51 protein-coding genes and 4 tRNA genes (2 of these 55 only partly in view) are annotated in these 57,021 nt (G+C 65.8%); 36 read left to right on the top strand and 19 right to left on the bottom strand.

What is annotated here, in order from left to right; genetic code table 11:
- Positions 1-452: the start of a hypothetical protein gene (locus KKR91_RS10960; protein ID WP_210229497.1), read on the bottom strand. Its footprint begins 454 nt before the window's first position; only the first 452 of its 906 coding nucleotides appear in the window; it begins with the start codon at positions 450-452; its stop codon lies off the left edge, out of view.
- Between the two features lie 291 nt (positions 453-743).
- Here KKR91_RS10960 and mptB point away from each other — a divergent pair, with 291 nt between their 5' ends.
- Entirely contained in the window at positions 744-2,282 is a 1,539-nt protein-coding gene (gene mptB, locus KKR91_RS10955; RefSeq protein WP_210229496.1) for a polyprenol phosphomannose-dependent alpha 1,6 mannosyltransferase MptB, read from the top strand.
- Here the strand turns inward: mptB and KKR91_RS10950 are convergent.
- Complete coding sequence (locus KKR91_RS10950) at positions 2,245-3,513, bottom strand: glycosyltransferase 87 family protein (protein ID WP_210229494.1); 1,269 nt, start codon at positions 3,511-3,513, stop codon at positions 2,245-2,247. The genes mptB and KKR91_RS10950 overlap by 38 nt on opposite strands.
- A gap of 117 nt (positions 3,514-3,630) precedes the next feature.
- On the opposite strand from KKR91_RS10950, the gene KKR91_RS10945 reads away from it, so the two are divergent.
- Complete coding sequence (locus KKR91_RS10945) at positions 3,631-4,044, top strand: DUF3224 domain-containing protein (protein WP_210229491.1); 414 nt, start codon at positions 3,631-3,633, stop codon at positions 4,042-4,044.
- Between the two features lie 20 nt (positions 4,045-4,064).
- Here KKR91_RS10945 and KKR91_RS10940 read toward each other — a convergent pair whose 3' ends face one another.
- The 5 genes from KKR91_RS10940 to KKR91_RS10920 form a co-directional block, all read right to left on the bottom strand.
- Positions 4,065-4,760 carry a M50 family metallopeptidase gene (locus tag KKR91_RS10940; RefSeq protein WP_237687353.1) on the bottom strand — a complete coding sequence of 232 codons (696 nt, stop codon included), beginning with the start codon at positions 4,758-4,760 and terminating at the stop codon, positions 4,065-4,067.
- 81 nt (positions 4,761-4,841) lie between these two features.
- The gene (locus tag KKR91_RS10935; protein ID WP_210229486.1) at positions 4,842-5,663 is read right to left on the bottom strand and encodes an anti-sigma factor; all 822 of its coding nucleotides are present in this window, start codon (positions 5,661-5,663) and stop codon (positions 4,842-4,844) included.
- Complete coding sequence (locus tag KKR91_RS10930; RefSeq protein WP_210229485.1) at positions 5,644-6,216, bottom strand: RNA polymerase sigma factor; 573 nt, start codon at positions 6,214-6,216, stop codon at positions 5,644-5,646. Before KKR91_RS10930 ends, KKR91_RS10935 begins: the two co-directional genes overlap by 20 nt.
- Before the next feature lie 77 nt (positions 6,217-6,293).
- On the bottom strand, positions 6,294-6,983 hold the full coding sequence (locus tag KKR91_RS10925; protein ID WP_210229483.1) for a class F sortase: 690 nt from the start codon (positions 6,981-6,983) through the stop codon (positions 6,294-6,296).
- Positions 6,984-7,182: 199 nt separating this feature from the next.
- Positions 7,183-7,998, bottom strand: a complete 816-nt coding sequence (locus KKR91_RS10920) for a DUF4397 domain-containing protein (protein ID WP_210229481.1) — start codon at positions 7,996-7,998, stop codon at positions 7,183-7,185.
- A gap of 241 nt (positions 7,999-8,239) precedes the next feature.
- Between KKR91_RS10920 and KKR91_RS10915 the strand changes: the two genes are divergently transcribed.
- From KKR91_RS10915 to ettA, 4 genes are all read left to right on the top strand, one after another.
- A tRNA-Arg gene (locus KKR91_RS10915) sits at positions 8,240-8,315 on the top strand.
- A 240-nt stretch (positions 8,316-8,555) separates the two neighbouring features.
- Positions 8,556-9,128 carry a single-stranded DNA-binding protein gene (locus KKR91_RS10910; RefSeq protein WP_210229480.1) on the top strand — a complete coding sequence of 191 codons (573 nt, stop codon included), beginning with the start codon at positions 8,556-8,558 and terminating at the stop codon, positions 9,126-9,128.
- Positions 9,125-9,577 carry a DUF6993 domain-containing protein gene (locus KKR91_RS17045; RefSeq protein ID WP_237687352.1) on the top strand — a complete coding sequence of 151 codons (453 nt, stop codon included), beginning with the start codon at positions 9,125-9,127 and terminating at the stop codon, positions 9,575-9,577. The genes KKR91_RS10910 and KKR91_RS17045 overlap by 4 nt, the downstream gene beginning before the upstream one ends.
- A 125-nt stretch (positions 9,578-9,702) precedes the next feature.
- Positions 9,703-11,385 carry an energy-dependent translational throttle protein EttA gene (gene ettA / locus KKR91_RS10900; protein WP_210229478.1) on the top strand — a complete coding sequence of 561 codons (1,683 nt, stop codon included), beginning with the start codon at positions 9,703-9,705 and terminating at the stop codon, positions 11,383-11,385.
- Between the two features lie 86 nt (positions 11,386-11,471).
- On the opposite strand, the gene KKR91_RS10895 is transcribed toward ettA, so the two are convergent.
- A complete protein-coding gene (locus KKR91_RS10895; RefSeq protein ID WP_210229476.1) occupies positions 11,472-12,359 on the bottom strand; it encodes an acyl-CoA thioesterase in 888 nt (295 codons plus the stop codon).
- 172 nt (positions 12,360-12,531) lie between these two features.
- Here KKR91_RS10895 and KKR91_RS10890 point away from each other — a divergent pair, with 172 nt between their 5' ends.
- On the top strand, positions 12,532-13,053 hold the full coding sequence (locus KKR91_RS10890; protein WP_210229474.1) for an acyl-CoA thioesterase: 522 nt from the start codon (positions 12,532-12,534) through the stop codon (positions 13,051-13,053).
- A complete protein-coding gene (locus tag KKR91_RS10885) occupies positions 13,050-13,727 on the top strand; it encodes a DUF8185 domain-containing protein (RefSeq protein WP_210229472.1) in 678 nt (225 codons plus the stop codon). Before KKR91_RS10890 ends, KKR91_RS10885 begins: the two co-directional genes overlap by 4 nt.
- A 67-nt stretch (positions 13,728-13,794) precedes the next feature.
- On the opposite strand, the gene KKR91_RS10880 is transcribed toward KKR91_RS10885, so the two are convergent.
- Both KKR91_RS10880 and KKR91_RS10875 read right to left on the bottom strand, forming a co-directional pair.
- Positions 13,795-14,223 (bottom strand): globin, encoded by a 429-nt coding sequence (locus KKR91_RS10880; protein ID WP_273544956.1) that lies wholly within the window; start codon positions 14,221-14,223, stop codon positions 13,795-13,797.
- A gap of 65 nt (positions 14,224-14,288) precedes the next feature.
- Entirely contained in the window at positions 14,289-15,038 is a 750-nt protein-coding gene (locus KKR91_RS10875) for a mechanosensitive ion channel family protein (protein WP_237687351.1), read from the bottom strand.
- A gap of 96 nt (positions 15,039-15,134) precedes the next feature.
- Between KKR91_RS10875 and KKR91_RS10870 the strand changes: the two genes are divergently transcribed.
- Positions 15,135-16,139: a Rossmann-fold NAD(P)-binding domain-containing protein gene (locus KKR91_RS10870; protein WP_210229470.1), complete on the top strand. Its 1,005-nt coding sequence runs from the start codon at positions 15,135-15,137 to the stop codon at positions 16,137-16,139.
- On the opposite strand, the gene KKR91_RS10865 is transcribed toward KKR91_RS10870, so the two are convergent.
- The 3 genes from KKR91_RS10865 to KKR91_RS10855 form a co-directional block, all read right to left on the bottom strand.
- The gene (locus KKR91_RS10865) at positions 16,140-16,625 is read right to left on the bottom strand and encodes an OsmC family protein (protein ID WP_210229468.1); all 486 of its coding nucleotides are present in this window, start codon (positions 16,623-16,625) and stop codon (positions 16,140-16,142) included. It lies immediately after the preceding gene.
- Positions 16,626-16,668: 43 nt separating this feature from the next.
- Positions 16,669-19,221, bottom strand: coding sequence for an aminopeptidase N (gene pepN / locus KKR91_RS10860; RefSeq protein WP_210229466.1), 2,553 nt, complete (start codon positions 19,219-19,221; stop codon positions 16,669-16,671).
- Between the two features lie 168 nt (positions 19,222-19,389).
- The gene (locus tag KKR91_RS10855; RefSeq protein ID WP_210229464.1) at positions 19,390-22,500 is read right to left on the bottom strand and encodes a zinc-dependent metalloprotease family protein; all 3,111 of its coding nucleotides are present in this window, start codon (positions 22,498-22,500) and stop codon (positions 19,390-19,392) included.
- 281 nt (positions 22,501-22,781) lie between these two features.
- Between KKR91_RS10855 and KKR91_RS10850 the strand changes: the two genes are divergently transcribed.
- Both KKR91_RS10850 and KKR91_RS10845 read left to right on the top strand, forming a co-directional pair.
- Complete coding sequence (locus KKR91_RS10850) at positions 22,782-23,258, top strand: ribose-5-phosphate isomerase (protein WP_210229462.1); 477 nt, start codon at positions 22,782-22,784, stop codon at positions 23,256-23,258.
- Positions 23,258-24,145: an Fpg/Nei family DNA glycosylase gene (locus KKR91_RS10845; RefSeq protein ID WP_210229460.1), complete on the top strand. Its 888-nt coding sequence runs from the start codon at positions 23,258-23,260 to the stop codon at positions 24,143-24,145. Before KKR91_RS10850 ends, KKR91_RS10845 begins: the two co-directional genes overlap by 1 nt.
- Before the next feature lie 133 nt (positions 24,146-24,278).
- Here the strand turns inward: KKR91_RS10845 and KKR91_RS10840 are convergent.
- Positions 24,279-24,349: transfer RNA gene (locus tag KKR91_RS10840), tRNA-Gly, on the bottom strand.
- Between the two features lie 140 nt (positions 24,350-24,489).
- Here KKR91_RS10840 and KKR91_RS10835 point away from each other — a divergent pair.
- The 6 genes from KKR91_RS10835 (at position 24,490) to KKR91_RS10810 (ending at position 29,828) form a co-directional block, all read left to right on the top strand.
- Positions 24,490-24,563: transfer RNA gene (locus KKR91_RS10835), tRNA-Pro, on the top strand.
- Between the two features lie 56 nt (positions 24,564-24,619).
- The gene (gene tig, locus KKR91_RS10830) at positions 24,620-25,981 is read left to right on the top strand and encodes a trigger factor (protein ID WP_210229458.1); all 1,362 of its coding nucleotides are present in this window, start codon (positions 24,620-24,622) and stop codon (positions 25,979-25,981) included.
- Between the two features lie 360 nt (positions 25,982-26,341).
- Entirely contained in the window at positions 26,342-26,962 is a 621-nt protein-coding gene (locus KKR91_RS10825; protein ID WP_210229818.1) for an ATP-dependent Clp protease proteolytic subunit, read from the top strand.
- A 50-nt stretch (positions 26,963-27,012) separates the two neighbouring features.
- Positions 27,013-27,684: an ATP-dependent Clp protease proteolytic subunit gene (locus KKR91_RS10820; RefSeq protein ID WP_210229456.1), complete on the top strand. Its 672-nt coding sequence runs from the start codon at positions 27,013-27,015 to the stop codon at positions 27,682-27,684.
- Positions 27,685-27,852: 168 nt separating this feature from the next.
- The gene (gene clpX, locus KKR91_RS10815; RefSeq protein ID WP_210229454.1) at positions 27,853-29,145 is read left to right on the top strand and encodes an ATP-dependent Clp protease ATP-binding subunit ClpX; all 1,293 of its coding nucleotides are present in this window, start codon (positions 27,853-27,855) and stop codon (positions 29,143-29,145) included.
- Positions 29,146-29,210: 65 nt separating this feature from the next.
- Positions 29,211-29,828: a mycothiol-dependent nitroreductase Rv2466c family protein gene (locus tag KKR91_RS10810; RefSeq protein ID WP_337925010.1), complete on the top strand. Its 618-nt coding sequence runs from the start codon at positions 29,211-29,213 to the stop codon at positions 29,826-29,828.
- 93 nt (positions 29,829-29,921) lie between these two features.
- On the opposite strand, the gene valS is transcribed toward KKR91_RS10810, so the two are convergent.
- Positions 29,922-32,549, bottom strand: coding sequence for a valine--tRNA ligase (gene valS / locus KKR91_RS10805; protein WP_210229452.1), 2,628 nt, complete (start codon positions 32,547-32,549; stop codon positions 29,922-29,924).
- A gap of 78 nt (positions 32,550-32,627) precedes the next feature.
- Here valS and KKR91_RS10800 point away from each other — a divergent pair, with 78 nt between their 5' ends.
- On the top strand, positions 32,628-33,029 hold the full coding sequence (locus tag KKR91_RS10800) for a DUF488 domain-containing protein (RefSeq protein WP_210229449.1): 402 nt from the start codon (positions 32,628-32,630) through the stop codon (positions 33,027-33,029).
- A 78-nt stretch (positions 33,030-33,107) separates the two neighbouring features.
- On the top strand, positions 33,108-33,902 hold the full coding sequence (locus KKR91_RS10795; protein ID WP_210229447.1) for an SDR family oxidoreductase: 795 nt from the start codon (positions 33,108-33,110) through the stop codon (positions 33,900-33,902).
- 21 nt (positions 33,903-33,923) lie between these two features.
- On the opposite strand, the gene KKR91_RS10790 is transcribed toward KKR91_RS10795, so the two are convergent.
- Both KKR91_RS10790 and KKR91_RS10785 read right to left on the bottom strand, forming a co-directional pair.
- Positions 33,924-34,790, bottom strand: coding sequence for a M23 family metallopeptidase (locus KKR91_RS10790; RefSeq protein WP_210229445.1), 867 nt, complete (start codon positions 34,788-34,790; stop codon positions 33,924-33,926).
- Positions 34,787-35,308, bottom strand: coding sequence for a helix-turn-helix domain-containing protein (locus KKR91_RS10785; RefSeq protein ID WP_210229443.1), 522 nt, complete (start codon positions 35,306-35,308; stop codon positions 34,787-34,789). Before KKR91_RS10785 ends, KKR91_RS10790 begins: the two co-directional genes overlap by 4 nt.
- Before the next feature lie 394 nt (positions 35,309-35,702).
- Here KKR91_RS10785 and ileS point away from each other — a divergent pair, with 394 nt between their 5' ends.
- From ileS to ndk, 4 genes are read left to right on the top strand one after another with little or no spacing between them, the layout of a single operon-like run.
- Positions 35,703-39,011 (top strand): isoleucine--tRNA ligase, encoded by a 3,309-nt coding sequence (ileS, locus tag KKR91_RS10780; protein ID WP_210229442.1) that lies wholly within the window; start codon positions 35,703-35,705, stop codon positions 39,009-39,011.
- Positions 39,011-40,390 (top strand): bifunctional folylpolyglutamate synthase/dihydrofolate synthase, encoded by a 1,380-nt coding sequence (locus KKR91_RS10775; RefSeq protein ID WP_210229440.1) that lies wholly within the window; start codon positions 39,011-39,013, stop codon positions 40,388-40,390. Before ileS ends, KKR91_RS10775 begins: the two co-directional genes overlap by 1 nt.
- Positions 40,391-40,395: 5 nt before the next feature.
- Entirely contained in the window at positions 40,396-40,863 is a 468-nt protein-coding gene (locus KKR91_RS10770; protein ID WP_210229438.1) for a DUF4233 domain-containing protein, read from the top strand.
- Positions 40,864-40,903: 40 nt separating this feature from the next.
- Positions 40,904-41,323: a nucleoside-diphosphate kinase gene (ndk, locus tag KKR91_RS10765; protein ID WP_210229436.1), complete on the top strand. Its 420-nt coding sequence runs from the start codon at positions 40,904-40,906 to the stop codon at positions 41,321-41,323.
- Positions 41,324-41,423: 100 nt separating this feature from the next.
- Here ndk and KKR91_RS10760 read toward each other — a convergent pair whose 3' ends face one another.
- A complete protein-coding gene (locus KKR91_RS10760; protein WP_210229434.1) occupies positions 41,424-42,533 on the bottom strand; it encodes an SDR family oxidoreductase in 1,110 nt (369 codons plus the stop codon).
- A 139-nt stretch (positions 42,534-42,672) separates the two neighbouring features.
- Between KKR91_RS10760 and KKR91_RS10755 the strand changes: the two genes are divergently transcribed.
- A complete protein-coding gene (locus tag KKR91_RS10755) occupies positions 42,673-43,308 on the top strand; it encodes a CG0192-related protein (protein ID WP_210229432.1) in 636 nt (211 codons plus the stop codon).
- Positions 43,309-43,321: 13 nt separating this feature from the next.
- Here KKR91_RS10755 and KKR91_RS10750 read toward each other — a convergent pair whose 3' ends face one another.
- On the bottom strand, positions 43,322-43,945 hold the full coding sequence (locus KKR91_RS10750) for a vitamin K epoxide reductase family protein (RefSeq protein ID WP_420481390.1): 624 nt from the start codon (positions 43,943-43,945) through the stop codon (positions 43,322-43,324).
- Positions 43,946-44,372: 427 nt separating this feature from the next.
- Between KKR91_RS10750 and KKR91_RS10745 the strand changes: the two genes are divergently transcribed.
- From KKR91_RS10745 to KKR91_RS10690, 12 genes are all read left to right on the top strand, one after another.
- Entirely contained in the window at positions 44,373-47,936 is a 3,564-nt protein-coding gene (locus KKR91_RS10745) for an Rne/Rng family ribonuclease (protein ID WP_210229428.1), read from the top strand.
- Between the two features lie 353 nt (positions 47,937-48,289).
- Entirely contained in the window at positions 48,290-48,601 is a 312-nt protein-coding gene (gene rplU, locus KKR91_RS10740; protein ID WP_104053917.1) for a 50S ribosomal protein L21, read from the top strand.
- A 90-nt stretch (positions 48,602-48,691) separates the two neighbouring features.
- Positions 48,692-48,955, top strand: a complete 264-nt coding sequence (gene rpmA, locus KKR91_RS10735) for a 50S ribosomal protein L27 (RefSeq protein WP_210229426.1) — start codon at positions 48,692-48,694, stop codon at positions 48,953-48,955.
- A gap of 106 nt (positions 48,956-49,061) precedes the next feature.
- A complete protein-coding gene (gene obgE / locus KKR91_RS10730; RefSeq protein WP_210229424.1) occupies positions 49,062-50,636 on the top strand; it encodes a GTPase ObgE in 1,575 nt (524 codons plus the stop codon).
- Between the two features lie 52 nt (positions 50,637-50,688).
- Positions 50,689-51,939 carry a glutamate 5-kinase gene (gene proB, locus KKR91_RS10725; protein WP_210229422.1) on the top strand — a complete coding sequence of 417 codons (1,251 nt, stop codon included), beginning with the start codon at positions 50,689-50,691 and terminating at the stop codon, positions 51,937-51,939.
- On the top strand, positions 51,936-53,282 hold the full coding sequence (locus KKR91_RS10720) for a glutamate-5-semialdehyde dehydrogenase (RefSeq protein ID WP_210229419.1): 1,347 nt from the start codon (positions 51,936-51,938) through the stop codon (positions 53,280-53,282). Before proB ends, KKR91_RS10720 begins: the two co-directional genes overlap by 4 nt.
- A 159-nt stretch (positions 53,283-53,441) precedes the next feature.
- A complete protein-coding gene (locus KKR91_RS10715) occupies positions 53,442-53,681 on the top strand; it encodes a hypothetical protein (RefSeq protein ID WP_210229417.1) in 240 nt (79 codons plus the stop codon).
- A gap of 34 nt (positions 53,682-53,715) precedes the next feature.
- Positions 53,716-54,372, top strand: a complete 657-nt coding sequence (gene nadD, locus KKR91_RS10710) for a nicotinate-nucleotide adenylyltransferase (RefSeq protein WP_210229415.1) — start codon at positions 53,716-53,718, stop codon at positions 54,370-54,372.
- 25 nt (positions 54,373-54,397) lie between these two features.
- On the top strand, positions 54,398-55,738 hold the full coding sequence (locus KKR91_RS10705) for a hypothetical protein (RefSeq protein ID WP_210229413.1): 1,341 nt from the start codon (positions 54,398-54,400) through the stop codon (positions 55,736-55,738).
- A 19-nt stretch (positions 55,739-55,757) separates the two neighbouring features.
- Positions 55,758-56,147 carry a ribosome silencing factor gene (rsfS, locus tag KKR91_RS10700; protein ID WP_210229410.1) on the top strand — a complete coding sequence of 130 codons (390 nt, stop codon included), beginning with the start codon at positions 55,758-55,760 and terminating at the stop codon, positions 56,145-56,147.
- A 12-nt stretch (positions 56,148-56,159) separates the two neighbouring features.
- Complete coding sequence (locus tag KKR91_RS10695) at positions 56,160-56,843, top strand: histidine phosphatase family protein (protein WP_210229408.1); 684 nt, start codon at positions 56,160-56,162, stop codon at positions 56,841-56,843.
- A gap of 149 nt (positions 56,844-56,992) precedes the next feature.
- Positions 56,993-57,021 (top strand) — tRNA-Ala (locus tag KKR91_RS10690); it runs 47 nt beyond the window's last position.

Below are 57,021 nucleotides of genomic sequence, written 5' to 3'. Positions count from 1 at the left end.
CGGCCGAACATCGGGACAACCGGCAGCAGACCGGTGGTGGGATCGGCGGCGCGCATTTGCTTGCGGGTGAGCGGGGCAGGGCCGCCGGGTCCTGCGGAACCTGCAGTGGGTCCCGTTCCGTCGTCCGTCCCGCCTGTGGCCGGAGGGGCTGGGGGAGCGGCATCCGCCGGTTCCAGCACGGCAACTGTTGGACCCGGGTTGTGGCCGGTATCCCGCTGGACACGCCAGACGGTTATGAAGGACACCAGCAGCAACAGGGCGCAGCCGGAAATAACGGGCCAGCCGATTCCGGCCCAGCCCATCGCCGCAGCTGCGGTGACTGCCAGGAAGATTCCCCAGCCCAGCAGTTCGTGGTTTGCCGCGGCCGGGCCACTGCCCGTGGGGCCGACCCCGCCTTCGCCGTCGGCATCACTGCCGTTCGCTTGTACTGCCCGGTGGCGCCCCACAGCCATTACCGCCTTGCCTCGTTGATTCAAACCGCCCCCAGTCTATGTGACGTATCCCGCACCGCCGGATCACGGGCCCGGCGCGTCCTGCGCATCCCGGCGTCAGACAGGCAGCGATGCTAATATCTTGGCTACTGACGGTCCTCGCCGCGGCGTGTTTGGCGCCTGTCCTTGGCGCCAGTTGGCGGTACCGCCGGCCAGCGCTGATTTGCCTTGGCTGACCTCTGCCGTGAAATCAGGCTGCGCTCCGCCGAGCCGTTGGGTAACCGTACGAACCCAAAGATTGGAACCACCCAGATGACCGCCCAGGTCCCCGCGACCGAGCCTTCGTCTCCCGCCCCGGAGATAACGAAAGGCAACAACCCCAACGTCGCGATTATTCAGGGCCTGGTCGGTTCACTCATGATGCTCGCCGGCTCGTTCGGCGTCGGGTGGCTGTCCCTTGCCTCCTCCGAGCTGCGCCGCAACCCGGTCATCATGTGGCTCCGCTTTGAGACCGAGGGCTCAGTGCTCGCCGTCTTCCTGCTGGCGCTGGGCGGCATGCTCCTCGTCCGGTCCTGGCTGCGGCTCGGCCAGCGCATCACGTCCTGGGGTCCGGAAACCCGCCCGGTGGTGCTGAAGGCGATTATTGCCTGGGGCGCGCCGATGTGCCTGGCCCTGCCGCTCTTCAGCCGCGACGTCTTCGCGTACATAGCGCAGGGCCAGGTCATGGTCAGCGGGCTGAACCCGTACAAGGACGGCTATTCGCAGATTTCCAACTATCTGCAGACCGGCGCCGACGATCTGTGGGCGCAGAGCCCCACCCCGTACGGTCCGGTGTTCCTCTGGCTGGAGGAAGGGGTCATCCGGCTGACCGGCGGCCAGCCGGAATTCTCGATCCTGCTGTTCCGGCTGATCTCCCTGGTCGGTGTGGCCATGTGCGTGTACTTCGTGCCCAAACTCGCTGAACTGCACAACATCAATCCCAACCGTGCCCTGTGGCTGACTGCCGCCAACCCGCTGTTCCTGACCACCTTCATTGCCAGCATCCACAATGACGCCCTGATGATCGGCCTCGCGCTGGCCGGATTGTATCTGGCAGCCACGAAGCGGGCGCTGCCCGGCATCCTGCTGATCACGCTCTCCATCGGCATCAAGCCGATCACGCTGATCCTGCTGCCCTTCGTGGGCCTGATGTGGGCAGGTAAGGGTGCGTCCTGGCCGCGCAAGTTCCTCTACTGGTTCATGACCGCCGGGCTGTCCCTGGGCCTGCTCTGGATCATGGGCGTGCTGAACGGCTTCGGCTTCGGCTGGGTCGGCGCACTGAGCACGCCGGGCAGTGTCTGGATCTGGTACGCGCCGGTGGGCTTCCTGGGCATGATCGTTGCCACGCTGGGCAACGCCGTGGGCCTGCCGGGCTGGACCTTCGCGGACATCGTGCACACGGTCGGCCGGGTGGCCTCCATCATCGTCGTGTTCTGGCAGATGTTCGTGGGGGAGTACAGCAGGCTGGTCCGCCGCCTGTCCCTGGCCTTCGCCGCCGTCGTCCTGCTCGCACCGATGATCCAGTCCTGGTACGTGGTGTGGCTGATCCCGCTGTTTGCCGTCACCGGGATCCGCAACGACTGGCAGGTGAAGACCCTTTACCTGCTGGTTTCGTTCTTCATGGTCTACGCGATCAGCGACCAGCTGGATATCTGGCCGTACTTCGACTTCAGCCTCAGCGCCGCCCGGCAGATCGCTGCCGTGACGGCACTGGGCTTTGCGCTGTACCTGATTTTCCTGGACCCCAAGACGAAGGTCCTGTTCCAGAAGAGGCTTACGGAGCCGTCTCCGGGCGAACTCCGGGCGCGCTGAGGCTGCCGCTGCCACCGGTCCTGGCCAGGCGCACGATCCGTACCAGCGACCACCCGAACAGGACCAGCAGGAGCACATTGCGCACGGTCAGCGCCAGCGCTACTGCAACGTTCAGGTCGTTGTACAGTGCTGCGTAGAACATCGGGTAGACCAGGGTCGTCAGCGGTGCGATGGCCAGCATCAGAAGTGCCGGCACCCGCCAGCTCCTGCCCTCCCAAGCCAACCCGACGGCCACCACGGCACCGAGCCACAGCATGAACTGCGGTGAGCCCACCTTGTTGAAGACTATGAACGCGGCCACCAGTGCGAGCGACCCGGAAATCAGGAGCTCCCCGGCGTTCGCGCCGCGGCGCAGCGCCCAGATCAGCAGCAAGACGACGGCGAGGGCGGCCGCCGCGAGCAGCGGCATCATCAGGGCGGCAACCGGCTCTCCCATGGCGCCGCGCACCTCGCGGGTATTGATGAGCTTGTCTTCGAAGATGTAGGCGTTCGATCCCCCGAGGATGGCCTGCCACAGTCCCGGCGTGGTGAAGGGGGCCTCCATCTGCATGCCGCGTGCTCCCTGCGCGCCGACGAAGGAGAGCAAATGGTGGATCCCGCCGCCGGCGGCGACAATTCCGGCCATGACCGCAGAGACTGCTGCGCCGGTCAGGACCAGGGTCAGGCGGCGCGGCCACGCGACCAGCACCGCCAGGATCACGGCGGCCGGCCAGACCTTCATCCACGTGGCGAGGGCCAGCAGCGCAGAAGCGACCACCGGTCGCGCAGCCAGCAGCAGCAACCCGATAATCACCAGCGGCGCGGTGAGTCCGTCCACCCGGCCCACAGCCACAGGCCCCAGCAGCGCGGTGACGGCCAGCCACCAGTAGGCGGCGGCGTAGCGGGACGGTGTGCCCGGTTTGACGAGGACCGCCACTGCTGCTGCATTAAGGGCCGTGAAAATGAGGAACCAGGCCAGTTGATAGAGCGCAGGGCCCAGGATCGTGGCGAGGAGCATCGGTGCCAGCGCCCCGATCGGGTAGACCCAGTCCATGCTGATGCCCTGCCAGATGCCGTCGTTCAGGCCGTCGAAGGCCCACTGCCGGTAAAACCTGATGTCGCTGAGGACCCCGCCGGAGAACACGAGCCCGGACAATGCCAGGAAGAACCCCAGATGGACGAGAGCGAAGCAACTCCATAACGATTTGCGGCGCATGAAGCGCTCCTGCAAAGCGGCCAGTTTCTGCGACATTCCGGGTGGTTCTCCTTAGGTGATGCAGGTGCCGTGCCCTGTTCGGGCACAGCGATAAGGCTACCGGCGGCCGCCCCGCGGCATGCAATCCACACCCGGACACGGGATACTGGTTCAATGACCGACGGAACAGAACACGTAATCACGGCCGATTTTGACGTCTCGGAATGGGAACCGACGCCCTACCAGGTCGAAGGAACCAACAGCGAGCTCTCCACTGTCAGGGCAGTGAAGATCTTCGAAGGAGACATTGTCGGTACCAGCGTGGCCGACCTGATCATGGCCGGAAACGCCGTCGGCGCCGGTTACGTGTGCTCCGAGGTCTTCGCCGGAAAGATCGCCGGGCGTGAAGGGACCATGGTGATCCAGCACTGGGGTGTTGCCGAAGGAACCGCAACGGCGAGCTCCGGCCACATCATTCCAGGCTCAGGCACCGACGGCCTGGCCGGTATCGCAGGCAAAGCGCACTTCACGCAGGAAGCAGACGGCCAGCACCGGCTGGAGCTGCGGGTTACGCTTCCCGAGCAGTAGCGGGGCCAATCCGCCGTTCCTTAGGCCGGCCGCGCCCACCAGAGTGCCGCGGCCGCAGCGCCGGTTATCACTGCCGCAAAGGCGGCCAGCCAGATCACGGACGGCACACCCGTGCGCTGGTAGAGGATAAAGGCGTCTGAACTCTGCAGGGAACGCCGGCGGCTGGTATGCACGCTGAGGACATTGAGCCAGTCCCGTACAGCCCCTGCCAGAAGCGCTATCCCTACTGCCAGGGTGACCCAGGAGACGACCGGTGGGGCAGCGAACCACACCAGCAGCACGGAGACCGTCGCGCAGCCAAAGGCGATCAGCAGTCCCTGCGCATTGCGGATGAAAAGCAGCGCAGCCAGCATGATCAGGGCACCCGCAGACAAGGCGAAGCCGGCCCAGCCGTTAAAGGCGGCCCAGACCAACACCGCGCCGGTCACTGCAGGAACCGGATAGCCCCAGAACCCCGTCCAGGCGGCGGCAAACCGGCTGCGGCCCATGCTGTGCATCTGGCCGGAGTGGTCGAACCGCAGCTGGATGCCCTTCACCACCTGGCCGGTCGTCAGGGCGGCGAAGGCATGGCCAAGCTCGTGGACAAAGGTGACGAACAGGCCGAACCACCGCCACACGGGCCGGGGCACGGTGAGCACCGCTGCGGCGGCAATTATCAGTGCAAGGACCGGCCAGCCCGCTTCCAGGGGTGCCCCGCGGGAAAATCCGGATGCCACCTTCGAGAACCACTGCCCAATGACGGATCCGGCAGCACCGGCATCCACTAAAACATCACGTCCACTCAATAACCACGTTCACTAGAGGTCCAATTCGCCGCGCAGGATGGAATCTCCGGAGTGCGCCGGATCGCCGTCGTACGGCTCATCGGAAACATCGACCACGGGATAGCGGCTCAGGTCCAGGTCTGCGGGCAGCTCGAAGTGCGCCTCCGTGCCTTCCATGGTTCCCAGGCTCACCATCGATGTGGCGTCCGGGGCGAGCAGCCACACCTCACGGTAGCCCTGTGCGTCGTCGCCCGTGGAGGTGACCACGAGTTCCCGCCGGCCATCGGGCAGCCGGTCGACCACGGCACTGCCGGTGTCGGAGTAGGCGGGCAGCGGGGAGAGCTCCGCCGAGGCCACCACTTCCGGCCCCGGAACGGGGTCCACGGCCCGAAGGGTTGCCCAGGTTCCGGCGCCGGCGACGACGACGGCGGCTGCCGCAGCTGCCAGCCACGCACCCGTGCGCCGGTGCCGGGCCGCAGCAAGCGGCCGGACATTCCCCTGCGGAGTTCCTGCATGGGCTGCGGGGGAAGGCCGTGCCGGGTCAAAGGCATCGGCTGCGAAGGCATTGGGGGAGGCCAGCGGGTCGTTCCGGAGGGCGTCGTCGAGGTTCAGTTCACGGTGGATACGCGCCCACACGTCAGGCCCGGGGGATTGAAGCCCAGGGTTGTCGGAATCCGCTGCGGCGGCGGTGCCGGGCTCCTCTGCACCTGCCTGCCGTGCTGCGGTGACCACTCGCCGGAAGGAACCCAGGTCGGCCCGGCACCTCGGACACAGGTCGAGGTGGGCGGATTCTTCGTCGGTGGGGGCTTCTCCCAGCGCAAGGAGGGTGAGCGCGTCATCGTGCAGGTGCGGCATCACTGACCTCCAATCGTTGCCTCAGATGGACGAGGCTGCGGCGTATATGGCTCTTAACGGTTCCCAGCGGCATGTTGAGCCGCTCGGCAATCTGCTGGTGCGTGAGGTCCTCGTGGAAGGCCAGCCGGAGGATCGAACCCTGCGGTTCGCCCAGCCGGGTCAGCTCGGCCTCGATGACCACCTTGTCGGCGACCCGGTCGGGGTTCCCGGCTCCGTCGTCGGCCTCCTGCCTGTGGTGCGATGCGGCCGCCTCCAGCAGGACATCCTCGCGTCCCCGTGTGATGCCGAAATCCGCCGCGACGTTGCGCGCGATTCCCACCAGCCAGGCCAGCAGGGCCGAGCGTTCGGGGGAGTAGCTCGTCCGGTATCTCCAGGCCCGGATGAAGACCTCCTGGACGACGTCGTCTGCTGCCCCCGGATCTGCCAGCCGCCGCACTGCCAGCGACCGAAGCAGCGGCGCGTATCTGCGGTAGGCCTCGGCAAGGGCCGCCTGGCTGCCTGCGGAGAAGGCACGGTCAAGGACCGTATCCTGTTCCGGTGCACCGGATGGCATCTGCTGCGGACTCCTGATCTCGGGAAGCCGCGCCGGGGCGTGGCTGTCCGGCCCGTGGGGCGGGCCGGCGATTTTCCCTATGATACCGGTGCCGCCGTCAGGACCACGTTATCTTCGTAGTCGTCCCGCGCCTCGAGCCATTTTCCACCGCAGGTTACGAGTTTCAGGCGGGGTTCACCGGTGCGGTCAAAGAGCCGGTGGCCGTCCAGGCTGGTCTTGGCTATGTTCTCCACTCTTTCAGCGGTGTACCGCAGGATTGATCCGTCCTCCCGGGTGACGGTGATGATCGTTCCCGTATCCACATCTTTGAGCCCGGCGATCGGCAGCTGCTCGGTTCGGGAATCGACATGGGCGGCTAAGACCGTGGAACCTTCGCCGGCGCCCGGCGCCGGACCGTACCGGTACCAACCGGCCTGATAGTGATTGCCCGGCAGCGTCATCGCGCCGTTGTCTTCAACGCCCACGGGAATGACTTCGAGGTCTATGCCGGTGCCCTCCACCTGGACCCGGACCGGCAACGGGATGCTGACGGGCGTTTCCGGGGTGGCGGGACGGACGGGGATGGTCGGGGAGGCAGCTGACGCACCGGCTGCCGGATCCCGTTCCAGAGCCGGTTCAGGCGTCTGGGCCGGTGTTTGGGCCGGTGTCTGGACAGCGGCCGGAGGTGCAGCCGCTTCCTGCGCATCGCCGCAGGCGGTGGCTCCGATGGCCAGCGCCGCCACAAGGGCTGCACCGGCCCGGAACCGGCGGGATCTGGAACCGGTCAAGGGCGGAAGAGTCTTCACACTGTTTCTTTCGTTGAGTTAGCTGGTGAATGGTGAGTGCTGCCGTTTTGTGTGGAAACGGCGCCTGATTCGGCTGTGGCTGGAAGACGGCCTGACCGGGCCGGCGGGCCGTCGGCGTCGGGGGCCGCCCGGTGAGAGCGGTCCCCGACACCGGCGTCGTCATTTTGTTTTGTGCCGGCGGCTACCGGCGGACAGCTGATGCGGTCCTGCGGCGTACCGCGGCGGCAGCGCCGATCAGCAGCAGCACGGTGGCGCCGGCTCCTGCGGCCAAAGCTGCACTGTTGTCCTCGGCTGCAACCAGCGCGCCGGGGACGGCATTGGGTGCTGACTCCATTCCCTCGATCGTCTGTGTGGCAAGGGCCAGGTTCCCGTCCTCCAGGGAGCCCCAGGCATACACGAAGGTGTGCGTGCCTTCCGGCAGTGAAAGGTCCGCCGGACCAATAACCGGAGTTGTGGTCCCTGCTGCTGCAACGGAAGCAGAGATGGTTCCGGCGTCGACCGCCAGGGTCTCCTCGCCGGGGTTTTCCAGCCCGGTGATGACGGGGGCTCCGTTTGCCAGCACGTCGACGGCCGGAGCGGCAGCGGTGTGGCGGACCGTCAGGTGTGACTTGCCGGGGGCCACGGTGGAGAGATCATTGGTGTAGAAGTTTGCCGTCGGAGTACCTGCCGCGTCCAAATTGGCGACGGCGGTGTAGTTTCCACCGGAGGCGAGCTGGACGGTGACCGGCCCGATGATGGGCGCCGAGGCGTCGGCGGCATCAGGGGCGGTGATCGCCAGTTCGTAACTGCCTTGGGGCAGGTCCAACGGGCCTGCCAGTGTCCCGGGGGTGAAATCGTCGAGGGTAAGTGCCCCGTTGACGTATACGTCCACCGTAGTATCCGGAACGGCGTGCAGGACGGAAAGCTGGGCATTGTCTGCCGCGGTGGCGGGGGTCATGAAACCCACTCCTGCGGTCAGGCCTGCGGCTGCTGCGAGGGCGGTGACGGTCTTACGCATGGTGTCTCCTTGGTAGTCGCATCTCCGCCGTCCAGCGAAGATGTGGTGGTGATTACACCTGCATTACCGACGTGGCCCCCTGCTCAGATGCAGCTGCGCGAAGATTTCTTTTCCCGCACCGGAAACACGTGACCTGGCTGCTGGGACGGGGTGCTGCAAGGCGGGGGCCCAAACTGCCCCGTGGTTACCACGGCGTGTGCGGCCGTCGGCCAACCGCTCTGCGTAGTATCATCGACAGGTCGCCTCCGTAGCTCAGGGGATAGAGCAGGAGCCTTCTAATCTCTTGGTCGCAGGTTCGAATCCTGCCGGGGGCACCAAACACACCTAGCGTCGAAAGATCAGCCTGCTGGTCTTCACGGCTGAATCCTGTTCCTGCTGGCCTCCTTGGGCGAGGCAAGAGCGTCCTCCACAGACCGTGAACCTGTACCGGTCATCCACAGTCGGCCCGTGCGCCGCGCAACGCCGAGCCGGCCCCGGAAGACTTGCCTGTGCCGGCGGAAACCCGTCCAGTCCGGTTCCCGCTACGGGAGCACCCTTATGACAGGCAGGGAACAGACATGAGCGACACCATCACCGTCCGGGGCTACGTTGCCACCGACGTACGCAGCACCACTGCCGAGAGCGGCCTGGCGATTGCCGGATTCCGGATCTGCACCAACGAACGGCGCTATGACCGGGAGGCCGGTACCTGGTTTGACGGGCAGACAAACTGGTACGCCGTCAGCTGTTTCCGCCAGCTGGCCACGAACGCCGGCGTCAGCATCCACAAGGGGGACCGTGTCATCGTGACCGGGCGGCTCAAGGTCCGCCAATGGGTTTCCGATGAAGGCCGCAGCGGCACGTCAGTGGACATCGATGCGGACAGCGTGGGCCACGACCTGATGTGGGGTACTGCCAACTACCGCCGCAACCTTCAGGACCGCCTTCCGACGGGGGCGGCTCCGGGGACGGCCTTGGGGGACCGGGACCGCGAGGCGGACGACCTTCCCGCGGATCTGGACCTCGAGACAGGTGAACTGGCAGGGACTGCGTCCCTGGAATCCGCTCTGGCTGACACCGGGGACGGTCCGGACGATCCATTCGCCGTATCCGGAGGATCAGGTTCGGGGCATGGCACAATGGGCGGATGATTCACGCCCGCCGCAACCGGCTTCCCCTGCTCATCGTCACCGTCCTGACGGTCGGTGCCGCGGGACTGCTCGCTCCCGGTGCGGCGCCGGCCAAGGCACCGGCGTCCGTTCCGGCGGCCCTGGTCATTCCTGCCGGGGAAGACGCAGCCGTGCCGGCCGAACAGGAGGAGTTGGCGGATCTTGCCTCCGCACTAAAGGCGCTCGCAGCCGACGATCCGTCACCGGACCAGGCGATGATGCGGCAGGCATTCGCTACGGCAGGCTTTGCCGGGGAGTCAGTTGAAGTGTCCCTGGACATCACGCCCACGGGACTCGCCGTCGACTCCATCCGGGGCGCCGCCGTGCGGGACGGATCCTGCCTGTTCGGCGAAGTCCGCGAGGGGCAGGTTGCCGTCACCGTCCTACCGGTGCTGGCGGCCGGCAACTGTTTCGTGGGAGACCAACGCTAAAGGCACCTGGCCGAGGGCGCGGGGGCCTTTGACGCATCGGGGCGGCGCTGCTTGGCCGTTGCCCTGTAAGCGTAGGCCGGCCCCCAAATGGCACTTATCCCGGTTGACGCACTAGCCTTGGTGATATGGCGGAATTTATCTACACGATGACCAAGGCCCGCAAGGCTGTTGGCGACAAAGTTATCCTCGACGACGTAAGCATGTCCTTCTACCCCGGTGCCAAGATCGGCGTGGTGGGTCCCAACGGTGCGGGTAAGTCCACCATCCTCAAGATCATGGCCGGACTCGATACCCCTTCCAACGGAGAAGCCAGGCTCAGCGCCGGCTACACCGTGGGCATCCTGCTCCAGGAACCGCCGCTGAATGAGGAAAAGACCGTACTCGGCAACGTCCAAGAGGGCGTTGGCGAGATCTACGCGAAAATCCAGCGGTTCAACGAAATCTCCGAAGCAATGTCCGAGCCCGATGCGGACTTCGACAGCCTGCTGGAAGAAATGGGCAAGCTGCAGGAAGCCATCGACGCTGCCGATGCCTGGGACATTGATTCCCAGCTCGAACAGGCCATGGATGCACTGCGGTGCCCGCCGGCCGATGCCGACGTCACCCTGCTCTCCGGCGGTGAGCGCCGCCGCGTGGCGCTGTGCAAGCTGCTGCTGCAGAAGCCGGACCTGCTGCTTCTCGATGAGCCCACCAACCACTTGGACGCCGAGAGCGTGCTGTGGCTCGAACAGCACCTTTCCGCCTACCACGGCGCCGTCCTGGCAGTAACCCACGACCGGTACTTCCTGGACCATGTGGCCCAGTGGATCGCCGAAGTGGACCGCGGGCACCTGTACCCGTATGAAGGCAATTACTCCACGTACCTGGAGAAGAAGCGTGCCCGTCTGGAAGTCCAGGGCAAAAAGGACCAGAAGCTGGCCAAGCGCCTCACCGAGGAGCTGGACTGGGTCCGTTCCAACGCCAAGGGCCGCCAGACCAAGTCGAAGGCCCGTCTGGCCCGGTACGAGGAAATGGCTGCCGAAGCAGACCGCACCCGCAAGCTGGACTTCGAAGAGATCCAGATTCCGCCGGGCCCGCGCCTGGGTTCGCTGGTCCTGGAAGCCAAGAACCTGGAGAAGGGCTTCGGCGACCGCCAGCTCATCGACGGGTTGTCCTTCTCGCTTCCGCGCAACGGCATTGTCGGCGTGATCGGCCCGAACGGTGTGGGTAAGTCCACGCTGTTCAAGACCATCGTGGGCCTCGAAGAGCTCGACGGCGGTGACCTGAAGATCGGTGACTCCGTCAAGATCTCCTACGTGGACCAGTCCCGCGGCGGGATCGACCCGGAAAAGAGCCTGTGGGAAGTCGTGTCCGAGGGCCATGACTGGATCCAGGTCGGGCAGGTGGAGATGCCCTCCCGTGCCTACGTTTCAGCGTTCGGCTTCAAGGGCCCGGATCAGCAGAAGAAGGCCGGGGTGCTCTCCGGTGGTGAGCGCAACCGCCTGAACCTGGCCATGACCCTGAAGCAGGGCGGAAACCTGCTCCTCCTCGATGAGCCCACTAACGACCTGGATGTGGAAACCCTCTCCAGCCTCGAAAACGCGCTGCTGGAATTCCCCGGCTGCGCCGTGGTGGTCTCGCACGACCGCTGGTTCCTGGACCGGGTCTCGACCCACATCCTGGCCTACGAGGGCACCGAGGAAAACCCGGCGAACTGGTACTGGTTCGAGGGTAACTTCGAGTCCTACGAGCAGAACAAGATTGAGCGACTGGGACCGGATGCAGCCAAGCCGCACCGCGTCACCCACCGCCGCCTGACCCGCGACTAGGTCTGTACACAGAAAAAACCCGCTCCGTCGACACGGAGCGGGTTTTTTCGTTGTACGGCGGGCGCGCCAGAGCGTGGAGGAGCAGGCTACGGCTTTTCCGGGACCCGGAGCATGCCTTCCTGGGCTACCGTGGCGACGAGCTCTCCGGAGCGGTTGAAGATCCGGCCGCTGGCCAGCCCCCGGGCGCCGGAGGCACTGGGGGATTCCTGCACGTAGAGCAGCCAATCGTCCACGCGGAGCGGGCGGTGCCACCACATGGCGTGGTCCAGGCTGGCCACTGACATTCCGGGCGTGGACCAGGCCAATCCGTGGCGGCGCAGTACCGATTCCAGCAGTGTGTAGTCGCTGGCGTAGGCCAGTGCCGCACGGTGCAGGTTCTGGTCATCGGGCATGGGGCCGAAGGTCTTCATCCAGACGGCGTTGCGGGCCACTTTTTCGGGGCCGGCTTCGAAATACACGGGGGACTCCACATGCCGGATATCCATCGGGCGTCGATGGGACCACGCCTCGGCCACGGGATGGTCAATTCCCTTGAGCAGCTCCGCGGTACTGGGCAGGGACTCCGGATCGGGAACCCCTTCGGGCATCTCCACCTGATGGTCCAGCCCCTCGCCGGGTTCCTGGAACGAGGCAATCAGGGACAGGATGGGAACACCGTTTTGGTAGGCGTGGGTCCTGCGCGCGGAGAAGGACCTGCCGTCGCGCAGGCGCTGGACGCCAAAGGTGATGGGAACTTCGGTGTCACCGGGGCGAAGGAAATAACCGTGCATGGAGTGCATCAGCCGGCCCGGTTCGACCGTGCGTGCAGCGGCCACCAGCGACTGTCCCAGGACCTGTCCGCCGAAGACCCGCTTGCGTGGCTCCGGCTGTGAGTGGCCGACAAAGATGTCCTCGTCCGTCTGCGCCCCGTCCGCGCTCAGGCTGAGCAGGTCCAGCAGGGCTGCCGTGGGATCGAAGGTGTCGTTTGTGGCCATGGGCGGTAAGTCTCCTCGGACAAGCGCGATGCGATGGTGAAGGCAGCGGAAAACGCCGCGGCCCTCTTCGAGATTAGACGTACCCGTGGGCTACACCCAAGCCGGGGCCGGCGGCAGCATCGGGTTGCGGCTGCGGGAAATTGGACGCCTGCAGGTTTGAGATGATGGATGAATGCCTATCAACCGCTTTCCCATCCAGCTGCGCTTTGGCGACGAGGATTCCAACGGCCATGTGAACAACGTGCGCTTTGTCCAGTTCCTCGAAGAGGCACGGGTGCGCCTGGGCCTGATGCCCCTGGGCACGGAAATATCCCCGGAGGATCCGGGTTTGAGCTTTCGTGCCCTGACCGCGCGGTCCGGGGTAACGCTGGTGGCCCGGCAGGAAATTGAGTACCGCGCGCCCCTGGTCTACCGGCAGGATCCGGTCTGGGTCGGGATCTGGGTGACCGGCGTCGGGCGTTCCAGCCTCACCTACGGTTTCCGGATTGCTGACGACGACGGCGGCGGCCGGGTTTATGCCTATGCCCAGAGCACCCTTGTGCTGGCGGATGCCAGAACGGGCCGTCCGGTGCCGTTGACGGCTCTGCAGCTCAAGGTGCTGGCGAGCTGGCGCGGTGAACCGGTTCCCTTCCGCAATCGGGAAGCAGGGCAGCGGGGCGCCGAAGCGGCTGCCGGCAGTGGAGCTGGCCGATGAGCATGTCCGAAGAACTGGTCCTGGCCGATCCCCAGGTCACTGCCGACCTCCGCACCTTTGTCGTCCGGGCCCGGGCAGCCGACGACGGCGCCGTTCGGCTGCAGGCGGTCGGGACGGTGCTCGCTGCCTACGTCTGCGTGCTCCGGCCGCGTGCGCTGGGGGAGGGCACCCCCACGGTGCTGGGGATGCGTACCATGCCGCTCGCCGTGCCTGCCGTGTTGGACACGGCCGTGGCGCTTGCCTCCGTGACCGACCGGCTGGCCCGTATGGGTGAGACGGAAACTGTCTTCCCGGTACCGCCGACAACCGTCACAGAGAGCTGGACCGGGATCGGAGCACCCCGCAGCGGGTGGGAGCGCGGCGGGGACGTGCCGTTTCGGCTGTTGGAGCAGGCTGCACACCGCGGCATCCGAGAGGTGGCCGCGCTGGTGCCGGCGAGCTCCGGCGCACCTGCCGTAAATGCCGCCCGTGGAACTGTCTGGGGACAGCGGCTGCCCGAAACCGCCGCAGTTATACCTGCCGGTGCGGCATTTGCAGCCCTCACACTGGGCTTCCTGCCCGGAGACAGCACAGGGGCAGAAGGGGCGGCCGCCGTCTTCCACAGCGGCCGTTGGACGCGCCTGAGCATGCCGCGCGGGCACGTGCTGATCCGCTCGGCCGCCGTCCTGGGGTGAATGGGCGGTGAAAGCCTCGCCGGGATAACAGCCAGAACGGCAAGGTCCGTCCCGGAGGAGAAGCCAGCTAGGCGGAGTTCACCATTGAATGCGCTGCGCGCTCCAGATAGTCCCAGAGGGTTGCTTCGTGCAGCGGGGAGAGCTCCAGCGAGTCCACGGCGTCGCGCATATGGGCCAGCCAGGCGTCGCGCGCCTGCGGACTCACCGCAAATGGCATGTGCCGCATGCGCAGCCGCGGATGTCCGCGCTGATCGGAATAGGTCCGGGGTCCGCCCCAGTACTGCTCGAGGAACAGCAGCAGCCGTTCCTTGGCTGCCGACAGGTCCGCCTCCGGGTACATCGGGCGCATCAGCGGATCCTGGGCGACGCCGTCGTAAAACACGTCTACCAGCTTGACGAAGGTTTCGTGCCCGCCAACGGCCTCAAAGAAGTTCTCCGTATAGGCAGGCTGCGTGAACCCGGGCTGTCCGCTTGGAGTGCTTTGGGACAGGGGGATCGGAGACAGCCCAATCCCGCTTGCCGGCTGTGGACGGTCAGCGCCGGGTGTCTCTGCGGGTGTGGTCACAGGGAATCTCCTTTGGCCGTTGATGCAGAAGAAGAAGAAGAAACGGCGGCGGCAGCTCCCGCCGGGGCGGGGGAGGCAGCCGACGAAGCGGCGGCCTCTGCCTGGCTCGGCGGTTCCGGCTGATCCCCGGCGGACGCCGGATCCTGGTAATTGCCCTGGGAGCGGTTGCCGACCTTGGCCAGCTCGCCGTTGCGGATGTACCAGATCACGCCTCGGGCATCGACGATCCGGGTGATGCGGATCCCCACCGATTGGACGGTTCCGATGGTATCGCCCACTTCGATGATGTCCCCGATGCCGTACTGGTCCTCGATGGTGATGAAGAAGCCGGCCAGGGCGTCGCGGATGAGCTCCCGCGCGCCGAAGCCGAGGGTGATGCCGACGATCCCGACGCTGGCGAGCAGGGGCGCTACGTTGGCGCCGACCGCTTCGAGGACCATGATGATCACGACGGTCCAGATCGACAGGCTGACGGCACTGCGCAGCAGGGCTCCGATGGTGTCGGCCCGCTGCGCGCGGCGTTTCTTGTCCAGCCCCCGCATGACCGGCTGCGCCCACTTCAGCTTTGATGAGCTGAACAGCGCATAACCCTTCTGCGCTCGTTGGACGACACTGTTGATGAGGAACCTGGCGGCGGTCCAGGCCAGCAGCCCGATCAGGACGATGACACCGGCCTCGATGAGGGCGGACCAGTCAAAGTCCCGGATCCAGGCGGACGACAGTTCGATTTCTGCAGCGGTCAGCAACTGGGCGTTACCATCCTTTTCGTATCGAGGAAGCAAGCGGTGGCACGGGCAAGCAAGCTACGGGCACAGACAAGGCTACCGGGGTAGGCTCCGAACATGCGCATCCTGATCCTTGGTGGAACCGTCTTTCTTTCCCGTGAAGTTGCCCGGCAGGCAGTCGCCCGTGGCCACGACGTGACCTGCCTGGCGCGGGGGACGTCCGGTCCGCCGGTAACCGGTGCTGCGTTTGTCACGGCCGACCGGGACACCGGTATCAGCGCCTACGCAGGGCTCGAGGGCGACTGGGACGCCGTGATCGACGTCGCCCGCAAACCGCAGCAGGTGCAGGACGCGCTGCTCGCCCTCTCCGGCAGCAGCAGTCACTGGTCGTTTGTATCCAGCGCTTCTGTCTACGCAGCCAACGACACTCCTGGAGCAGACGAAACCGCCGAACGGCTGGCCCCGATGGCCGCCGTCGACGGCCGATATACCGACCCTGCCGACGGTGAGTACGGCCAAGCGAAGGCCGCCTGTGAGGACCTGGTCCGGGGACTGGGCCCGGCGAACGTATTGGTGACCCGCCCCGGGCTGATCGCTGGACCGGAAGACGACAGCGACAGGTTCGGCTACTGGCCGGCGCGGCTGGCCCAGGAACGGAGCCCCGTACTGATCCCTGCGATGGCAGCCGAATCGATGACACAGACCATCGATGTGCGGGACCTCGCCCTGTGGCTGGTCACCGGAGCAGAGGAGAGCCGGACCGGCAGCTTTAATGTCATGGGGCCGTCGGTACCCTTTGGTGAACTGCTGGCCCTGGCGGCGGACGCGGCCGGCTTCCACGGCAGTTTCCGAAGCGCCGATCCGCAGTGGCTCCATGAGCAGGGTGTGGCGTACTGGGCCGGGAATGAATCACTGCCCCTGTGGCTGCCGGAGGAATACGGCGGGTTTTGCACCCGCTCAACCGAGGCCGCGCTGAACGCCGGGCTCATGCTCCGCCCGGTTGAGCAAACGGTCCGCGATGTGCTCGACGACGAGCAGGAACGTGGAATCTACCGGGAACGGAAATCCGGGTTGTCCACGGCACGGGAAACCGTACTTCTGGCTGCCCTGGACGTGGCCTAGTCAGCTAATCTCGACGGTGATCTCCGGTTTGTGCAGCACCGGAAAGTTCACGCTCCGGGCGATAAAGCACAGCCGGTTGGCTTCCGTATGCAGCTCTTCCGCAACAGCTGCAGAGTTTCCGGCAGCGATCGTGACCCGGGGCCGCAGCAGGGCACCGGTAAACTCACCGCTGCCGTCCCGGTTGAGCCTCATGGTGCCTTCGGCAGCATCGCCGTAGGCCAGAACGGTGATGCCGTTCTTCACCGCGACGTGCAGGTAGGAGAGCATATGGCACTGTGCCAGTGCGGTGAGGAGCAGCTGCTCGGGGTTCCACCGGTCGCGGTCGCCGTGGAACGTCGGATCCGCCGTCCCGGCCAGATCCGGCAGGCCGTCGGCACGGACGATGTGGTCGCGGCCGTAACCCCGGTAGCTGGCCGTGCCGGAACCGCGGTTCCCGGTCCATTCAAGGTTTATGGCATAACGGTGTTCGGACAGATCCTTCACCATTGGCCTTCCTTTCGTGTCGCGGGAACCGCGGACGGTTCAGCTGCTACTTGTCGGCGGCCTGGGCGCGCAGGGCGCGGACGACGCCGTCGCGGCTCTCCAGGATGAGCCGGCGCAGGGAGGGCGCTTCGCTGCCCAGGGACTCCAGGAAGGCATCGGTGGCGTCCACTGTGGACTGCGTGGCCAGCCGGGACGGATACAGCCCCGTCACGATCTGCTGCGCGATTTCATGCGTGCGGGTGTTCCATACCCCGTGCACCGCCGCGAAGTACTTCTCGGCGTACGGCTCCAGCAGCGCCGTGTCGTGAACGCGGCTGAACCCGACGATGGCCGAGCGCTGGGCCGCATTGGGCATATCCGTGCGTTCAACGATCGCCTCCCAGGCGGCGGCCTTCGCCCCGGCCGTGGGAATGGCTGCACGCGCCATGGCAGCAGCGAGCTGTCCGGTGGCCGTGGCATCCTGCGCCAGCTCCGCGGCGATCTCCGTCTCGCCGAGCCGCCCGCCGGCGACCAGGCCGGTGAGCAGTTCCCAGCGCAGGTCCGCGTCGATGTTCAGGCCCTCGAGGCTCTGGTCTCCGGACAGCAGGCCGGCCAGGATATCCAGGTGGCCGTCGCTGACCGCATGACCGGCGAAGGACTTCAGGAACTGCAGCTGGGAGTCGGAACCCGGTGCCGCTGCGGCTGCAAGCTCCCACAGGCTGTCCGCGGCGGCCGCGGTCATGGCATCACGGTCGGCCGGGGCCACATAGAAGGCCAGGGTGGTGGCCAGCTGACGCAGCAGGACCTGGACCACTGAGGAGTCGGATTCGGCACCGATGTTCTGCAGTACCAGTTCCACGTAGTTGCGGGCCGGGATCTCGCCGTCGCGGGTGGCATCCCAGGCGGAAGCCCAGACGAGCGTCCGCGGCAGGGACTCGGAGATATCCCGCAGGCGCCGGACGGCGGTGTGCCAGGACTTCTCGTCCAGCCGGATCTTGGCATAGGCGAGGTCGTCATCGTTGAGCAGCAGGAGATCCGGACGCTGATGGCCTGCCAGCTCGGGCACCTCAGTGCGTTCTCCGGCGATGTCCAGCTCCACCCGGTGGGTCCGGTGCAGCAGCCCGTCCTCGCCGGTGTTGTAGAAGCCGATGGCCAGGCGGTGGGGACGCAGGGTCGGGTACTCGGCCACGGCGCTCTGGCGGACAGCGAAGGTAACGATGGCGCCGTCGTCGTCCACTTCCAGCTCCGGACGCAGGGTGTTCACACCGGCGGTCTCGAGCCACAAAGCAGACCATTCCTGCAGGTCGCGGCCGCTGGCAGCTTCGAGCTCCGACAGAAGGTCTGTCAGCTCGGTGTTGCCCCAGGCATGCTTGCCGAAGTACTCGCGTACCCCGGCCATGAACTGCTCCTGGCCCACCCAGGCGACCAGCTGCTTGAGCACGGAAGCACCCTTGGCGTAGGTGATGCCGTCGAAGTTGACCTGCACGTCTTCAAGATCGCGGATTTCGGCAACGATCGGGTGCGTGGTCGGCAGCTGGTCCTGGCGGTAGGCCCAGGCCTTTTCCATGGACGCAAACGTGGTCCAGGACTGCTTGAACTCGGTGGCATCGGCAGCAGCGAGCGTGGACATGAATTCGGCAAAGGACTCGTTCAGCCACAGATCGTTCCACCAGCGCATGGTGACCAGATCGCCGAACCACATGTGGGCCAGCTCGTGCAGGATGGTGACGGCGCGGCGTTCCACCGTGGCATCGGGGACCCGGGAGCGGAAGACATAGCTTTCCAGGAAGGTGACGGCGCCGGCGTTTTCCATGGCTCCGGCATTGAACTCCGGAACGAACAGCTGGTCGTACTTCTCGAACGGGTAGGGCGTGCCGAACTGCTTTTCGTAGAACTCGAAGCCCTGCCGGGTCAGCTCGAAAATGTTCTCCGCGTCCAGGAACTGCATCAGCGACTTGCGCGCGAAGACGCCCAGGGGGATGGTGCGGCCGTCGGAGCTGGTGAGCTCGCTGCGCACGGACTGGTACGGTCCGGCGATCAGGGCGGTGATGTAGGAGGAGATCCGGGGCGTGGGGGAGAAGGACCAGGTGGCGTTCCGTCCGCCCTCCTCCAGTGATCCGGCGGGAACCGGCTCGGGGGTGGGGGAGTTGGAAATAACGTCCCAGTGCGACGGCGCCGTGACAGTGAAGCGGAAGGTTGCCTTCAGGTCCGGCTGCTCGAAGACGGTGAACATGCGGCGGGAATCCGGGACCTCGAACTGCGAGTAGAGATACACCTCGTTGTCGACGGGATCAACGAAACGGTGCAATCCCTCGCCGGTGTTCATGTAGCGGGCGTCTGCCACCACCACGAGTTCGTTGGAGGCGGCCAGCACGGGCAGCTGGATGCGGACGCCGTCGGACACCTCTGCAGGATCCAGCTCGGCACCGTTGAGGGTCACCCGGTGCACGTGGGCGGTGACCGCATCGATAAACGTGGACGCGCCCTGTTGGGCGGAGAACCGGACAACAGTGGTGCTGCCGAAGACCTCATCCCCCCGCGTGAGGTCCAGATTCACGTCGTAGGATTCGACATTGATCAGTTCAGCGCGTTCACGGGCTTCTGACCGCGTGAGATTCATACCTGGCAAGGTGCTGCCTTTCGAAAGGGGGAAGGTGCGTCCTCCGGCTGTGGCGTCGGACTATTAACAACAATTGCAACATTGTCTCATTAGCCGTCCCTTGCCAAGTGGTGAGCTGGTGGATTGTGTAGCGCAATCCACCAGCTCATGTCGATTCATGGTTTGTGCCTAGTTATAACTGATTTGTGCTTTGCCCTCTGACGTCAGCGTGATCTTGCCGCCCTTGAAAGTCTGAACGGTTGTACGGTTGGCAGCCGACGTTTGGCCGGATGTGGGATAGCCGAGTCTTCCCGTCTCCGAACCCTGGGAACGGTAGGCGTCTCGGATGGGGCCGTTCTTGGCAATATGTGTTCCGGTTGCCGGCGAGGAAAAGATGCTTCCACCTTCGAAGTGCTGGTACGAGCCACCCTTCGACGCTGTTTCCCCGCTTGTAGGGAGGCCGAGGTAGCCCGAGTTGAAACCGGTGGAGCCCCAGGCCGAACGAATCGGACCGTTCTTCGAGATCTGCGCCCCGGTCTTCTGGGACCAGATGATCGCACCGCCCTCATAATCCTGGTACTTGCCCTGCGCTCCCATGCTCTTTTCCCCTCCGGTGGGAAGCCCCAGATAGCCGGAGTTGAAGCCCGTGGAACCCCAGGCCGAGCGGATCGGTCCGTTTACGGACACCTGGGCTCCGGTCTTGGCGGACCAGACGATGGCTCCGCCTTCATAGTCCTGGTAGCTGCCCTGGGTGCCCATGGCCCGTTCCTCCCCGGTCGGCAGCCCAAGCGGGCCGGCGTTGAAGCCGGTGGCTCCCCAGGCCGAGCGGATGGGTCCGTTCCGGGAGATCTTGGCTCCGGTCTTCTCCGACCAGATAATCGCGCCGCCCTGGTAGTCCTGGTATTTGCCCTGGGTGCCCATGCTTGTCTCCGGCCCGGTGGGAAGTCCGAGGTAGCTGGAGTTGAAGCCGGTGGCGCCCCAGGCCGAGCGGATGGGTCCCTTCTTGGAGATCTGCGCTCCGGTCGCAGCGGACCAGATCATGGCGCCTCCCTGGTAGTCCTGATAGGTACCTTGGGTCCCCATCCGGACTTCCTCGCCCACGGGATATTTCAGATCCGATTTTTCCGCCCCGGCGGCCCGCCAGACATTCCGGACTGCACCAGTGACGATCCAGGCCCCAGACGCAGGGGAGTGGATGATGGTTCCGCGCTGGTACTCCTGGGAGGTGCCGCCGTCTGCGAGCGTCACCTGGTTGGTCGTCGGGTATCCGATGGGGCTGTTCTCGAAGCCGGAACGGCGCCAGGCCTCGCGGATGGGTCCGTTCCGGGAAACGCGCGCGCCCGTGGCCGGAGACCAGATGATGGCACCATGCTGGTAATCCTGATACTTTCCCCCGTTGGGCAGCCCGCCGATTTCGTTGCTGGTGGGGTACCCCAAATAGCTGCGTTCTGAGCCCGTATAGCCCCACTCAGTGCGGATGGGCCCATTCTTCGAGACTCGTGCGCCCGTCGCTGGGGACCAAATGATGGCTCCACCCTGGTAATTTTGATAGGCGCCTCCGTTAGGCAACCCATAGACCTCGTCGCTGGTGGGTAGGCCGAGATAGCCGGCGTCGAAGCCGGTTGCCGCCCACGCCGACCGAATCGCGCCCATGGATACACGGGCACCGGTTCCGGGGGACCAAATGATGGCGCCTCGTTCATAGTCCTGGTAGGCGCCCTGATCTTTGAGCCCGCCGCGGATCACTCCGACAGCCTTCCCCAGTTCCGGATGTGCGGCGCGGGCAGCTGCGATGGGCTCACCCGCCCGGGCAGCAATGCCGCCCGTAATCGTGATGGAAGCGGAATCACTGCTGATCGAGTTGATGCGCACCGCGGTGCCGGTGTGGGTATTAAACGTCTGCCCGGCCTGCCAAGTGCTGTTCGCGTTCGTGTAGCCAGCGAAGTCCCGTGTATTGGGGGCGATTACGAGCGAATTCACGGCCCAGTTGTTGGCGAGGTCAGCCTTCACGATCTTTACGCCACGGTTGCCGCCGACTGCTGTTGAAGCGTCGTACCCGACAGGTGTGCGTAGTTCGAGGTAATACGTTTCCCCGGAGGTGTCCGTGAACTTCACCGCCCGGCGGGCAGAAGAGCCTGCCCAGGGCCGCAATGTGTAACTGACGGCAGAACCGGGCGTGCCGGTGCTGACTATCTCATCACCACGCCCGAACCCGCCCGCATCCCAAAAATAGGAATTGATGGCCGGCGAAGCATATTGGGCATAGCCCATGAGATCGGAGGTGTCTCCGTATTCACGCGACGTGCAGGAATCGTCTGTCCAGCCGTTGTTTCCAGCCCCGACATCGCTCCGGCCGTTGTTGCACTTAAGGCTGTTGGCATGCAGGAGGCCCAAGACGTGGCCGAACTCGTGGGTGACCACATTGTTTGTGAAGCCGGACGGCTGCGGCATGAGCACTGAGCCGCTGGTGGGCCCGGCGGTCCATCCGCCGCCGAGGATGCCGCCGTAGCCGCCACTGCGCAGATCCGCGGCAGGCACGAAGACCAGCAGAGCCTTGTTGGGGCTGTCCCGCCAACTGAGATCTTTTTTAATGGTGTTCATCATGTCGGCATAATCCTGCCGGGAGTTGGCCGTGCTGTTGATGGCACGCGTCGCCACGTGCTTGACTCCCAGACGCCCGTTCGACATGGCACGCCAGTATTCGTTTGCCGCAGTCATCGAGTTGAGCGCCCCGCTGGGGTTCACTGCTCCTCGATTGTCGGTAAGTGTCGCGTAAACGAGCGTTATCTCGATCGTTCCGCTGCGCGCTGCCGAGGAGATGCTAGCGCCACCCATCCTGCTGCTGAACGACTGCGTTCCGTGGTCATGCGCCGCTGAGATATCCGTTTCCACGGCAGACCGAACGGTGCCGTCAGGGTCCGTGACCATCGGGGTGTTCGGGCCCGGAACCGGGAAGCCGCCGCCCACTACCGGGTCGTATCCCAGGTCTTCCCCGGCCTCGTCCTCTTCCGCCTCGTCCGCATGCACCTCGCCGTTCTCATCGGCGTGATCCGTCGCCACATCCGCAGGAGTGGTGGCAGGCGCGGGCTCTGCGGTGGCCGGTTCCTCGGGAACCGGAGCTACCGCATCGACACCCGGCACCGCATCTGGGCTCGGAGGCGCAGTCATGATGCCAGCGTCGCCCGTCGGATCAACCACCGGAACCGGCGCCGGCACCTCGGAGTAGCCGTAGGCAGGGATCGACCCGGCCGTTAACGCTGCAGCGAGAAGGGCCAGTACCGCGAGTTTTGCACTTTTCAATGGAAGTTCCTTGTAGAGCGAGACCTGGTGGGGTGCAACGGCAGATGCAACGGCACTGCCAGCCTCCGGTGGAACCCGGAATATCCGGATAGCCAGGGATCGAGCATATGCCGTCGGTAAAAATAGTCCTGCCTGTGTTATCGGCCGGAACGGCATCTTCGTAAGGAGTCCAAGTAAGGAGTCACCATAACCAGTTGCAGAAAGGGATTTGGATCGCGGCGTGCCGCTGGAGCTACGCTTGTTCCGTCTCCCGGCCCCTACTCCGAACGGATTTACACCAAATGCGCGTCCACATTGCAACCGACCACGCAGGCATGGAGCTCAGCGCCCACCTTCTGTCCCACCTCCGGGATGCAGGTTACGACATGGTTGATCACGGCCCGCAGGTTTACGACGCCGAAGATGACTACCCGGAGTTCTGCATTGCGGCCGCAGAGGCCGTGGTTGCCGACCAGGAAAGCGGTGTCGAGGCCCTGGGCATCGTGCTGGGCGGCTCCGGTAACGGTGAGCAGATTGCTGCCAATAAGGTTCGCGGCATCCGGGCGGCCCTGGCCTGGAACCTCTCCACCGCCAAGCTGGCCCGCGAGCATAACAACGCCAACGTCATCGCTGTGGGCGGCCGCCAGCATTCAGTGGAAGAGGCCACCGAAATCATCGAGGCCTTCCTCGCTGAGCCATACAGCAACGCCGAACGGCACAACCGCCGGATCGCGAAGATCGCCGAATACGAAACCACCGGAACCATTTCGGCCCCCTGATGCCTGAAGGACATTCCATCCACAGGCTGGCCCGGCAGTTCACTTCTGTGTTTTCCGGGCAGCGGCTGGAGGTCTCGAGTCCGCAGGGCCGATTCAGTGCAGGAGCGGCCCAGCTGAACGGCCACATCCTGACCTCGGCGACAGCGCACGGCAAGCAGCTGTTCCTGGGTTTTGACAACGATCTGCTCTTGCGGATCCACCTGGGCCTCTACGGCGCTTTTGATTTCGGCGGTGACTCGAGTTTCCTGGGCGCCTCCAGCATCGGCGCGCCGCGGAAGGTGGGGGAGCGGGAGATCGCGTCCGACGACGACGGCGCCGCCTACGCGGGTCCGCCGGCTCCGCGCGGGGCCGTCCGGGTCCGGCTGGTTGCGGAACACGGATGGGCTGACCTGCGCGGCCCCACCTCGTGCGAAGTGATCACCGAAGCCGAGCGGGCCGCCGTCGTCGCCCGTCTCGGACCGGATCCGCTCCAGCCCGATGCCGACGCAGCAGAGTTTGCCGCCCGGCTGCGGCGCCGCGCGTCGCCGGTGGGGCTGCTGCTCATGAACCAGGAGGTCCTGGCGGGCGTGGGCAATGTCTACCGTGCCGAAGTCCTGTTCCGTCAGGCGCTCTCGCCCTGGCGGCTGGGCCGGGATATCCGGGAAGAGGAAGCCAAGGCCCTGTGGGTGGATATCGTTTCGGTGATGAACGACGGCGTTGCCCAGGGCAGGATCATCACTACCCTCCCCGAGCACCGGGACAATGGGGCCGAACCTGTCCCCAGGGAAGAGGCGCACTACGTCTACCAGCGCCCTTCACTGCCGTGCAGGCGCTGCGGAACTGCCATCGCCGGAACCGAGATGGGCGCCCGGAAGCTGTATTGGTGTCCGAAGTGCCAGGCCCGCTGAGGCCTTGACGCCGCATGGCAGGGGAGCGGGCACCCGGTTCGCCTGGCCACGGCCCCGGAGCCGGACAACGAAAAAGGTCCCCCGCATCGCGGGGGACCTTTCGCAGCCGCTTCTATCCGGCTATATTTTGCTGAGGGGATGACGGGAATCGAACCCGCGTGATCAGTTTGGAAAACTGAGGCTCTACCATTGAGCTACATCCCCGGCGCCCTAAGGCAGGTTTTACCTTAGCACGGTAATTCCGTGGGTCGGTAATCACCTCTCGAACGGGCCTCGGAGGAGGGCCGGGCCACATCCAATTGTGCACAGGGCCGTTTCTGCCGGTAGGCTGTCAGGTGCACTGACGGGGTGTAGCTCAGCTTGGAAGAGCGCCTGCTTTGGGAGCAGGAAGTCGCAGGTTCAAATCCTGTCACCCCGACTCTGTAGTACACATGGTGCAGACCCCAATCCCAGAACCCTCAGGAGAACTACGCTGTGAAGAGCGCTGTAGAAAACCTCACACCCACGCGGGTAAAGCTCGTTGTCGAAGTTCCGTTTGAGGAACTGAAGCCGAGTATCGAAGAGGCCTACAAGACCATCGCCACTCAGGTGCAGGTGCCTGGCTTCCGCAAGGGCAAGGTCCCCAACAGGCTCATCGACCAGCGCGTTGGCCGCGGCTACGTTCTGGAAACCGCCATCAACGACGGCCTGAACGGCTTCTACCAGGACGCTGTATCGGAAACGGGTATCCGTCCGATGAGCCGCCCCGAGGTGGAAATCAGCGAAGTTCCGGACCCCGCTACCGACGAGGGCCAGCTGGTCTTCAACGTTGAGCTGGACGTCCGCCCCGAAATCGAACTCCCGGACTACTCCGGCCTCGAGGTCACCGTTGAGCCCGCCGAGGCTTCCGACGACGACGTCACCAAGGCCCTGGACGAACTCCGCGGCCGCTTCGGCACCCTCAAGACGGTTGACCGCCCGGCTGCCGACGGCGACTTCCTCACCATGGACCTTGTAGCCAAGGTCGGCGACGAGGAAATCGACTCCGCCGCAGACCTCTCCTACCAGGTCGGCGCCGGCACCATGCTCGAGGGCATGGACGAAGCAGTCACCGGCCTGTCCGTTGACGAGTCCGCAACCTTCGAGACGAAGCTTGCCGGCGGCGAGCACGCCGGCGAAGACGCCGTCGTCACCGTCACTGTCAAGGCCGTCAAGGAGCGCGAGCTTCCCGAGGCAGACGACGACTTCGCACAGCTGGCCAGCGAATTCGACACCATCGAAGAACTGCGCGAAGACCTGACCAAGCGTGCCGCCGAGTCCAAGCTGATGGAGCAGGGCGTCGAGGCCCGCGACAAGGTGCTGGAGAAGCTGCTGGAAATGATCGAGGTTCCGGTTCCGGAGTCCGTCATCGAAGAGCAGCTGGAACAGCACTTCAACTCGGAAAGCGCCCACGCCCAGGGCGAAGACCATGACACCGAGGAGCACCGCGCAGAAGTCCGCGAGAACACTGCCGCTGCCTTCAAGAACGAAATCATCCTTGATGCTGTAGCCGACAAGGAAGAGGTAGGCGTCAGCCAGAACGAGCTGATCGACTACATCGTTTCCGCTGCCGGCCAGTACGGCATGGATCCGAACCAGTTCGCCCAGCTGATCGACCAGAGCGGCCAGGTCCCGATGATGGTTGGCGAAGTCCGCCGCCGCAAGGCCCTCGCCAAGGTCCTGGAGCAGGCCAAGGTCACCGACACCACCGGTGCCGAGATTGACCTGACGGAGTTCGTCCGCCCGGCCGGCGAAGAAGCACCTGTTGCCCCCGAGGCTGAGGTCGCCGAAGAGTCCAAGAGCGACGACAAGGCATAATCTCCCCTCAGGGAGCATTGAACAAGCGGCCTGCGCCGCCTGCCCCTCGGGGTGGGCGGCGCAGCCGTTTAAAAGGCGCAGTCCTTTTAAAAGAGGTGCGCCGGGTTCGGTGCGCCCGCGTGTCAGCAGCCGGAGAACGACGCAGCCAACTCGGCGGCAATGCTGTGATTTGCGCTGCCTGCCGCTGTGATGCGCATCGTGCGCCGTCAGCGAACAGCCCGCGAATCGGGAGCAGATCCGCGCCGCAACAGGTTAGTGTCCTAGAAGAGATAAACGGCGGGACCAGCTGACGCGGTTAGCGGTTCTGTACCCCGCCAGAGCGAGAGGTCACTCAGTATGGCAATTGCACCCACACCCACAATGGCAACGGTTGACCCGGCAAGCCGGGACGACTACATCTACAACCGTCTGCTGCGCGAGCGGATCATCTGGTTGGGCTCGGAAGTCCGGGATGACAACGCCAATGCCATCTGCTCTCAGCTGCTCCTGCTCTCCGCCGAGGACCCTGAAAAGGACATCTTCCTCTACATCAACTCCCCGGGCGGATCCGTGACGGCCGGCATGGCCATCTACGACACCATGCAGTTCATCCCGAACGACGTGGTCACGGTGGCAACCGGCCTGGCCGCCTCCATGGGCCAGTTCCTGCTTTCCTCCGGAACCAAGGGCAAGCGCTACGCCACGCCCCACGCCCGCATCCTGATGCACCAGCCCTCCGGCGGCATCGGCGGCACGGCCTCCGATATCCGCATCCAGGCCGAACTGATCCTGCACATGAAGCAGGTCATGGCCGAACTGACGGCCGAGCAGACCGGGCAGAGCGTGGAAACCATCCTGAAGGACAACGACCGCGACAAGTGGTTCACGGCCCAGGAAGCACTGGAATACGGATTCTTCGACAAGATCTCCGCGCACGCCGGCGGCGTCACCGGTGGCGGCGGAACGGACCAGGACAAGGGTGCAGCCCCGGTCGAGGACTGACGCTTCCTCCCTTAGCAGCGCACCTTTTCTTAGACTTCAGGAGTAATTTTATGAACACCAATTTCGGAACCGCAGGCGGCTCTGCACCGCAGATGCCGTCCAGCCGTTACGTGCTGCCGCAGTTCGAGGAGCGCACACCGTACGGCTTCAAGCGGCAGGACCCGTACACCAAGCTCTTCGAGGACCGCATCATCTTCCTGGGTGTCCAGGTCGACGACGCCTCCGCCGACGACGTCATGGCCCAGCTGCTGGTCCTGGAGTCCAACGACCCGGACCGCGACATCACCCTGTACATCAACTCCCCGGGCGGTTCGTTCACGGCCATGACGGCCATTTACGACACCATGCAGTACATCCGCCCGGAGATCCAGACGGTCTGCCTCGGCCAGGCTGCCAGTGCGGCAGCCGTCCTGCTGGCGGCCGGCACGCCGGGCAAGCGCCTGGCGCTGCCCAACGCCCGGGTCCTGATCCACCAGCCCGCCCTGGGCGGCGGCGAGCGTGGGCAGGCATCCGACCTGGAAATCCAGGCCGCCGAGGTCATGCGCATGAGGACCTGGCTGGAAGACACCCTGGCTCTGCACTCGAACCACACGACCGAGGAAGTGAACCGGGACATTGAGCGTGACAAGATCCTCACGGCTGCCGGTGCCCTTGAATACGGTCTGATCGACCAGGTGCTGGACTCCCGCAAGATCAAGACGCCGGCCATCAACCGGATGTAACCCTTTCGATAGGCCCGTGGTGCGAAATACGGCACCACGGGCCTTTCGGTTGCTGTATCACTCAACCAATTGTCCTAGAGTGGAACATGGCCGACCGGACACAGCCCGTCCAGCATGGGACGGATGCCGGCGCTGTTTTAACGATGGACCATCTAAGGGGACTGAATTATGGCTCGCATTGGTGAGAGCACAGATCTGCTCAAGTGCTCTTTCTGTGGAAAAAGCCAGAAACAGGTCCGCAAGCTCATTGCCGGCCCCGGCGTGTACATCTGTGACGAGTGCATCGACCTCTGCAATGAGATCATCGAAGAGGAACTCTCCGAGGTCGCAGACCTGGGGACCTTCGAACTGCCCAAGCCGCGGGAGATCTTCGATTCCCTGCAGGAGTACGTGATCGGTCAGGAGCCCGCCAAGCGCTCCCTCGCCGTCGCCGTCTACAACCACTACAAGCGCATCCAGGCCGGCCACGCGCCACGCAATACCGGGAATCTCTCCGACGCCGTGATGTCCGACGACGTCGAGATCGGCAAGTCCAACATCCTGCTGATCGGACCCACCGGCTGCGGCAAGACCTACCTCGCGCAGACCCTGGCCCGCCGCCTCAACGTACCCTTCGCCGTTGCCGATGCCACGGCGCTCACTGAAGCCGGCTACGTCGGTGAGGACGTCGAGAACATCCTGCTCAAGCTCATCCAGGCCGCCGACTACGACGTCAAAAAGGCCGAGCAGGGCATCATCTACATCGATGAGATCGACAAGATCTCACGCAAGAGTGAAAACCCCTCGATCACCCGCGACGTGTCCGGCGAGGGCGTGCAGCAGGCGCTGCTGAAGATCCTTGAGGGAACGGTTGCTTCGGTGCCCCCGCAGGGCGGCCGCAAGCACCCGCACCAGGAATTCATCCAGATCGACACCACCAATGTGCTCTTCATCGTGGCCGGCGCCTTCGCCGGCCTGGAAGAGATCATCGGATCCAGGTCCGGGCGCAAGGGCATCGGCTTCGGCGCCCCACTGAACGAGAACGCCAAGGAGGCTGACTCCTATGCGGAGGTCATGCCCGAGGACCTGCTCAAGTTCGGCCTGATTCCGGAATTCATCGGCCGCCTGCCGGTCATCACCACGGTCTCCAGCCTGGACCGTGAAGCCCTGATCCGGATCCTCACCGAACCCCGGAATGCCCTGATCAAGCAGTTCCAGAAGATGTTCCAGCTCGACGGCGTTGAACTCACCTTCGAACCCGCCGCCCTGAATGCCATTGCCGACGCGGCCCTGTCCCGGGGGACCGGTGCCCGCGGGCTGCGCGCCATCCTGGAGGAAGTCCTGCTGCCGGTCATGTTCGACCTGCCCAGCCGTGACGACGTCGCCACCGTGGTCATCACCGAGGACGTTGTCACGCAGAAGGCCGAGCCGACCCTGATTTCGCAGGCCGTGGCCGCCAAGCGCCGGAACAAATCCGCCTGAGAGCCGGTTGGTCCGGATAGGGTCCGCAGGTCCGCTGCGGCCGTTCAATCTTCAAGGAGTGTGTCTTGAGCTCATCTGACGCTGCATCAAAAGCCGATTTCTGGTTCGACCCGATGTGCCCGTTCGCCTGGGTCACTTCCCGCTGGATGGGGGAAGTGGAAAAGGTCCGCGACGTCAGCACCACGTGGCATGTCATGAGCCTGTCCGTGTTGAACGAGGGCCGCGACCTGCCCGAGGACTACCGGGAACGCATGGACGCGGCGTGGGGCCCGGTCCGGGTGATCATCGCGGCGCAGGAACTGCACGGCGACGAGTTCGTCAAGAAGCTCTACGATGCCATGGGCACCCGCATCCACGTCGGTGGCAACAAGGACTTCCCGGCCGTTATCACCGAGTCGCTGGCCGAGGTGGGCCTGCCCGCTGACTTGGCTGAGTACGCCGACAGCGACGCATATGACACGCAGTTGCGGGCCTCGCACCAGGAGGGCATCTCCAAGGTGGGCGACGACGTTGGAACCCCCGTTGTCGCGTTCAACGGCACAGCCTTCTTCGGCCCGGTGCTGACCCGCATTCCCCGCGGCGAGGAGGCCGGCCGGATGTTTGACGGCGCGGTGATGCTGGCGGAAAATCCGGCGTTCTTCGAACTTAAGCGCTCCCGCACCGAGAATCCCCGGTTCGACTGATCCACCAACAACTCCAGACAGAAAAGCCCCGCCGGAAATGATCCCGGCGGGGCTTTTCAGTGCCGCCCCGCATTACGGGGCAGGCATTTTGCCTTACTCGGCGGGCGGAGCCAGCTCCACCTCGGTGACGCTCAGTTCGCCGTCGCCGGTTGCCAGGGTCAGCTCACGCACGTTTCCGGCGGCCTTCAGGTCGGCGAGTCCGGCATTCAGCTGCGCCACCTGTGCCTCGGACGCGGTAACCGTGGCCTTGAGGACCTCGGTGCGCTGCTTGACCTTGGCCTCGGACTTCGCCTTGCGGATGCCGCCCAGGGCGGTGGCCACGGTGGCGAGGATCCCGGCGTCGGCCGTTGCAACGGCGGTGGAGAGCGCGTCGACATTGGGCCACGGAGCGGTGTGCACGGAGCCGTGGCGCCACCAGCCCCAGACCTCTTCGGTAGCGAAGGGCAGCACCGGCGCAAACAGGCGCAGCAGGGCATCCAGCGTGGTGGCCAGGGTGGCCAGCACGGAGGCCTGCTCTTCGGGCCCGGAGGCCCCATAGGCGCGGTCCTTGATCAGTTCCACGTAGTCATCGGTGAACGACCAGAAGAAGGACTCCGTCAGCTGCAGGGCCTTGGCATAGTCGTAGTTTTCGAAGGCCTTGGTGGAGGCATTCACAACCTCGGCGAGGGCCTTGAGCAGCGCGGAATCCAGGGCGTTTGTGATCACCGAGGTATCGGCGGTGACAACGTTCGCCTCTGTGGCGCCCAGGTTCAGGACGAACTTGGAAGCGTTCAGCAGCTTGATTGCCAGGCGGCGGCCGATCTTCATCTGCGCAATCTCGTACGCCGTATCGGCGCCCAGCTTGGCTGAAGCTGCCCAGTAGCGGACGGCGTCGGACCCGTAATCGTTGAGCACGTCGGTGGGAACCACCACGTTGCCCTTGGACTTGGACATCTTCTTGCGGTCGGGGTCAAGGATCCAGCCGGAGATGGCGGCGTGCTTCCACGGTGCGGCATGGTTCAGGGCATCCGCACGCACCACCGAGGAGAACAGCCAGGTCCGGATGATGTCATGGCCCTGCGGGCGCAGGTCAAACGGGAAGACCTTGGCGAAGAGGTCCTCGTCGCGGCCCCAGCCGCCAACGATCTGCGGGGTAAGTGACGACGTGGCCCAGGTGTCCAGGACATCGGCGTCGCCGACGAAGCCGCCGGGTGCGTTGCGCTGGGACTCGTCGTAGCCCGGAGCGGGCTCGGCGGCGGGGTCCACGGGCAGCGATTCGGCAGCGGGCAGCACGGGGTTGTCGTAGTCCGGATTGCCCGAGGCATCCAGCGGGTACCAGACGGGTACGGGGACGCCGAAGAAGCGCTGGCGCGAGACCAGCCAGTCACCGTTCAGGCCCTCGATCCAGTTCTCGTAGCGCGAACGCATGAACGCCGGATGGAAGTCGATTTCCTTGCCGCGGGCGATCATGGCGGCGCGGCGGTCCTCGTCGCGGCCGCCGTTACGGATGTACCACTGGCGGCTGGTGACAACTTCGAGCGGCTTGTCGCCCTTTTCGAAGAAGTTCACCGGGTGGGTGATCTTCTTCGGTTCACCCTCCAGGTCGCCGCTGCTGCGCAGCATCTCAACGACGGCTTCCTTGGCGCTGAAGACAGTCTTGGCGGCGATGGCGGCGTAGTTTTCCTTCGCCGTATCCGTGGTGATCCACTCCGGGGTGTCGGCCAGCAGGCGGCCGTCGCGGCCGACGACGGCGCGGGTGGGCAGGTTCAGCTCACGCCACCAGATAACGTCGGTCTGGTCACCGAAAGTACAGATCATGGCGATGCCCGAACCCTTGTCCGGCTTGGCCAGCGGATGCGCCCGGACCTCGACCTCGACGTCGAACAGTGGAGACTTTACCGTGGTGCCGAAGAGACGCTGGTAGCGCTCGTCGTCGGGGTGCGCCACCAGTGCCACGCAGGCGGGCAGCAGTTCCGGGCGGGTGGTCTCGACGAAGATCTTCTCGCCATCCGGAGCATGGAAGCTGATCCGGTGGTAGGCGCCGGGCTGCTCGCGGTCCTCGACCTCGGCCTGGGCCACGGCGGTGCGGAAGGTGACGTCCCAGAGGGTGGGAGCCTCAGACATGTAGGCGTCGCCGGCCTTGAGGTTTTCCAGGAAGGCGCGCTGGCTGACGGCGCGGGAGTTGTCGTCGATGGTGCGGTAGGTCCGGGTCCAGTCCACGGACAGGCCCAGCGTGGAGAAGAGGTCTTCGAAGACCTTCTCGTCCTCCACCGCCAGCTCTTCGCACAACTCGATGAAGTTCCGGCGCGAGATGACGTCGAAGTCGCGCTGGTTCTTGGGAGCGGTGGCCGGCGGGCGGTAGTCCGGATCATACGGCTTGGTCGGATCGCAGCGGACACCGTAGTAGTTCTGCACCCGGCGTTCGGTGGGCAGGCCATTGTCGTCCCAGCCCATCGGGTAGAACACGTTCTTCCCGGTCATCCGCTTGTAACGCGCCATGACGTCGGTCTGCGTGTAGGAGAACATGTGTCCCACGTGCAGTGAACCGGAGGCGGTGGGCGGAGGGGTGTCGATCGAGTAGACGTCCTCGCGGACCGTGTTTTCAGTAAACGCGTACGTTCCCTCTTCGCGCCAGCGGCGGCTCAGCGTTGCTTCGAGGCCCTCGAGGGCGGGCTTGTCGGGGACGGATACGGTCTTGGGTGCGTTATCGGGCGTGTCTGTGCCCGCAAAGTTTTCAGCCATGGCTCCATTCTTTCACGCGGAGGGTATGGCATGCGGCACTGTCTGTCCTTCACCGCCAGGCCGCCGTAGCATCCGGAGATGGCATCGGATCAAGGGCAGCACGGCGGGATCCGCGTCCGGCGCATCTATGAGGAGCCCGACGGCGGCTACCGGGTACTGGTGGACAGGCTCTGGCCGCGCGGGGTGTCAAAGGAAAAGGCGCATCTGGACGAATGGCTCAAGGAGCTGGCGCCGAGTACCGACCTGCGGAAATGGTATGGCCACCTCCAGGACCGCTGGGACCAGTTCGTGCAGCGGTACCGGGAGGAACTGGAGGGCAACACGCAGGTTGCGGACTTTCCCGCGCCTGTGCGTCCCGGCCGGACACCGTCCTGCTCTGCGGAGCCCGCAGCGCCACCCAGAACGAGGCCGTGGTTCGGCGGGAGGGCGGGGAAAGCGCGGGAGGCCAGGAGACGGGGAGGCAGGGAAACAGGGAAGTAGGGAGAGGGGACCAGTCCACGGGCGTAATACGGGAACGCGCGCCTGCGGAGCACCGACGCCTGTGGCTACAGTGACTCCATGACTTCTCCTGTGCCTTCAGAATCCCTGTCCAGCTCAGCAACCCGGCCCAAGCGCGCGGTGGTTACCGGGGCCAGTTCCGGAATCGGAGCGGCAACCGTCCGCGCCCTGCGGGCCTCAGGCTGGGACGTCGTCGCCGTCGCCCGCCGGGGGGGTAGGCTCCAGGCGCTCGCCGCTGAAACCGGCGCCCAGCCCGTCACTGCGGATGTCACCGACGGCGGCTCGGTGGAGCGGATGGCTGCCGAAGTGCTGGCGACCGGGGGAGTGGACGCCCTGGTCAACAACGCCGGCGGCGCGTGGGGCGTGGACTCCGTGGGCGACGGCAAGCTCAGCGACTGGGAAGCGATGTACGACGTCAACGTTCTGGGGGCCTTGCGGGTCACCCAGGCCTTCCTCCCGGCCCTGCGGGATTCCGGCCGCGGCTCCATCCTGATGCTCACCTCGACGGCGGCGCTTGCGCCCTATGAAGGGGGCGCCGGCTACTGTGCCGCCAAGGCAGCGGAGCAGGCGCTCGCCGGAACCCTGCGCCTGGAGGAAGCGGAAAACAACGTGCGTGTCATCGAGATCCTTCCGGGCATGGTCAAAACCGAGGAGTTCTCCCTGAACCGGCTCGGCGACAAGGACGCCGCGGAAAAGGTGTACGCCGGAGTGGAACAGCCGCTGACTGCTGAAGACGTCGCCGATGTCATGGCCTATTCCCTGAATCTTCCGCACCACGTGAACCTGGACCGGGTAGTCCTGCGGCCCGTGGCGCAGGCCGCCACCCACAAGGTCATCCGCCGGCCGCTGGGCTAGGACTGCCCGGGCTGGAACGGGTCAGGGTTCAAGGACCCCGCCCCTGGCCGGCAGTGCCACCGGCTCGCCGCCGCGGTGGAAAGCGAGCGGGAGACCGAGGGCGAACGTGGGGCGGGGCCGGTCCATGGCCTGCAGGTGCAGGTGCGGCTCGGAGGAGGATCCGCTGTTGCCGCACCGCGCAATGAGCGTCTCCGGGCCGACCCGGTCGCCGGGCCGGACCCGCGCACTGCCCTGCTTCAGGTGGGCGTAGGCGAGGTAGCCGCCGTCGTCGGTGGCAATGACGATGAGGTTCCCGAAGACGTGCCGCGAACCGGGGATGCCGCGCACCAGGCTCTCGAGGAAAAGGACGGGCAGGGCACTCCAGGAGTTCCTGCTGCGGTGGTCGGGCGCAGTGTCCCTGACGGAGACCACGGTGCCGCGGGTTCCCGCGGTGACGGGGAGCCCGAAGGCCGGAAAGGACGAGGCCGGCCGGAAGCCCCCGGTCAGGGGAAACGGGCGGGGTTCCGGGCCGGTGACGAGCAGGTCGATGGCCCAGGTCTGCCCGAAGATATGTGTCCCATGGCTCGGGACCGAGCTGCTCGGGGAGCTGACCGCCGTCCAGGAGCCGGAAACCGGCGGCTCCATGACGACCGGCGGCCGCTTCCGCCCACGCAGGGTGCGCTGGAGAACGAGCATCAGGATGGTCAGCAGAAGAACCAGGAACGAGGCCAGGGCGCCGGCACGATCCAGGGCCGGTGACATCTCCGGCAGTACCTGCCAGGTCAGGGCTGCCACGGCAAGGACCATGGTCGCTGCCGTAACCGGCCAGCGAAGCAGGGCCGCAGTCCTCGCCGCAGGGCCCGCGGCCCCGATCCGGTGCTGGCCAAGCCGTGTCTGGACGGCGGTCATCGGGCGGCCGCCGCAAGCGTGATGAGCAAGGGAACGACCCGGGCGGCAGGTACCTCATACCGGCCCCGGCCGGCACTCTGCAGCCATCCGGCCGCCAGTAGCAGGCGCAGGTGGTGGTGGAGCTGTCCGGTGGTGCCCAGCCCGGGCAGGTCCGCCAGTTCGGCGGTGGATCCGGACCCGCGGACGACGGCCTGGACGATGGCAAGCCGTACCGGATGCCCCAGCGCGTTGATGGTGTCGGCCAGCTCGGGCCAGTCAGCGTCAACCAGGGCTGCTGTTGATGCGGACTGCTGCCAGTCATAGGTTTCCCCGGTCGGCAGTGCCACAGCACCGACGAGCATGACCTCGCCGGAATCATCAACGAGCTGCGCCCGCAGGCCTTCCAAGGCCCAGAATTTGGCCGAGGTGCGGGCCGACCCTTCGGGTGCGGCCGGGGCCTCGGCGTCCGGAACCGGCAGGCGATCCAGGAGTTCGAGGATCCGGTCAATCTTTTCTTCCAGCGGGTGTGTTTCCTTCATGCCGCCGACGGTACGGGAATACGTACGAGCTGTCTAGGTTGTTACATATTTCCATAGTTATCGACGGTGTCTTCCGGAACTTCGACATCGCTGAAACCGTGGCCTAAACTGGCGGGAGCAGCTTTGACCCGGCCATCACCGGTGAGCTTCCGGAAGAACAGCCCAGGGATTGTCGTTTCCCAGGGCCCAGTAGAACCGGACGGGTAAGCCCGTCACAGCAGTCAACGAGCGGCAGCCGGACTCGGTGGCGCAGTGCGGTGCATTGGATGCACGGCAGGGCGGCGACGACGAAGGCGGCAAGCGAGGTGGTACCGCGGATCACCGCAGGCCTTCGGCCGGCAGGGATTCCGCCCTCGCATCCTGTAATTCACCAGAACTACTTGCCGCTGTCAGGATGACGAATATGCCCTCTATCTACCCCAAGGCCACTACGGCCGCCGCCCCGGCAGAAAATGCCGCCCCGTCTTCCCCCCGGTTTCCGGAACTCGAAGAACGCGTTCTGAAGTACTGGGACAAGGACGGCACCTTCCAGGCCTCGATTGACGCACGGCCTGCCGGCAAAGACGGCGCCAACGAATTTGTCTTCTACGACGGCCCTCCCTTCGCCAACGGCCTGCCGCATTACGGGCACCTCCTCACCGGCTATGCCAAGGATCTGGTGGCCCGCTACCAGACCCAGCGCGGCCGCCGCGTCGAGCGCCGTTTCGGCTGGGACACGCACGGCCTGCCCGCCGAACTTGAGGCCATGAAGCAGCTGGGCATGTCCGACAAGGTCCAGATCGAGAAGATGGGCATCGACAAGTTCAACGACGCCTGCCGCGCCTCGGTCATGGAATACGCCGGCGAGTGGCGGGATTACGTCACGCGCCAGGCCCGCTGGGTGGACTTCGAGAACGACTACAAGACACTCAACGTCGACTACATGGAATCGGTCATCTGGGCCTTCAAGACCCTGCACGAAAAGGGCCTGACGTACAGCGGCTTCCGCGTGCTTCCGTACTGCTGGAAGGACGAGACGCCGCTGTCCAACCATGAACTGCGCATGGACGACGACGTCTACAAGGACCGCCAGGACCAGACCGTCACGGTGACCTTCCCGATCACCGCCGGCGACAACGTGCTTTCCGCCGAGCTCGAGGGCGTTCTCGCCATCGCCTGGACCACCACGCCCTGGACCCTGCCCACCAACATGGCTCTCGCCGTCGGGCCCTCCGTCCGCTACGCCGTGGTGCCCGCCGGCCCCAACGGCACCCCGCAGGACGATCCGGCCGCCCGCTACCTGCTCGCCGAAGACCTGGTGGGTGCCTACGCCAAGGACCTGGGGTACGACGACGCCGACGCCGCCCGTGCGGCCGTCACCGCCGTGCACCTGGGCAAGGACCTCGCCGGACTGCGCTACGCGCCGCTGTGGGACTACTACACCGACACCGAGAAGTGGGGCACGGCCAACGCCTGGCAGATCGTCACCGCCGACTACGTCACCACGACCGACGGCACCGGCATCGTCCACCAGGCTCCCGCCTACGGTGAGGACGACCAGAAGATCTGTGAAGCCAATGGCATCCCGGTGATCCTCTCCGTGGACGAGGGTGGCAAGTTCCTGCCCATGTTTGGCGACGGCCCCCTGGCCGACATTGCCGGGCAGCAGGTCTTCGACGCGAACAAGGCGATCACCAAGGTGCTGCGCGCCGACGGCCGCCTGCTGCGCCAGGCCAGCTACGAGCACAGCTACCCGCACTGCTGGCGCTGCCGCAACCCGCTGATCTACAAGGCGGTCTCCTCCTGGTTCGTCGAGGTCACCAAGGTCAAGGACCGCATGGTGGAGCTGAACCAGCAGATCAACTGGATCCCGGAGAACGTCAAGGACGGCCAGTTCGGCAAGTGGATCGAAAACGCGCGCGACTGGTCCATCAGCCGCAACCGTTACTGGGGCAGCCCCATCCCGGTCTGGGTCTCCGACGACCCCAACTACCCGCGCACCGACGTGTACGGTTCGCTCGCGGAGCTGAAGGCCGACTTCGGCCGCCTGCCGGTGAACAAGGCCGGCGAGCCCGACCTGCACCGCCCGTTCATCGACGAGTTGACCCGCCCGAACCCGGATGACCCCCGCACCCCGGAAGAGGGCCAGTCCACCATGCGCCGCGTGGAGGACGTGCTGGACGTCTGGTTCGACTCCGGTTCCATGCCGTACGCCCAGGTGCATTACCCGCACGAAAACGCCGAGTGGTTCGAGAACCACAACCCGGGCGACTTCATCGTCGAGTACATCGGCCAGACCCGCGGCTGGTTCTACACCCTGCACGTCCTGGCCACGGCACTGTTTGACCGTCCGGCGTTCCGCAACGTGATCAGCCACGGCATCGTGCTGGGCTCGGACGGGCAGAAAATGTCCAAGTCCCTGCGCAACTACCCGGACGTCTCCGAGGTCCTGGACCGCGACGGCTCCGACGCCATGCGCTGGTTCCTGATGTCCTCGCCGATCCTGCGCGGCGGCAACCTTGTTGTCACCGAACAGGGCATCCGCGAGGCAGTCCGCCAGGTCATCCTGCCGCTGTGGAACGTGTGGCACTTCTTCACGCTCTACACCAACGCCGCGGACAACGGAAACGGCTATGAGGCCAAGGCCCGCTATGAGTCCAGCGAACCGCTGGACAACTACATGCTCGCCGCCACCGGCGACCTGGTGCGCACCATGACCGGACAGCTCGACAGCTACGACGTCTCCGAGGCCTGCGAAACGCTGCGCCAGTACATGGACACGCTGACCAACTGGTACATCCGCCGCAGCCGCAACCGGTTCTTCGACGAAGACGCCCAGGCCTTCGACGTGCTCTACACCTGCCTGGAAACGGTCTGCCGGGTCGCCGCCCCGCTGCTGCCGCTGATCTCGGAAGAGATCTGGCGCGGCCTCACCGGCGGACGGTCGGTGCACCTGACCGATTGGCCGGACGCCGATCTGTTCCCGCAGGACGAGGCCCTGGTGGACCGCATGGACCGCACCCGCCGGATCGCCTCGGTGGGCTCCTCGCTGCGCAAGGCCGCGAACCTGCGGGTGCGCCTGCCGCTGTCCGAAATGACAGTCGTCGCCCCCGACGCCGAGGCGCTGGCCGGCCAGTTCGCGGCGATCATCGCCGATGAACTGAACCTGAAGTCCGTGCGGCTGATGGACGCCGCCGCTGCCGATCCGGCCGAGTTCGGCATCACGCAGAAGCTCGTCGTCAACGCCCGGGCCGCCGGTCCGCGGCTGGGCAAGAACGTCCAGACGGCCATCAAGGCCTCCAAATCAGGGGACTGGTCGGTGGACGACGCCGGCACCGTCACAGCGGGTGGACTGGAACTGCAGCCGCAGGAATACACCCTGGAAACAGTGGTGGAAACCGGCGACGGCGAATCCGCCAAGGCGGTCTCCGTACTGCCCGGCGGCGGCTTCCTGGTCCTGAACACCGAAGTCACCCCGGAACTGGCCGCCGAGGGCACAGCCCGCGACGGCATCCGCGCCATCCAGCAGGCCCGCCGTGACGCGGACCTGCACATCAGCGACCACATCCGCGCCGAGGTGCGGACATCGGCGTCGTCCGTTGCCGCCCTCGAGGCGAATGCCCAGCTGATCAAATCCGAAACCCTGACCGACGAGCTGGTTCTCACGGCAGTTACCCTTGCCGACGACGATGAAGAATTCACCGTCACTGTGGAGAAAATCTAATGAGTATTTCCGACGGACCTTCCGGATCGATCGACGGGTTCTCCGTGGAGAGCGTGTACGCCGAGCTCCTCAGCCGCGCCCCCGAAAACAAGATGGAACCGCGGATGGCACCGCTGTTCCGGGCCATGGAGGTGCTCGGGGAGCCGAACAAGGCGTTCCCGATCATCCACATCACCGGCACCAACGGCAAGACCTCCACGGCCCGGATGATCGAAGCCGGGCTCCGGGCCTACGGCCTGCGCACCGGGCGGTACACCAGCCCGCACCTGAGCAAGGTCACCGAGCGGATCAGCATCGACGGCGAACCCGTTTCCGATGAAACGTTCGTGCGGATCTGGGACGAGATCCACCCGTACCTGGACATTGTCGACGGCGAACTGACTGCCGCCGGCGAACCGCGGCTGACCTACTTCGAGGCCGTGACCATCCTGGCATTCGCCGTCTTTGCGGATGAACCCGTGGACGTGGCGGTCATCGAGGTGGGCCTGGGCGGCATCACCGACGCCACCAACGTCGGCGATGGGTCGGTTTCGGTGATCACGCCCATCTCCCTGGACCACACCGAGCTGCTGGGCGACGACGTCGCCGACATCGCGGTGGAAAAGGCCGGGATCATCAAGGAACACGGTTTCCTGGTCAGCGCCGCCCAGCCCATGGAAGCGGCGCAGGTGCTGCTGGAAAAGGCCCGCGAAGTGGGGGTTCCCTACCGCTTCGAAGGAGTGGAGTTCGGCGTCGAATCCCGGGTCATGGCAGTGGGCGGGCAGATGCTCACCATCGCCGGCCTGGCCGGCCGTTACGAGGACCTGCTGCTGCCGCTGCACGGCAAGCACCAGGCGGAAAACGCCGCCGTCGCCGTCGCTGCCCTGGAAGCCTTCATCGGGGGCGGCACCAAGGAACTGGATACGGAACTGCTGCGCACCGGCTTCTCCACCGTCACCTCGCCCGGACGCCTCGAGGTGGTGCGCACCGCCCCCACCATCGTGGTGGACGCCGCCCACAATCCGGCCGGCGCCAAGGCGTCAGCCGAGGCCGTGCTGGAGGCATTCAACTTCACCTCCCTGGCCGTGGTGGTCGGGATCCTGGCCGAGAAGGACGCGGTGGGAATCCTGACTGAACTGCGTGAGACGCTCGGCGACCAGATCGCGGGGCTCTGCCTGACGCAGTCCAGCTCGCCGCGGGCCGTCCCTGCCGATGAACTCGTACAGGACGCCATCGACGCCGGGTTTGCCGACGAAGACCTGCAGGTGGAGCCCGGCCTGGACAACGCCATCGAATGGGCCGTGGCCAAGGCTGAGGAAAACAACGACCTGGCTGGCGGCGTGCTCATCATCGGCTCCATTACCGTGGTGGCTGAAGCGCGCACCCTTCTCGGAAAGTAAGCGACATGGCCAAAATGACCAAGGCCCAGCGCGAATGGCGCCCGGGCATGCCCAAGAAGCGGCGTTCCATCCGCATCATGTTCGCCTCGACCATGCTGGTGCTCGAAGCCTTCCTGGTGCTCTTCGCAACGCTGGCCGTTTTCGGCCTGCAGCGCGATGTCATCTCCCCGGTCCTGATCTTCGGCTGCGGACTGGCGCTCTTTGCCGCGCTGATCGGCACCTGCGCCGTACTGTCCAAGCCGGCCGGCCCGATCATCGGCTGGATCCTGCAGCTGGTCATCATCGCCACCGGCTTCCTGCAGCCGGAGATGTTCCTGGTCGGAGCAATCTTTGCCGCCACCTGGTGGTACGGGCTGAAGACCGGGATGCGGCTGGACCGGGAGAACCGTGAGCGGGACCGCGAACAGGTGGAATTTGATAAAGCCCATCCCGAAGCCGCCGGGGACGGCAGCGCCCCCGCCGGGGGAAGCTAGGCTTAGACCAGAAAACCGCAACTTCGCAAGGAGATTTACCGTGAGCACCGAGCGCACACTAGTACTGATCAAACCCGACGGCGTCGAGCGGAAACTCTCCGGCGCGATTCTGGCGCGCATTGAGGCCAAGGGCTACACGATGGCCGAGTTGAAGAAGGTCGACGCCACCCGCGCGATCCTCGAAGAGCACTACGCCGAGCACGAGGGCAAGCCGTTCTACGAGCCGCTGGTGGAATTCATGCTCAGCGGCCCGATCGTGGCAGCGGTCTTCGAAGGCGAACGCGTCATCGAAGGCTTCCGGTCCCTGGCCGGCACCACCGACCCGACGACGGCGGCCCCGGGCACCATCCGCGGCGACTTCGGCCGTGACTGGGGAACGGCCGTGCAGCAGAACCTGGTCCACGGTTCGGATTCCCCCGAGTCCGCTGCCCGTGAAATCGGCATCTGGTTCGGTAAGTAATCCCGAATCCGGGACGTAGTTCCCGGTAGTTCACAGAGGAGGCCGGCACCCCACGGGTGCCGGCCTCCTTTGCGATGAATCAGGTGTCTACCGCAGGTGCCTACGGAATCAGGCGCTCGGCCTGCAGGCGTTCGAAGAGGGCAATGAAGGCATCCTCTGTACGGCGGTATCCGGTGAACCCGGCGAGCCGGCTCTTGCTCATGTCGGTGAGCACCTCCATCTTGCGGCCCAGGTCGGCATCCGTATGCCACCAGGTGGCCAGCCGTCCCAGGTCGGGCTCGGCGAGGGAGTCCCGCACTGCCAGTTTGTTCCACGCGTCGGACATGCCCGCCATCTGCATTTCCAACGGGCGGGGAGCGGTGGCGAAGCCCTCCGGGTCGACGCCGAAGAAGGCAGCCAGCCGCGGCCACAGGGAGCGCCAGCGGAACACGTCGCCGTTGACCACGTTGAAGGCCTCGTTGGCGGTGTGCTCATCGGTGGCTGCCCAGAGCATGTGCTCGGCGAGCAGCCCGGCGTCGGTCATATCGGTGACGGAATTCCACTGGGTTTCCGAACCGGGAAAGACGAACGGCAGTCCCAGCTCCCGGCACAGAGTCGCCTGCGCCGCCAGCGTCTGGCCCATGTTCATGGCATTGCCGACGGCGAATCCGATTACGGTATGCGCGCGGTGCACCGACCACGCGAAGCCCTGGCGCGCGGCAGCCTCCATCAGCACGTCCTCCTGCGCGTAGTAGAAGTTGTCCACCGGCAGCCGGGGTTCTTCTTCGGAGAACGGGGTATCGGGCATCTGCCCCTCGCCGTAGGCCTCGAAGGGGCCCATGTAGTGCTTGAGTCCGGTCATCAGCGCGACGTGTTCCAGCGGCGCATGTTCCAGTGCCGTGAGCAGGTTCCGGACCATCGCTGCATTAACGGAGATATTCTCCGCCTCCGTCTCCTGCCGGGACCATGACGTGAAGAAGACGTGGGTGGGAGCAGTCTGTCCCAGGGCCGCGGCGAGGCTCTCCGGCGAGGTCAGGTCCGCTGCAATGGCGGTAACGCCCGGGCGGTCCTGCACATCGCCGGCTGCCTTCCGGGACAGCGCCAGCACGGTCCACCCCTGCCCGGCCAGCAGGTCAACGAGTGCGGCGCCGGCGATTCCCGTGGCTCCGGCGACAAGCGCGGTGGGAACGCTCCCGTTATCGGCGGGCAGTGCGGCAGTGGTCCTGAGCATGGTTCTCCTGATGGGGCAGTGGGGGTGAATGTACAAACAGCCAGCGGGTGAGAATCCTGCGGAGGCTGATGAAGGCGACAACGGGACACCCGCCGGGGAAATTCCTGACGTCCGTGAGAGTTACACCTAGGCTGGGCGCATGGCACACATCTACCAAGCAGACCTGCACCCCGGCAAAATGGCACTGATTTCCGCCTGGTTGCCCTCCACGGACTGGTTCCCCGGAACGGAGCAGCTGGCCATAGAGCATGTGGGGTCCTTCCGGTTCGACGATCCGGAAGGCGAAGTGGGCATCGAAACACACCTCGTGGCCGCCGGAGCGAACGTCCTGCAGGTTCCGCTGACCTACCGCGGAGCACCACTGGAAGGCGCTGACGCCTTCCTGGTCAGCACCATGGAACACTCCGTGCTGGGACGGCGCTGGGTCTACGACGGCTGTGGAGATCCCGCCTACGCTGATGCGCTGGCTGCGTCGATCCTGTCCGGGCAGGGCCAGGCGGAACAGTATTTCGAGGTGGACGGAGTGCGCGAGGCGATCCCGGCAACCCTGGACATCAGGGCCAGCGGACTGCCCGACGGCGAGGAGCTGGCGGAAGGGCCCCAGCCCGGGCCGGCAGAGCTGCCGGTGGCACGGATCCGGGCCGGGGACTGGGAACTCTCGGTGGTCAGGGTGCTGGACCTTGGGGGAGAGGCCGTCGCCGATCCTGCCCTGACCGCCACCTGGAACGGGCAGGACGTGCCCGTCCTGCTCGCGTGGGCGCTGCCGGCGGCCTGAAAGCGGCGGGTGGCTACCCGAGGAACGAGTTGATAAAGCGGAAGAAGATGGACGCCGCGGTAGCCACCCACAGCAGGGCCGTGATGGTCCAGGCCCATTCCGAGGTGAAGCGCACCAGGCGGGCAGGGGCCGGAATGACGCCGCGGGCAAGGTTGCGCACCGTAGTGAAGACAAACAGCGGGATCATGGCCGCCCACACCACGATGCAGTAGATGCACAGCACGTAAATGTCGAACAGAGCCTGGCTCCACAGCCACACAACGAACACCATGCCCAACGTCACGCCGGCCTGCAGCCCCAGCCAGTACCAGCGTTCGAAGCGGGCGCCGGCCAGCATAGCGACGCCGGTGGTGATGACGACGGCGAACGCGACAATCCCGATCAACGGGTTTGGGAATCCAAAGATGGAGGCCTGCCAGGTCTTGAACACCGTCCCGCAGGAAACCCAGGGGCTGATATCGCAGCTGGTGATGTAATTGGCATCGGCATAAACGCGCAGGCGTTCCAGTACGAGGATCGCCGAGCCCATCCAGCCAACGGCCCCGGTGACCAGGAGGATCCAGGCAATACCCCGCTCCGGTGCCGGCTGCTCGGTGGGGCGGCGGTGGGGCAGCTGTCGGGCGGCGCTGGAAGGCACGGTGATCTCCTTTTGGCAGGTGGTGATACGTGTCGAGTCTATGTGCTTGCTGCGGGCCAAAAAGACGCTCGTGTGAGATAATGACTGTGGCTGATGGCGGAACCACATTCCGCCGCCGGTCCAGCGACAGGCTTCCGGTTCTGTCGGTGACGCTTCCCAAGCAGTTCGCCCATCAATCCGGATGGGAACCAGGGAATCCGCCGATCAGACCTACCCGTAGCGGCAACGTCGTGAACGTGTCGCAGGTAGCAGGAAAAGCGCCGCTGGTCTTCGAGTGATCCCGCGCCCTACAGCTGGCACGACCTCGGATGACATCCAGACGACTTCCGGCTGGCGGCAGGCAACTGATGCCCCCCGTACAGCCGATACATTGCCCGCTGGGCATTGGAATGTGGCCAGTGCCGCACGGGCCGGAGCGTAGTTTTTTATGAGTGATGCACTGAATAATGACGACCTAACAGCTGACCTGACTGCCAACGAAAACACCGCGGATTCCCCGGCGGCAGCGCCGGCCCAGGCGAAGGAGCCAGTCAAACGCGCCACCCGCAGCCGCCGCAAGTCGGTGGCTGCTTCTGCACCCGCTGCTGAAACTGAAGCCGCAGGAACGGTCGCTGCTGAAACTGAAACCGCTGCAGGCAGTGAAACAGCGGCGGAACCCGTAGCTGACGCTGCGGAGAAGCCCAAGCGGGTCCGTGCCACACGCCGCAAGACGGTTCCCGCCGGCGAAGCCGCTCCGGCGGCCACGTCACCGGGCGGGAAGGCCGAAGCCGCCGCCCAGGATCCCGAGGTTGCCGCACCGCAGGCCGAGGCCGCGCCGGTAGAGGCAGCCCCCGAGGCCGAGGCACCGGTGAAAGCCGTGCGCCGTCGCCGCGCCCCTGCCAAGAAGGCAGCGGAAACAGTGGAAACCCCCGCCGAAGCTCCCGCGGCAGAAACCGGCGCTCTGACCGGTCAGGGCGTAGACGAAGAAGTGGAAGCACCGGCAGCCACGGCGGCTCCGAAGACGCGGGCCCGCCGTCGTCCGAAGGCAGCCGGGCAGGCCCCGGAAACCGCTGCCGCTGACATGCCAGCCACTGAGGCAGCCGCAGACGACACCGTTGCCTCCGCCGCAGCCGCACAGACTCCCTCGGCTGAGGGGACGGCGGCAGCCGAAGCCAACGCCGGGACTGCAGCCGAAACCTCACCGCTGAACCCGTTTACCGTTCCCGTACTGCCGCTGTTCCACGCGCCGGACCTGAGCACCGTCCGCGTTGCCTCCGCGCCTGAAGCCGGCGGGGACGCCGATGAGGATGAGGATTCCTCCGAGGCAAACCAGGGCCGTCGCCGCAGCCGCCGCGGCCGCAACCGCGCCCGCAGCGATGCCCCGAATACCGCAGCCGGCGAAAACGAACAGGAAGCCGGCTCTGAGGAACCGGCAGCTGACGCAGCCGCACCCGAAGCCTCCGAGAGCGTGACCTCGCGCCGTCGTCGTCGCCGCCGCCGTGGTGACGCCGACCTGGAACTGACCGGTGGCGCCGACGATGATCCGCCCAACACCGTGACCCGGGTCCGGGCCCCGCGTGCCCACGCCGATGCGCCGGTCTCGGACCGCGTCACCAGCGTCAAGGGCTCCACCCGCCTGGAAGCCAAGAAGCAGCGCCGCCGCGAATCCCGCGAGTCGGGCCGCCGCCGCCATGTAATCACCGAGGCTGAGTTCCTGGCCCGCCGCGAATCCGTGGACCGGCAGATGATTGTCCGCCAGCGCGACGACAGGATCCAGATCGGCGTGCTGGAAGACGGCGTGCTGGCTGAGCACTTCGTCTCCAACACGCAGCAGGATTCCCTGATCGGCAACGTTTACGTGGGCAAGGTCCAGAACGTGCTGCCGAGCATGGAAGCCGCCTTCGTTGACATTGGACGCGGACGCAACGCCGTGCTGTACGCCGGTGAAGTCAATTGGGACGCCGCCGGTCTGGATGGCCAGCCGCGCCGTATCGAACTGGCCCTGAAGTCCGGTGACTCCGTCCTGGTGCAGGTCACCAAGGACCCGGTGGGCCACAAGGGTGCCCGCCTCACCAGCCAGATCTCGCTGCCGGGCCGCTACCTGGTCTACGTGCCGGGCGGTTCCATGACCGGCATCTCCCGCAAGCTGCCCGACGTCGAACGCAACCGGCTCAAGAAGATCCTCAAGGACCACCTGCCCCAGGACGCCGGTGTGATTGTGCGCACGGCTGCCGAGGGTGCCTCCGAAGAGGAGCTGATGAATGACATCAACCGGCTGCGGGCGCAGTGGGCCACCATCGAGGCCAAGGCCACGTCGACCAAGACGCTGGCACCGGAGCTGCTGTACGGCGAGCCGGACCTGACCATCAAGGTGGTCCGCGACGTCTTCAACGAGGACTTCTCCAAGCTCATCGTCTCCGGCGAGGAAGCCTGGGACACCATCGAGGCCTATGTCACCTATGTGGCTCCCGACCTGGTCGGCCGCCTCGAGAAGTGGACCAAGGACGAGGATATTTTCGCAGCCAGCCGCATCGACGAGCAGATCGCCAAGGCGCTGGACCGCAAGGTCTTCCTACCCTCGGGCGGCTCGCTGGTCATTGACCGCACCGAAGCCATGACCGTGGTGGACGTGAACACCGGCAAGTTCACCGGTAGCGGCGGCAACCTCGAAGAGACAGTCACCAAGAACAACCTCGAAGCAGCCGAAGAAGTGGTCCGCCAGCTGCGCCTGCGGGACATTGGCGGCATCATCGTCATCGACTTCATCGACATGGTCCTGGAGGCCAACCGCGACCTGGTCCTGCGCCGTCTCGTGGAGTGCCTGGGCCGCGACCGGACCAAGCACCAGGTCGCCGAGGTGACCTCCCTGGGGTTGGTCCAGATGACCCGCAAGCGGATGGGAACAGGCCTGCTGGAAGTATTCGGCGAAACCTGCGAGCACTGCGACGGCCGCGGCGTGGTCACCCAGGACGTTCCGGTGGAGCACCGCCGCAGCACCAGCCACAACGGCGGCACCGGCCATTCCGGTTCCACCGGACACAGTGTGGTTGCCCACGCGGTGTCCGAGGACAACCACCAGCAGCACCTGAAGCAGGAGAAGCAGTCCCGCGGCGACCGCAAACGCCGCAGCCGGGGTCAGGGTGCTCCCCAGCAGGGAGCTGCCGCAGTAGCGGAGGAACCGGCCAAGACAGAGGAGCGCGGACAGGACGACGCCGAGCGGCAGGCCAAGGCCGAAGCGGCCCGGGCAGCGCTGGCGACAATCGCAGCGGCAACTGCCGCCGCGCACGACGCCGCCGAAGCGGGGGAGAAGGCCCCGGAACGGACCGGTTCCACTCCGGCGGCAGCTGCCACGGCTGCCACAGCACAGTCGGGCGAGACCGGTGCCGTCCTGCGGATCCAGGGCGAAACCGTGGTGGTTCCGCGCCGGGAGCGGCGCGAGCCGGTCGGGGAAAAATCCCGCTTCACGCTGGAGAGCCTCACGGAGGCCTTCAACGAAGTTGCCGGCGCAGCACCCGGAAACCAGCCTGCCGCGGATGCTGAGCCCACGGCGGCAGTCGTTGAGGCCCCGGAGCAGCAGGCCAGCGGACGCCCGGCCCGACGCTCGCGCCGCAGCAGCGCTGCAGCCCGGAACGTACAGGCGCCGGCATCATCGGCGGCGGAACCTGCCCCCGCCAGGGAGCAGGCAGCCCCGAAGGCGGCAGCACCCGAACGGGCTGTGGCACCGAAGGCGGCAGCACCCGCTCAGCCTGCATCCGCCCCGGCCGCCGCACCGAAGGCCGCAGGACCGGCGCGCACCCCGCGCCGCCGTCGTGCTGCCGGCAGCCCCCAGGGAGCCGCGGGAGCCGATGCCATCCAGGCCGCCGGCGCCAACGGAGCCCCGGCCCCGGCCGTACCCGTTGCCGTCCGTCATACTGCCGCTCCGGCAGTTGCGCAGAAGCAGGAGAAGCGCCGGGAATCCACCGGCGCCGCCCCTGTGATCCTGGGCGTTGGAGTGCCGGCTTCCGAGCTCTGAGCCGGGCGGCAGAGCCGCGCCGGACCCTGCGTTGAGAGGAGGCGGGCATCCCTAATGGGGATGCCCGCCTTTTTCTGTACCCCCTCCAGCGCCGCGGGGTGGTGGGAGCGCGCAGCGGCGCCGAAAATGCTATAAAGTAGACCAAGAGCAGTGACGTCCGAAAAGGCGGCGCTTCCGAAAACCCCAGCATTTGCGGGTTGTCGGTTGCGTAGCGTAACCTTGAACTTCGGTGCGAACGCCTTCTAACCGTTTATCGGAAAACAGGGCGTGACTGCATGGCGCAAGGCGGGCATATATTCAGCCCAGCCGGATGCGCATCCAAGTATTAAACGTCGAGAGAAGTGAGTTCCCAAGTGGTGTACGCGATTGTCCGCGCTGGCGGCCGCCAAGAAAAGGTTTCCGTCGGAGACCTCGTAACCCTGGACCGCGTCCCCGGTGGAGCCGGCAGCACCTTTGAGCTGCCTGCCCTGCTTTTGGTTGATGGCGACCAGGTCACCTCTTCCGCACAGGACCTGGCTAAGGTCACCGTGACGGCAGAGATCGTTGAGAATTTTCGGGGTCCGAAGATTGTCATCCAGAAATTCAAGAACAAGACCGGCTACAAGAAGCGCCAGGGCTACCGCTCCTCGCTGACCAAGGTCAAGGTTACGTCCATCAACTCCTGATTCTCGTGCCGGCCCCACCAGGGGCCGGGAACGCGGGAAGCATCCCGCCCCTGAGTTTCATAATCAGTTAGCAAAGGCAGGCAGTAGAAAATGGCACATAAGAAAGGTGCGAGTTCCACTCGCAACGGTCGCGACTCCAACGCCCAGTACCTCGGCGTAAAGCGTTTCGGCGGCCAGGTTGTCAAGGCAGGCGAAATCATCGTCCGCCAGCGTGGCACCCACTTCCACCCGGGCGAGGGCGTTGGCCGCGGAGGCGACGACACCCTGTTCGCACTCGAAGCCGGTGCAGTCGAATTCGGCAGCCGTCGCGGCCGCCGCGTCGTGAACATCGTGGCTGCTGCAGTAGCCGAGTAGTCACCGCATTTTAGCTTTTCCGACGGGGCGGGCCTTGATGGCCCGCCCCGTCGTCTTTTAAGCCGAGTAGAATTGGCATGATCAAAAAATTCCTTGAAGGAGAACCATGGCCAGCTTTGTAGACCGCGTAGTACTGCATGTTTCAGGCGGTACAGGCGGCCATGGTTGCGTGTCCGTAAAGCGTGAAAAGTTCAAGCCCCTGGGCGGGCCCGACGGCGGCAACGGCGGCGACGGCGGCGACGTCATCCTGCGGGTTGACTCGTCCGCCACCACCCTGCTCGATTACCACCACGTTCCGCACCGCCATGCCACCAACGGCGGCAACGGCATGGGCGACTGGCGCAACGGCAAGACCGGCGAAACGCTGATCCTCCCCGTTCCGGATGGCACCGTCGTCAAGAACAAGGACGGCGAGGTCCTGGCTGACCTCGTGGGCGAAGGCAGCGAATACATCGCCGCCGCCGGCGGACAGGGCGGCCTGGGTAACTCCTCGCTGTCCTCACAGAAGCGCAAGGCCCCCGGCTTTGCCCTGCTGGGCGTACCCGGAGACGAGCGGGACATTGTCCTGGAGCTCAAGTCCATCGCCGACATCGCCCTGGTGGGCTTCCCGTCCGCCGGCAAGTCCTCGCTGATCGCTGCGATGTCAGCTGCCCGGCCAAAGATCGCCGACTACCCCTTCACCACCCTGATCCCGAACCTGGGCGTGGTGGAAGCCGGCGACGTCCGCTTCACTGTTGCCGACGTGCCGGGCCTCATCGAAGGTGCCTCCGAAGGCAAGGGCCTGGGCCACAACTTCCTGCGCCACGTGGAGCGCTGCGCCGCCCTGGTGCACGTGCTGGACTGCGCCGCCCTCGAGACGGACCGCGATCCGCTCGGCGACTTGGACATCATCGAAAAAGAGCTCGACAAGTACGCGGTGGACATGAGCTTCGCCGGCAGCGACGGCGACGTCGTTCCGCTGAACCAGCGTCCGCGCCTGGTGGCACTGAACAAGGTGGACGTCCCCGACGGCCGCGACATGGCCGAATTTGTCCGTCCCGAACTGGAGAAGCGCGGCTACCGCGTCTTCGAAGTGTCCGCATCCAGCCACGAGGGCCTTAAGGCCCTGGGCTACGCCATGGCCGAGATCGTCCGTGACGCCCGCACTGCCGTGAAAACCGCACCGCCGCGGGTCAAGACACCCACGCTGCGCGTGCGTAACGCCGACCACAAGGGCGGCTTCACCATCCGCAAGGAAGAGCGCAACCTTGAGCCGCTGTTCCGGGTTCTCGGCGACAAGCCGGTGCGCTGGGTTGCCCAGACCGACTTCACCAACGACGAAGCAGTGGGCTACCTGGCTGACCGCCTGGCCAAGCTCGGCATTGAAGACAAGCTCTTCAAGGCCGGTGCCCACGCCGGTGACGCCGTGGTGATCGGCGAGGGCGACGGCGTCGTCTTCGACTGGGAGCCGACGATGATCGGCGGCGCCGAACTGCTGGCCGCTTCACCGCGCGGTTCGGACATCCGGATCGAGGAGTTCTCCCGGCCCACCCGTGAGGAAAAGCGCGAGGACCACCAGAAGCGCCGCGACGCCCGTGCAGCAGCCCGCGCAGAGCTGGAGTCGGAGCGCAAGGCCGGCATCTGGACTGAATCGGTGAACTATAAGCACTCCAAGCCCGTGGAGCCCAAAGAAGGCGAATAACCGCTTCACACAAGCGGCACCGGCGCGGGGATACGCATAGGGTGGTGGGGATATGACTGACAACACAGCATCCTCCACCCCTGTCCCCGCGCCCAAGCGGGCGCTTCGCTCCCGTTCCGGGCTGGCGAGGGCGCGGCGCATTGTGGTCAAGGTCGGCTCGTCCTCCCTGACCTCGGTTGCCGGTGGCATTTCCGATGAGGCGCTGACCCGCCTCGCCGATGTCCTCGCCGCACGCCGCGCCCAGGGCACCGAGATCATCCTGGTGTCCTCGGGCGCAATCTCCGCCGGCCTGGCACCGCTGGGGCTGGCCAAGCGCCCCACCCAGCTCTCCTCCCAGCAGGCCGCCGCCTCCGTCGGCCAGGGCCTGCTGATGGCGCGGTATACCGCAGCTTTTGGAAAACACGGCGTCACCGTCAGCCAGGTCCTGCTCACCGTCGAGGACCTGATGCGGCGGACCACCCACGCCAACGCCCACCGTGCCATGGAACGGCTGCTGAACTTCGGCGTCGTACCCATTGTCAACGAGAACGACACGGTGGCCAGCCATGAAATCCGTTTCGGCGACAATGACCGCCTTGCAGCACTCGTGGCACACCTGGTCAAGGCCGATGCGCTGATCCTGCTCTCCGATGTTGACGCGCTCTACGACGGTCCGCCCGCCGCCGGCGCGGTCCGGATTCCGGAAGTCACCGGTATGGCGGACCTCGAAGACGTCCGCATCGGCAAGGTCGGCAAGGCCGGAGTGGGCACCGGCGGCATGGCCACCAAGGTCGAAGCCGCCACCATCGCCGCCCAGTCCGGCATTCCCGCCCTGGTTACCTCCACCGCCAATGCCGCTGCCGCGCTGGCCGGTGAGGACGTGGGCACCTGGTTTACCGGCCGCGGCCGCCGCCAGCCGGTGCGGCTGCTCTGGCTGGCCCACGTGGCCCGCATCCAGGGCACGCTGGTGCTCGACGACGGCGCCGCCAAGGCTGTGGGGGACCGCCGGCGGTCGCTGCTGGCTGCAGGCATCGTGTCCGTGGACGGGCATTTTGAGCCCGGGGACCCGGTGGCCCTGACCGACCTGTCCGGGACTGTTATTGCCCATGGGCTGACCAACTACGGTTCCGATGAGCTGCCGCAGATGCTCGGCCGCTCAACCCGTGAACTCTCCAAGGAACTCGGCCGGAGCTACGAACGCGCCGTGGTGCACGTGAATGATCTCGTGATCCTCCAGGACCACGGCCAGGGCGCCTCCACCGGCGCCGATGCGCCGGCAGGATCCGTTGAAACCCCCAAGACCGTCAATACACTGGGAGCATGAGCGCCGTGAACACATCCACCGACACCGCCGGCACCGAGACGTCCGGCACTGCCACCGAACTATCCGCCGAAGCCACGGCCGAGGACACCGTGGAAACCGGTGTCCATGCCGCAGCGGACCGGGCACGGACAGCCTCCCGGCGCCTGGCCCGCGCCACCCGGGCCTGGAAGGATCGGGGCCTGCTGGAAATCGGCAGTAACATTGTCGCCAAGCGGGACCTGGTCCTGGCTGCCAACGCCAAGGACGTCGCCGCCGGCCGGGACAAGGGAACCTCGCCGGCACTGCTGGACCGGCTCACCCTGACGCCGGAGAGGATCGACGCCCTCGCCGCTGCCCTTTCGATGCTTGCCGGCCTGCCGGATCCGGTGGGATCGGTAGCCCGCGGGCAGACACTGCCCAACGGCCTGCGCCTGCGCCAGGTGCACGTGCCCATGGGCGTGGTGGCAGCGATTTACGAAGCCCGCCCCAACGTGACCGTCGATATAGCCGGCCTGGCGCTGAAGAGCGGCAACGCAGTGCTGCTGCGCGGCGGCAGCGCCGCAGAGAACACCAATGCCGTCCTGGTGGACATCATCCGCGATTCCCTCGATGCCGTAGGCCTTCCCGCCGACGCCGTGCAGAGCGTTGACTCCTACGGCCGCGCCGGAGCCAACGTGCTGATGAAGGCACGCGGGAAAGTCGATGTCCTCATTCCGCGCGGCGGCAGGGACCTGATCCAGACCGTGGTGGCCAACGCCGCCGTGCCGGTGATTGAAACCGGAGAGGGCAACGTCCACATCTACCTTGACTCCAGCGCACCGGCGGAGATGGCCGTGGATATCCTGCTCAACGCCAAAACCCAGCGCCCCAGCGTCTGCAACACCGTGGAAACCCTGCTTGTGCACCGTGACGCCGCGGCAACCGGCGACGTCCTCGCGGCGCTGGCCGCGGCAGGGGTCCGCCTGCACGCCGACGAGCGCGTGCGCGCCGTCCTTCCTGCAGGTGTGGAGGCGCAGGCCGCCGGCGACGAGGACTGGGGCAGGGAGTACATGGACCTGGACCTGGCCGTGGCCATGGTCGATGACCTGGATGCAGCGCTGGCGCACATCCGCAAATGGACCACCGGACACACCGAAGCGATTATCACCAACGACCTGGCCAACGCCGAGCGGTTCATCGCGGAGATCGATTCGGCGGCCGTGATCGTGAACGCCTCCACCCGGTTCACCGACGGCGGCGAGCTGGGCCTGGGCGCAGAGGTGGGGATTTCAACCCAGAAGATGCATGCCCGCGGACCGATGGGGCTGCGGGAGCTAACCACCACCAAATGGATTGTCCAAGGCGACGGGCAGATCCGCGTCTGATCCCGACCCCGCCCGTGTCCCGCTGCGGCGGGCCGGATTCTCCGGCTCACCGCGGGTGCGGGTGCGGGCCGCCTGCGCTTACGCGTAGACTTGAAGGAAACCACTACTCTGCCAGCTGCGGCCGGCGGTGTATTTACTCAAGCTCTCTAGGGGAGATCCATGCTGATCCAGCTTTCCAGCGCTGTACTTGCTGCCAGTGAAGTGGCCGAAGAACACGTATCCATTCCGATGTCGCCGATCATGTACGGCGTCATCATCATGGGCGCCCTGCTGGTCTTGATGTTCGCCACCATCTCCTTCACGAGCCTGGGACACCGCCACGAGGCCACCCCCGAGCACATTGACCCGCAGCGCCAGTTCCCGAACAAGCACGACCACGGCCAGGGCATCGAGGGCTGATTCCTCCGTGGAATCAGTGGGTACCTTCCTGTCCATGGGGCAGCCAAGGCAGAACGACGACGGCCGCCGCCTGAGGCTGGGCGTGATGGGTGGAACGTTCGACCCCATCCACCACGGCCACCTTGTTGCGGCCAGTGAAGTGGCCTCGGTGTTCGACCTCGACGAAGTGGTCTTTGTCCCCACCGGGGAGCCGTGGCACAAATCGGCCCAGGAAGTCAGCCCGGCCGAGCACCGGTACCTGATGACCGTGATCGCGACAGCGTCGAACCCCCGGTTCACGGTCAGCCGCGTCGATATTGACCGGCCCGGACCCACCTACACCATTGACACCCTGCGCGACCTGCGCGAAGAACGCCCGGAAGCGGAACTGTTCTTCATTACCGGCGCGGACGCCATGGCGCAGATCCTGTCCTGGAAGGACATCCAGGAGCTGTGGTCGCTGGCGCATTTTGTCGGAGTGACCAGGCCGGGGCACGTGCTGGAAAACATGGGACGGGACGACGTCAGTCTCCTGGAGGTTCCGGCCATGGCCATTTCCTCCACAGACTGCCGGGAGCGGGTGGCCGACGGAGACCCCGTCTGGTACCTCGTGCCCGACGGCGTTGTTCAGTACATCGCCAAACACGGGCTGTATGCGGACGCTGAACGAAGCGCCCAGAAGCCCGCAGCCACCACAGAGCCAGTAGCTTAACAAACACCAACCGGATGGGTAGGAAATGACAAACGGTCCAGAGTCCGCAGACGCACCGCGGCGCAGCCGCCGCGCGGCTGACGTACCGGTGGACGCCGCTGCCGGGCCCCGCGAGAGGGAGTCCCAGCAGCGGGCCAGGGACCGTGAGGCCCTGCGTGCGTACAAGGCCCTGGCGGACAAGCAGTCCCGCCTTGATGAATCCGCCACCCCGCCCACCCGCCGCCAGCTGAGGCTGGCACAGCAGCAGCAGCGTGCGGCAGCTGCCGGAGGCGGCTCCCCGGCCGCTGCATCTTCCGCTCCCGCCCAGGACACTCCCGCCCAGGACAAGCCCGTCCGCGAAAGCTCCGCAGCGGCAAGGCCCGCCGCCGGGGCCAAGCCGGCAGCAGCGGCGAAGCCGGCAACCGCGGAGGCGCCTTCGCGTCGCGCCTCGGCCAACGCCGGTTCATCGCCGGCGTCAGCCCCGGCCGCCCCGTCCACTCCCGCCAACCGCCCCGGCGACCATGCTGCGGGGGAGGGCAGCCGGCGGGAGCGCCGTCGTCGTGCCCTGCAGGAAGAGCCGGCCCCGCGCAGCACTCCTGCAGCGGAGCGGTCGCCTGAGGCGAAAACCCCGGCAACCCCGGCCCCGCCCGCAGCGCCGCCCGCACCGGCTGCAGATGCCAATGCCGACGTCGCCGGAATGACGGTGGAGCAGGCGCTGTTGGCCCGCGAGGCACTGCAGGCCCAGGCCCGCAACCAGGTTGCCGCCATGGAAGCCGTAGCGGACGCGGATCCGCACGCGGTTGACCTTGAGCTGCTGGCCCAGCAGAAGGCCCTCGCCGAACGTGCCGCCGTCCTGAACCGCCGGACGCAGAACATCCAGCGCCTTTCGCAGGAAAACGAGCAGCGCAAGCCCTCGTCCAACGACCCCACCACCGCACACAACCTGGCGATGGTGACACCGCTGGAATTCGTGCGGGTGCCCGGCGTGGACCGCCCGATGATGAAGCGGCCGCCCACCTCGCACGTTCCGATTGTCACCTCGAACACTCCGAAGCAGCGGCAGCAGGGTGTTCCCGCGGCTCCGCAGGGCTCGCCCCGCGGTGCCGACAAACGCTTCGAACTCCGCAGGCCCTCCGGTGCCGGCGACGTGCGGCACTCGCGCATCCTGGCCCGGGCCGACGCCCTGGTCAATGCGCCCCTGGATCCTGCCGAGGGCGCCAAGCCCATCGGTGCACGAAGCGCTTTCGGGCTTGACCCGTTGGACGTAATGACGGCCGGACTCGGCCGTACCCGGCGACTGCGTTTTGTATCGCTGGGAATTGGTGGCCTGGGCCTGCTGGCCCTGATCATCTCAGTAGTAATGACCATCGGCGGCTTTGGCAGCTGATGTATAACAAGGAGACACTTTGAGCGCCACCGAATCATCCATCAACATTGCACGGGTGGCTGCCCAGGCAGCCTCCGGGAAGCTCGCCAACGACATTGTCGCCATCGACGTCAGCGAACGACTGGCCATCACCGACGTGTTCCTGATCGCCTCGGCATCCAATGAGCGCCAGGTCAACGCCATCGTCGACGGCATTGAGGAAGAGCTGTCCAAGCTGGACCTGAAGCCGGTCCGCCGTGAAGGCCGCAGCGAGGGCCGCTGGGTCCTGCTGGACTACGCCAACGTTGTGGTGCACGTCCAGCACGAGGAAGACCGCGTCTTCTACGCCCTGGAGCGCCTGTGGAAGGACTGCCCGGCCGTGGACCTGCAGCTCGAAGAAGCTGCCCCGGCCGCAGCTGAAGCTGAATAGTACTGCCACTCCGTGACCTCCTCCGCCGCCTGGGATCCCGCCCGTACCGGGAAGACCGTGGTCTTTTGGCGCCATGGACGCACGGAATGGAACCGCGCCGGAAGGTTCCAGGGCCAGCAGGACATCGCCCTTGACCCCTCCGGCGTGCATCAGGCAGTGGCGGCGGCGGCAGTACTGCGCCACCTGCATCCCGACGTGATTGTTTCTTCGGACCTCAGCCGTGCCCTGGCCACCGGCCAGGCGCTGGCTGACGCCACCGGAAAGCCGGTCAGCACCGATCCGCGGCTGCGGGAAACCTATGCCGGATCCTGGGAGGGGCTGTTCTTCGCCGATATCGCCCAGAGGTTCCCGCAGGAGCAGGCCGGCTGGGCGGCCGGCAACGGCGAGGTGCGGGCCGGCGGCGGCGAAAGCCGTGTCGACGTCGGGCGCCGCGTGGCGCAGGCCGTAACGGAAGCCGCTGACGCCATGGCGCCCGGCGGGACCCTGGTGGTGGTCAGCCACGGCGGGGCCATCCGTGCCGGCATCTGCGCCCTGCTGGGACTGCCCACCGAATCATGGACCGTTATCAGCGGCGTATCCAATTCCCACTGGTCCGTCCTGGAAGAACGGGACACGGCGGCCGGGGGATCCCGCTGGAATCTCGCCCAGCATAACGTTGGACTGGCGTCCCTGCCCACCGGTCCCCTGGAGGGGTAATTTCCGGGCCCAGGCAGGATCCGGACCGGCTGAATTTCACCCGTGTAGTTCGATTTTGCACTCGGTTATTTCTGTACTAAAGTAGAGGAGTTGCTTCGGCCCGGGGGATACAAAAACCACTGGTTGGGGCATAGTTGAAACAGTTTATTGGGGCTGTGGCGCAGCTGGTAGCGCACCT

It is taken from the genome of Arthrobacter jiangjiafuii (genome assembly GCF_018622995.1).
GTDB classification, from domain to species: domain Bacteria; phylum Actinomycetota; class Actinomycetes; order Actinomycetales; family Micrococcaceae; genus Arthrobacter_B; species Arthrobacter_B jiangjiafuii.
This window is presented reverse-complemented; position numbering and strand designations above follow the sequence as displayed.

Excerpts from the sequence above, each read along its gene's own strand:
- mptB (WP_210229496.1), top strand. The coding sequence starts at position 744 with ATGACCGCCCAGGTCCCCGCGACCGAGCCTTCGTCTCCCGCCCCGGAG.
- KKR91_RS10950 (WP_210229494.1), bottom strand. The coding sequence starts at position 3,513 with ATGTCGCAGAAACTGGCCGCTTTGCAGGAGCGCTTCATGCGCCGCAAA.
- KKR91_RS10945 (WP_210229491.1), top strand. The coding sequence starts at position 3,631 with ATGACCGACGGAACAGAACACGTAATCACGGCCGATTTTGACGTCTCG.
- KKR91_RS10935 (WP_210229486.1), bottom strand. The coding sequence starts at position 5,663 with ATGCCGCACCTGCACGATGACGCGCTCACCCTCCTTGCGCTGGGAGAA.
- KKR91_RS10930 (WP_210229485.1), bottom strand. The coding sequence starts at position 6,216 with ATGCCATCCGGTGCACCGGAACAGGATACGGTCCTTGACCGTGCCTTC.
- KKR91_RS10920 (WP_210229481.1), bottom strand. The coding sequence starts at position 7,998 with ATGCGTAAGACCGTCACCGCCCTCGCAGCAGCCGCAGGCCTGACCGCA.
- KKR91_RS10910 (WP_210229480.1), top strand. The coding sequence starts at position 8,556 with ATGAGCGACACCATCACCGTCCGGGGCTACGTTGCCACCGACGTACGC.
- KKR91_RS17045 (WP_237687352.1), top strand. The coding sequence starts at position 9,125 with ATGATTCACGCCCGCCGCAACCGGCTTCCCCTGCTCATCGTCACCGTC.
- ettA (WP_210229478.1), top strand. The coding sequence starts at position 9,703 with ATGGCGGAATTTATCTACACGATGACCAAGGCCCGCAAGGCTGTTGGC.
- KKR91_RS10895 (WP_210229476.1), bottom strand. The coding sequence starts at position 12,359 with ATGGCCACAAACGACACCTTCGATCCCACGGCAGCCCTGCTGGACCTG.
- KKR91_RS10890 (WP_210229474.1), top strand. The coding sequence starts at position 12,532 with ATGCCTATCAACCGCTTTCCCATCCAGCTGCGCTTTGGCGACGAGGAT.
- KKR91_RS10885 (WP_210229472.1), top strand. The coding sequence starts at position 13,050 with ATGAGCATGTCCGAAGAACTGGTCCTGGCCGATCCCCAGGTCACTGCC.
- KKR91_RS10870 (WP_210229470.1), top strand. The coding sequence starts at position 15,135 with ATGCGCATCCTGATCCTTGGTGGAACCGTCTTTCTTTCCCGTGAAGTT.
- KKR91_RS10865 (WP_210229468.1), bottom strand. The coding sequence starts at position 16,625 with ATGGTGAAGGATCTGTCCGAACACCGTTATGCCATAAACCTTGAATGG.
- pepN (WP_210229466.1), bottom strand. The coding sequence starts at position 19,221 with ATGAATCTCACGCGGTCAGAAGCCCGTGAACGCGCTGAACTGATCAAT.
- KKR91_RS10850 (WP_210229462.1), top strand. The coding sequence starts at position 22,782 with ATGCGCGTCCACATTGCAACCGACCACGCAGGCATGGAGCTCAGCGCC.
- KKR91_RS10845 (WP_210229460.1), top strand. The coding sequence starts at position 23,258 with ATGCCTGAAGGACATTCCATCCACAGGCTGGCCCGGCAGTTCACTTCT.
- KKR91_RS10825 (WP_210229818.1), top strand. The coding sequence starts at position 26,342 with ATGGCAACGGTTGACCCGGCAAGCCGGGACGACTACATCTACAACCGT.
- KKR91_RS10820 (WP_210229456.1), top strand. The coding sequence starts at position 27,013 with ATGAACACCAATTTCGGAACCGCAGGCGGCTCTGCACCGCAGATGCCG.
- clpX (WP_210229454.1), top strand. The coding sequence starts at position 27,853 with ATGGCTCGCATTGGTGAGAGCACAGATCTGCTCAAGTGCTCTTTCTGT.
- valS (WP_210229452.1), bottom strand. The coding sequence starts at position 32,549 with ATGGCTGAAAACTTTGCGGGCACAGACACGCCCGATAACGCACCCAAG.
- KKR91_RS10800 (WP_210229449.1), top strand. The coding sequence starts at position 32,628 with ATGGCATCGGATCAAGGGCAGCACGGCGGGATCCGCGTCCGGCGCATC.
- KKR91_RS10795 (WP_210229447.1), top strand. The coding sequence starts at position 33,108 with ATGACTTCTCCTGTGCCTTCAGAATCCCTGTCCAGCTCAGCAACCCGG.
- KKR91_RS10790 (WP_210229445.1), bottom strand. The coding sequence starts at position 34,790 with ATGACCGCCGTCCAGACACGGCTTGGCCAGCACCGGATCGGGGCCGCG.
- KKR91_RS10785 (WP_210229443.1), bottom strand. The coding sequence starts at position 35,308 with ATGAAGGAAACACACCCGCTGGAAGAAAAGATTGACCGGATCCTCGAA.
- ileS (WP_210229442.1), top strand. The coding sequence starts at position 35,703 with ATGACGAATATGCCCTCTATCTACCCCAAGGCCACTACGGCCGCCGCC.
- KKR91_RS10775 (WP_210229440.1), top strand. The coding sequence starts at position 39,011 with ATGAGTATTTCCGACGGACCTTCCGGATCGATCGACGGGTTCTCCGTG.
- KKR91_RS10770 (WP_210229438.1), top strand. The coding sequence starts at position 40,396 with ATGGCCAAAATGACCAAGGCCCAGCGCGAATGGCGCCCGGGCATGCCC.
- KKR91_RS10760 (WP_210229434.1), bottom strand. The coding sequence starts at position 42,533 with ATGCTCAGGACCACTGCCGCACTGCCCGCCGATAACGGGAGCGTTCCC.
- KKR91_RS10755 (WP_210229432.1), top strand. The coding sequence starts at position 42,673 with ATGGCACACATCTACCAAGCAGACCTGCACCCCGGCAAAATGGCACTG.
- KKR91_RS10745 (WP_210229428.1), top strand. The coding sequence starts at position 44,373 with ATGAGTGATGCACTGAATAATGACGACCTAACAGCTGACCTGACTGCC.
- rpmA (WP_210229426.1), top strand. The coding sequence starts at position 48,692 with ATGGCACATAAGAAAGGTGCGAGTTCCACTCGCAACGGTCGCGACTCC.
- obgE (WP_210229424.1), top strand. The coding sequence starts at position 49,062 with ATGGCCAGCTTTGTAGACCGCGTAGTACTGCATGTTTCAGGCGGTACA.
- proB (WP_210229422.1), top strand. The coding sequence starts at position 50,689 with ATGACTGACAACACAGCATCCTCCACCCCTGTCCCCGCGCCCAAGCGG.
- KKR91_RS10720 (WP_210229419.1), top strand. The coding sequence starts at position 51,936 with ATGAGCGCCGTGAACACATCCACCGACACCGCCGGCACCGAGACGTCC.
- KKR91_RS10715 (WP_210229417.1), top strand. The coding sequence starts at position 53,442 with ATGCTGATCCAGCTTTCCAGCGCTGTACTTGCTGCCAGTGAAGTGGCC.
- nadD (WP_210229415.1), top strand. The coding sequence starts at position 53,716 with ATGGGGCAGCCAAGGCAGAACGACGACGGCCGCCGCCTGAGGCTGGGC.
- KKR91_RS10705 (WP_210229413.1), top strand. The coding sequence starts at position 54,398 with ATGACAAACGGTCCAGAGTCCGCAGACGCACCGCGGCGCAGCCGCCGC.